At 58.6% G+C, this 51,898-nt stretch carries 72 protein-coding genes and 3 tRNA genes (1 of these 75 running past the window's edge); 12 read left to right on the forward strand and 63 right to left on the reverse strand.

All coding sequences use genetic code 11. The features are described from left to right. Positions 1–31: 31 nt before the first annotated feature. The gene (locus tag ACFVHU_RS10280; protein ID WP_388024217.1) at positions 32–2,047 is read right to left on the reverse strand and encodes an FAD/NAD(P)-binding protein; all 2,016 of its coding nucleotides are present in this window, start codon (positions 2,045–2,047) and stop codon (positions 32–34) included. Positions 2,048–2,103: 56 nt separating this feature from the next. On the opposite strand from ACFVHU_RS10280, the gene ACFVHU_RS10285 reads away from it, so the two are divergent. The 3 genes from ACFVHU_RS10285 to ACFVHU_RS10295 all read left to right on the forward strand — a co-directional run bounded on the left by ACFVHU_RS10285 (position 2,104) and on the right by ACFVHU_RS10295 (position 5,539). Beyond that, a complete protein-coding gene (locus ACFVHU_RS10285) occupies positions 2,104–4,191 on the forward strand; it encodes a prolyl oligopeptidase family protein (protein WP_388024218.1) in 2,088 nt (695 codons plus the stop codon). A 63-nt stretch (positions 4,192–4,254) separates the two neighbouring features. Continuing rightward, a tRNA-Ser gene (locus tag ACFVHU_RS10290) sits at positions 4,255–4,343 on the forward strand. Positions 4,344–4,432: 89 nt separating this feature from the next. Continuing rightward, positions 4,433–5,539 carry a tyrosine-type recombinase/integrase gene (locus ACFVHU_RS10295; protein ID WP_388024220.1) on the forward strand — a complete coding sequence of 369 codons (1,107 nt, stop codon included), beginning with the start codon at positions 4,433–4,435 and terminating at the stop codon, positions 5,537–5,539. A gap of 144 nt (positions 5,540–5,683) precedes the next feature. On the opposite strand, the gene ACFVHU_RS10300 is transcribed toward ACFVHU_RS10295, so the two are convergent. The 5 genes from ACFVHU_RS10300 to ACFVHU_RS10320 all read right to left on the reverse strand — a co-directional run bounded on the left by ACFVHU_RS10300 (position 5,684) and on the right by ACFVHU_RS10320 (position 8,322). Then, positions 5,684–6,028, reverse strand: a complete 345-nt coding sequence (locus tag ACFVHU_RS10300; RefSeq protein WP_388024221.1) for a hypothetical protein — start codon at positions 6,026–6,028, stop codon at positions 5,684–5,686. Between the two features lie 63 nt (positions 6,029–6,091). Continuing rightward, on the reverse strand, positions 6,092–6,406 hold the full coding sequence (locus ACFVHU_RS10305) for a hypothetical protein (RefSeq protein ID WP_388024223.1): 315 nt from the start codon (positions 6,404–6,406) through the stop codon (positions 6,092–6,094). Between the two features lie 9 nt (positions 6,407–6,415). Further along, the gene (locus ACFVHU_RS10310) at positions 6,416–7,498 is read right to left on the reverse strand and encodes an N-acetylmuramoyl-L-alanine amidase (RefSeq protein WP_388024224.1); all 1,083 of its coding nucleotides are present in this window, start codon (positions 7,496–7,498) and stop codon (positions 6,416–6,418) included. A gap of 76 nt (positions 7,499–7,574) precedes the next feature. Continuing rightward, entirely contained in the window at positions 7,575–7,901 is a 327-nt protein-coding gene (locus ACFVHU_RS10315; RefSeq protein WP_359196041.1) for a hypothetical protein, read from the reverse strand. Beyond that, positions 7,894–8,322 carry a hypothetical protein gene (locus tag ACFVHU_RS10320; protein ID WP_388024226.1) on the reverse strand — a complete coding sequence of 143 codons (429 nt, stop codon included), beginning with the start codon at positions 8,320–8,322 and terminating at the stop codon, positions 7,894–7,896. Before ACFVHU_RS10320 ends, ACFVHU_RS10315 begins: the two co-directional genes overlap by 8 nt. 253 nt (positions 8,323–8,575) lie before the next feature. On the opposite strand from ACFVHU_RS10320, the gene ACFVHU_RS10325 reads away from it, so the two are divergent. Then, entirely contained in the window at positions 8,576–9,451 is an 876-nt protein-coding gene (locus ACFVHU_RS10325) for a hypothetical protein (RefSeq protein WP_388024228.1), read from the forward strand. A 115-nt stretch (positions 9,452–9,566) separates the two neighbouring features. Here the strand turns inward: ACFVHU_RS10325 and ACFVHU_RS10330 are convergent, their stop codons facing one another. The 19 genes from ACFVHU_RS10330 to ACFVHU_RS10420 form a co-directional block, all read right to left on the reverse strand. Next, complete coding sequence (locus ACFVHU_RS10330; protein WP_388024229.1) at positions 9,567–10,268, reverse strand: hypothetical protein; 702 nt, start codon at positions 10,266–10,268, stop codon at positions 9,567–9,569. Further along, entirely contained in the window at positions 10,265–12,208 is a 1,944-nt protein-coding gene (locus ACFVHU_RS10335) for a sialate O-acetylesterase (protein WP_388024231.1), read from the reverse strand. Before ACFVHU_RS10335 ends, ACFVHU_RS10330 begins: the two co-directional genes overlap by 4 nt. Positions 12,209–12,220: 12 nt before the next feature. Next, positions 12,221–14,068, reverse strand: a complete 1,848-nt coding sequence (locus ACFVHU_RS10340; protein ID WP_388024233.1) for a polysaccharide deacetylase family protein — start codon at positions 14,066–14,068, stop codon at positions 12,221–12,223. Between the two features lie 3 nt (positions 14,069–14,071). Further along, entirely contained in the window at positions 14,072–14,596 is a 525-nt protein-coding gene (locus ACFVHU_RS10345) for a hypothetical protein (RefSeq protein WP_388024235.1), read from the reverse strand. A 29-nt stretch (positions 14,597–14,625) separates the two neighbouring features. Then, entirely contained in the window at positions 14,626–14,844 is a 219-nt protein-coding gene (locus ACFVHU_RS10350) for a hypothetical protein (protein ID WP_388024236.1), read from the reverse strand. A gap of 11 nt (positions 14,845–14,855) precedes the next feature. Beyond that, entirely contained in the window at positions 14,856–15,716 is an 861-nt protein-coding gene (locus ACFVHU_RS10355) for a hypothetical protein (RefSeq protein ID WP_388024238.1), read from the reverse strand. A 56-nt stretch (positions 15,717–15,772) separates the two neighbouring features. Beyond that, positions 15,773–16,786 carry a hypothetical protein gene (locus ACFVHU_RS10360; RefSeq protein WP_388024240.1) on the reverse strand — a complete coding sequence of 338 codons (1,014 nt, stop codon included), beginning with the start codon at positions 16,784–16,786 and terminating at the stop codon, positions 15,773–15,775. Positions 16,787–16,882: 96 nt separating this feature from the next. Continuing rightward, positions 16,883–17,632, reverse strand: coding sequence for a hypothetical protein (locus ACFVHU_RS10365; protein ID WP_388024241.1), 750 nt, complete (start codon positions 17,630–17,632; stop codon positions 16,883–16,885). Between the two features lie 9 nt (positions 17,633–17,641). After that, positions 17,642–19,528, reverse strand: a complete 1,887-nt coding sequence (locus tag ACFVHU_RS10370; protein ID WP_388024242.1) for a phage tail tape measure protein — start codon at positions 19,526–19,528, stop codon at positions 17,642–17,644. Positions 19,529–19,810: 282 nt separating this feature from the next. Beyond that, a complete protein-coding gene (locus ACFVHU_RS10375) occupies positions 19,811–20,269 on the reverse strand; it encodes a hypothetical protein (RefSeq protein WP_388024244.1) in 459 nt (152 codons plus the stop codon). Between the two features lie 73 nt (positions 20,270–20,342). Further along, positions 20,343–20,807 (reverse strand): phage tail tube protein, encoded by a 465-nt coding sequence (locus ACFVHU_RS10380; RefSeq protein WP_388024246.1) that lies wholly within the window; start codon positions 20,805–20,807, stop codon positions 20,343–20,345. A 3-nt stretch (positions 20,808–20,810) separates the two neighbouring features. Then, on the reverse strand, positions 20,811–21,242 hold the full coding sequence (locus tag ACFVHU_RS10385) for a minor capsid protein (protein WP_388024247.1): 432 nt from the start codon (positions 21,240–21,242) through the stop codon (positions 20,811–20,813). Further along, complete coding sequence (locus ACFVHU_RS10390; protein ID WP_388024249.1) at positions 21,242–21,607, reverse strand: hypothetical protein; 366 nt, start codon at positions 21,605–21,607, stop codon at positions 21,242–21,244. The genes ACFVHU_RS10385 and ACFVHU_RS10390 overlap by 1 nt, the downstream gene beginning before the upstream one ends. Next, positions 21,607–21,933 (reverse strand): hypothetical protein, encoded by a 327-nt coding sequence (locus tag ACFVHU_RS10395; RefSeq protein WP_388024251.1) that lies wholly within the window; start codon positions 21,931–21,933, stop codon positions 21,607–21,609. Before ACFVHU_RS10395 ends, ACFVHU_RS10390 begins: the two co-directional genes overlap by 1 nt. Continuing rightward, entirely contained in the window at positions 21,930–22,355 is a 426-nt protein-coding gene (locus ACFVHU_RS10400) for a hypothetical protein (protein ID WP_388024252.1), read from the reverse strand. Before ACFVHU_RS10400 ends, ACFVHU_RS10395 begins: the two co-directional genes overlap by 4 nt. 15 nt (positions 22,356–22,370) lie before the next feature. After that, entirely contained in the window at positions 22,371–22,718 is a 348-nt protein-coding gene (locus ACFVHU_RS10405; RefSeq protein WP_388024254.1) for a hypothetical protein, read from the reverse strand. Positions 22,719–22,721: 3 nt separating this feature from the next. After that, positions 22,722–23,018: a hypothetical protein gene (locus ACFVHU_RS10410; protein WP_388024256.1), complete on the reverse strand. Its 297-nt coding sequence runs from the start codon at positions 23,016–23,018 to the stop codon at positions 22,722–22,724. Positions 23,019–23,020: 2 nt separating this feature from the next. After that, positions 23,021–23,968 carry a major capsid protein gene (locus ACFVHU_RS10415; RefSeq protein WP_388024258.1) on the reverse strand — a complete coding sequence of 316 codons (948 nt, stop codon included), beginning with the start codon at positions 23,966–23,968 and terminating at the stop codon, positions 23,021–23,023. 13 nt (positions 23,969–23,981) lie between these two features. Beyond that, a complete protein-coding gene (locus tag ACFVHU_RS10420) occupies positions 23,982–24,713 on the reverse strand; it encodes a hypothetical protein (protein WP_388024259.1) in 732 nt (243 codons plus the stop codon). A 104-nt stretch (positions 24,714–24,817) separates the two neighbouring features. Here ACFVHU_RS10420 and ACFVHU_RS10425 point away from each other — a divergent pair, with 104 nt between their 5' ends. Continuing rightward, positions 24,818–25,087 carry a hypothetical protein gene (locus ACFVHU_RS10425; protein ID WP_388024261.1) on the forward strand — a complete coding sequence of 90 codons (270 nt, stop codon included), beginning with the start codon at positions 24,818–24,820 and terminating at the stop codon, positions 25,085–25,087. On the opposite strand, the gene ACFVHU_RS10430 is transcribed toward ACFVHU_RS10425, so the two are convergent. Genes ACFVHU_RS10430 through ACFVHU_RS10455 form a run of 6 tightly spaced genes read right to left on the reverse strand, consistent with a single transcriptional unit; the run spans position 25,084 to position 29,892 of the window. Continuing rightward, a complete protein-coding gene (locus ACFVHU_RS10430; protein ID WP_388024263.1) occupies positions 25,084–26,166 on the reverse strand; it encodes a phage minor capsid protein in 1,083 nt (360 codons plus the stop codon). The two genes, ACFVHU_RS10425 and ACFVHU_RS10430, sit on opposite strands and share 4 nt — an antisense overlap. After that, complete coding sequence (locus tag ACFVHU_RS10435; protein ID WP_388024265.1) at positions 26,147–27,709, reverse strand: hypothetical protein; 1,563 nt, start codon at positions 27,707–27,709, stop codon at positions 26,147–26,149. Before ACFVHU_RS10435 ends, ACFVHU_RS10430 begins: the two co-directional genes overlap by 20 nt. Before the next feature lie 14 nt (positions 27,710–27,723). Further along, the gene (locus ACFVHU_RS10440; RefSeq protein WP_388024266.1) at positions 27,724–27,975 is read right to left on the reverse strand and encodes a hypothetical protein; all 252 of its coding nucleotides are present in this window, start codon (positions 27,973–27,975) and stop codon (positions 27,724–27,726) included. After that, positions 27,972–28,118, reverse strand: a complete 147-nt coding sequence (locus ACFVHU_RS10445) for a hypothetical protein (RefSeq protein WP_388024267.1) — start codon at positions 28,116–28,118, stop codon at positions 27,972–27,974. The genes ACFVHU_RS10440 and ACFVHU_RS10445 overlap by 4 nt, the downstream gene beginning before the upstream one ends. Before the next feature lie 9 nt (positions 28,119–28,127). Then, positions 28,128–29,327 (reverse strand): PBSX family phage terminase large subunit, encoded by a 1,200-nt coding sequence (locus ACFVHU_RS10450; protein ID WP_388024269.1) that lies wholly within the window; start codon positions 29,325–29,327, stop codon positions 28,128–28,130. Positions 29,328–29,334: 7 nt separating this feature from the next. Continuing rightward, positions 29,335–29,892 carry a transposase gene (locus ACFVHU_RS10455; protein ID WP_388024270.1) on the reverse strand — a complete coding sequence of 186 codons (558 nt, stop codon included), beginning with the start codon at positions 29,890–29,892 and terminating at the stop codon, positions 29,335–29,337. Positions 29,893–29,996: 104 nt separating this feature from the next. On the opposite strand from ACFVHU_RS10455, the gene ACFVHU_RS10460 reads away from it, so the two are divergent. Continuing rightward, positions 29,997–30,293 carry a hypothetical protein gene (locus tag ACFVHU_RS10460; protein WP_388024272.1) on the forward strand — a complete coding sequence of 99 codons (297 nt, stop codon included), beginning with the start codon at positions 29,997–29,999 and terminating at the stop codon, positions 30,291–30,293. A 364-nt stretch (positions 30,294–30,657) separates the two neighbouring features. Here the strand turns inward: ACFVHU_RS10460 and ACFVHU_RS10465 are convergent. The 29 genes from ACFVHU_RS10465 to ACFVHU_RS10605 form a co-directional block, all read right to left on the reverse strand. Beyond that, positions 30,658–30,731 (reverse strand) — tRNA-Cys (locus tag ACFVHU_RS10465). A 104-nt stretch (positions 30,732–30,835) separates the two neighbouring features. After that, positions 30,836–30,908 (reverse strand) — tRNA-OTHER (locus ACFVHU_RS10470). A gap of 305 nt (positions 30,909–31,213) precedes the next feature. Further along, positions 31,214–31,798 carry a hypothetical protein gene (locus ACFVHU_RS10475; protein WP_388024273.1) on the reverse strand — a complete coding sequence of 195 codons (585 nt, stop codon included), beginning with the start codon at positions 31,796–31,798 and terminating at the stop codon, positions 31,214–31,216. Beyond that, entirely contained in the window at positions 31,798–32,037 is a 240-nt protein-coding gene (locus ACFVHU_RS10480; RefSeq protein WP_388024275.1) for a hypothetical protein, read from the reverse strand. Before ACFVHU_RS10480 ends, ACFVHU_RS10475 begins: the two co-directional genes overlap by 1 nt. Positions 32,038–32,315: 278 nt before the next feature. Further along, positions 32,316–32,486, reverse strand: coding sequence for a hypothetical protein (locus ACFVHU_RS10485; protein WP_388024277.1), 171 nt, complete (start codon positions 32,484–32,486; stop codon positions 32,316–32,318). Then, on the reverse strand, positions 32,483–32,794 hold the full coding sequence (locus ACFVHU_RS10490) for a hypothetical protein (RefSeq protein ID WP_388024279.1): 312 nt from the start codon (positions 32,792–32,794) through the stop codon (positions 32,483–32,485). Before ACFVHU_RS10490 ends, ACFVHU_RS10485 begins: the two co-directional genes overlap by 4 nt. Continuing rightward, a complete protein-coding gene (locus ACFVHU_RS10495; protein ID WP_388024280.1) occupies positions 32,784–33,299 on the reverse strand; it encodes a hypothetical protein in 516 nt (171 codons plus the stop codon). The genes ACFVHU_RS10490 and ACFVHU_RS10495 overlap by 11 nt, the downstream gene beginning before the upstream one ends. Beyond that, positions 33,296–33,583, reverse strand: coding sequence for a hypothetical protein (locus ACFVHU_RS10500; RefSeq protein ID WP_388024282.1), 288 nt, complete (start codon positions 33,581–33,583; stop codon positions 33,296–33,298). Before ACFVHU_RS10500 ends, ACFVHU_RS10495 begins: the two co-directional genes overlap by 4 nt. Positions 33,584–33,802: 219 nt before the next feature. Then, the gene (locus tag ACFVHU_RS10505; protein WP_388024283.1) at positions 33,803–34,084 is read right to left on the reverse strand and encodes a hypothetical protein; all 282 of its coding nucleotides are present in this window, start codon (positions 34,082–34,084) and stop codon (positions 33,803–33,805) included. Positions 34,085–34,405: 321 nt separating this feature from the next. Beyond that, a complete protein-coding gene (locus ACFVHU_RS10510) occupies positions 34,406–34,963 on the reverse strand; it encodes an ead/Ea22-like family protein (protein WP_388024285.1) in 558 nt (185 codons plus the stop codon). Then, a complete protein-coding gene (locus ACFVHU_RS10515; protein ID WP_388024287.1) occupies positions 34,960–35,223 on the reverse strand; it encodes a hypothetical protein in 264 nt (87 codons plus the stop codon). Before ACFVHU_RS10515 ends, ACFVHU_RS10510 begins: the two co-directional genes overlap by 4 nt. 121 nt (positions 35,224–35,344) lie before the next feature. Beyond that, positions 35,345–35,710, reverse strand: coding sequence for a hypothetical protein (locus ACFVHU_RS10520; RefSeq protein ID WP_388024289.1), 366 nt, complete (start codon positions 35,708–35,710; stop codon positions 35,345–35,347). 76 nt (positions 35,711–35,786) lie between these two features. Then, positions 35,787–36,188 (reverse strand): hypothetical protein, encoded by a 402-nt coding sequence (locus tag ACFVHU_RS10525; RefSeq protein ID WP_388024291.1) that lies wholly within the window; start codon positions 36,186–36,188, stop codon positions 35,787–35,789. Positions 36,189–36,377: 189 nt separating this feature from the next. Beyond that, complete coding sequence (locus ACFVHU_RS10530) at positions 36,378–36,710, reverse strand: hypothetical protein (protein WP_388024292.1); 333 nt, start codon at positions 36,708–36,710, stop codon at positions 36,378–36,380. Between the two features lie 171 nt (positions 36,711–36,881). Next, positions 36,882–37,532 carry a DUF6349 family protein gene (locus ACFVHU_RS10535; protein ID WP_388024294.1) on the reverse strand — a complete coding sequence of 217 codons (651 nt, stop codon included), beginning with the start codon at positions 37,530–37,532 and terminating at the stop codon, positions 36,882–36,884. Between the two features lie 157 nt (positions 37,533–37,689). Beyond that, on the reverse strand, positions 37,690–38,055 hold the full coding sequence (locus ACFVHU_RS10540; protein WP_388024295.1) for a hypothetical protein: 366 nt from the start codon (positions 38,053–38,055) through the stop codon (positions 37,690–37,692). Continuing rightward, complete coding sequence (gene nrdH / locus ACFVHU_RS10545; protein WP_388024297.1) at positions 38,052–38,273, reverse strand: glutaredoxin-like protein NrdH; 222 nt, start codon at positions 38,271–38,273, stop codon at positions 38,052–38,054. The genes ACFVHU_RS10540 and nrdH overlap by 4 nt, the downstream gene beginning before the upstream one ends. A gap of 78 nt (positions 38,274–38,351) precedes the next feature. Beyond that, entirely contained in the window at positions 38,352–38,684 is a 333-nt protein-coding gene (locus tag ACFVHU_RS10550) for a hypothetical protein (RefSeq protein WP_388024298.1), read from the reverse strand. Beyond that, on the reverse strand, positions 38,653–39,183 hold the full coding sequence (locus ACFVHU_RS10555) for a single-stranded DNA-binding protein (protein ID WP_388024300.1): 531 nt from the start codon (positions 39,181–39,183) through the stop codon (positions 38,653–38,655). The genes ACFVHU_RS10550 and ACFVHU_RS10555 overlap by 32 nt, the downstream gene beginning before the upstream one ends. Positions 39,184–39,185: 2 nt before the next feature. After that, positions 39,186–39,401 carry a hypothetical protein gene (locus ACFVHU_RS10560; protein WP_388024302.1) on the reverse strand — a complete coding sequence of 72 codons (216 nt, stop codon included), beginning with the start codon at positions 39,399–39,401 and terminating at the stop codon, positions 39,186–39,188. Between the two features lie 2 nt (positions 39,402–39,403). Then, positions 39,404–39,745 carry a hypothetical protein gene (locus ACFVHU_RS10565; RefSeq protein WP_388024304.1) on the reverse strand — a complete coding sequence of 114 codons (342 nt, stop codon included), beginning with the start codon at positions 39,743–39,745 and terminating at the stop codon, positions 39,404–39,406. Beyond that, complete coding sequence (locus ACFVHU_RS10570; RefSeq protein ID WP_388024305.1) at positions 39,742–40,104, reverse strand: hypothetical protein; 363 nt, start codon at positions 40,102–40,104, stop codon at positions 39,742–39,744. The genes ACFVHU_RS10565 and ACFVHU_RS10570 overlap by 4 nt, the downstream gene beginning before the upstream one ends. Continuing rightward, positions 40,101–40,397, reverse strand: a complete 297-nt coding sequence (locus ACFVHU_RS10575; protein WP_388024307.1) for a hypothetical protein — start codon at positions 40,395–40,397, stop codon at positions 40,101–40,103. The genes ACFVHU_RS10570 and ACFVHU_RS10575 overlap by 4 nt, the downstream gene beginning before the upstream one ends. Continuing rightward, positions 40,394–40,879, reverse strand: a complete 486-nt coding sequence (locus ACFVHU_RS10580) for a hypothetical protein (RefSeq protein WP_388024309.1) — start codon at positions 40,877–40,879, stop codon at positions 40,394–40,396. Before ACFVHU_RS10580 ends, ACFVHU_RS10575 begins: the two co-directional genes overlap by 4 nt. Positions 40,880–40,887: 8 nt before the next feature. Continuing rightward, entirely contained in the window at positions 40,888–41,574 is a 687-nt protein-coding gene (locus tag ACFVHU_RS10585; protein ID WP_388024310.1) for a hypothetical protein, read from the reverse strand. After that, positions 41,571–41,702: a hypothetical protein gene (locus ACFVHU_RS10590; RefSeq protein ID WP_388024311.1), complete on the reverse strand. Its 132-nt coding sequence runs from the start codon at positions 41,700–41,702 to the stop codon at positions 41,571–41,573. Before ACFVHU_RS10590 ends, ACFVHU_RS10585 begins: the two co-directional genes overlap by 4 nt. 49 nt (positions 41,703–41,751) lie before the next feature. Beyond that, on the reverse strand, positions 41,752–41,997 hold the full coding sequence (locus ACFVHU_RS10595; RefSeq protein WP_388024312.1) for a helix-turn-helix domain-containing protein: 246 nt from the start codon (positions 41,995–41,997) through the stop codon (positions 41,752–41,754). After that, positions 41,985–42,269, reverse strand: coding sequence for a hypothetical protein (locus ACFVHU_RS10600; RefSeq protein ID WP_388024313.1), 285 nt, complete (start codon positions 42,267–42,269; stop codon positions 41,985–41,987). The genes ACFVHU_RS10595 and ACFVHU_RS10600 overlap by 13 nt, the downstream gene beginning before the upstream one ends. Beyond that, positions 42,266–42,583: a helix-turn-helix domain-containing protein gene (locus ACFVHU_RS10605; protein WP_388024315.1), complete on the reverse strand. Its 318-nt coding sequence runs from the start codon at positions 42,581–42,583 to the stop codon at positions 42,266–42,268. The genes ACFVHU_RS10600 and ACFVHU_RS10605 overlap by 4 nt, the downstream gene beginning before the upstream one ends. 190 nt (positions 42,584–42,773) lie before the next feature. Here ACFVHU_RS10605 and ACFVHU_RS10610 point away from each other — a divergent pair, with 190 nt between their 5' ends. Both ACFVHU_RS10610 and ACFVHU_RS10615 read left to right on the forward strand, forming a co-directional pair. After that, positions 42,774–43,283 (forward strand): multiprotein-bridging factor 1 family protein, encoded by a 510-nt coding sequence (locus tag ACFVHU_RS10610; protein ID WP_388024317.1) that lies wholly within the window; start codon positions 42,774–42,776, stop codon positions 43,281–43,283. Positions 43,284–43,312: 29 nt separating this feature from the next. Continuing rightward, positions 43,313–43,726 carry an ImmA/IrrE family metallo-endopeptidase gene (locus ACFVHU_RS10615; protein ID WP_388024319.1) on the forward strand — a complete coding sequence of 138 codons (414 nt, stop codon included), beginning with the start codon at positions 43,313–43,315 and terminating at the stop codon, positions 43,724–43,726. 267 nt (positions 43,727–43,993) lie between these two features. Here ACFVHU_RS10615 and ACFVHU_RS10620 read toward each other — a convergent pair whose 3' ends face one another. Further along, a complete protein-coding gene (locus ACFVHU_RS10620) occupies positions 43,994–44,911 on the reverse strand; it encodes a hypothetical protein (RefSeq protein WP_388024321.1) in 918 nt (305 codons plus the stop codon). Between the two features lie 30 nt (positions 44,912–44,941). Further along, positions 44,942–47,062, reverse strand: coding sequence for a RecQ family ATP-dependent DNA helicase (locus ACFVHU_RS10625; RefSeq protein WP_332498832.1), 2,121 nt, complete (start codon positions 47,060–47,062; stop codon positions 44,942–44,944). Positions 47,063–47,229: 167 nt separating this feature from the next. Here ACFVHU_RS10625 and ACFVHU_RS10630 point away from each other — a divergent pair, with 167 nt between their 5' ends. From ACFVHU_RS10630 to ACFVHU_RS10645, 4 genes are all read left to right on the forward strand, one after another. Then, complete coding sequence (locus tag ACFVHU_RS10630) at positions 47,230–48,663, forward strand: phosphomannomutase/phosphoglucomutase (protein WP_388024647.1); 1,434 nt, start codon at positions 47,230–47,232, stop codon at positions 48,661–48,663. 12 nt (positions 48,664–48,675) lie between these two features. Continuing rightward, complete coding sequence (locus ACFVHU_RS10635; RefSeq protein ID WP_105658802.1) at positions 48,676–49,146, forward strand: hypothetical protein; 471 nt, start codon at positions 48,676–48,678, stop codon at positions 49,144–49,146. Positions 49,147–49,223: 77 nt separating this feature from the next. Further along, entirely contained in the window at positions 49,224–49,682 is a 459-nt protein-coding gene (locus ACFVHU_RS10640; protein WP_133835073.1) for an Rrf2 family transcriptional regulator, read from the forward strand. 146 nt (positions 49,683–49,828) lie between these two features. Further along, positions 49,829–51,004 carry a globin domain-containing protein gene (locus ACFVHU_RS10645; RefSeq protein ID WP_388024323.1) on the forward strand — a complete coding sequence of 392 codons (1,176 nt, stop codon included), beginning with the start codon at positions 49,829–49,831 and terminating at the stop codon, positions 51,002–51,004. A 67-nt stretch (positions 51,005–51,071) separates the two neighbouring features. On the opposite strand, the gene ACFVHU_RS10650 is transcribed toward ACFVHU_RS10645, so the two are convergent. Beyond that, positions 51,072–51,898, reverse strand: partial view of an alpha/beta hydrolase gene (locus ACFVHU_RS10650; protein WP_332488280.1) — the 3' portion only. The gene runs 256 nt beyond the window's last position; 827 of the gene's 1,083 nt are visible here — the last part of the coding sequence; its start codon lies beyond the right edge, outside the window — the gene reads right to left on this strand; its stop codon occupies positions 51,072–51,074.

Below are 51,898 nucleotides of genomic sequence, written 5' to 3' on the forward strand. Positions count from 1 at the left end.
GGCTGATCCTTGGATCAGCCCGCCAAACTGCTTAATACTGCTCCGCGCTTAATCTTTCGTTGGCGATCAGCCCCGCCAGGCGAGCCACTTCGTTCACTACGTTGGCTGCGTCTTGCAAGGTTCGGGCCGCGGGGTGGCGCAGGTCGCCCGCTTGCGCGGCAATAGCGGTCCCCCACTGCGCTGATGACAATTGCAATCCCAGCACGAATAGCCCGCGGTGCGCCAGCCCATCGCTGTTGACCAGGCGGTATGGTTCACCGACCACGTCGAAACCGGATCCAGGCAGGCTTTCGCCTTCCGTGTTCTTCCAAGTGTGCACGCGCGCTACGTGATCTCCCAAGAGCTGCTTTATCAGTGCCGCGTTATTTTGCAGCACGCGGTTACTCGGCATCATCGCTTCGCACATGGTCTTCGCAGTGTGCACCTCCGCATCTACCCAGGGCGAGGAGGCGGTGAACTGCTCGGAAGCCTCGTCGAAGCCGAACTCCGGGTCCGGGCCAAGGAAGGTTACGATCCCGGCGCGCGAGAGCGCCAGCAGCTGTTCAATGCGTTCGAGCGGCGGGCCTGAGGACAGCCCTTCGACCAGTGGCTCGAAGTGCGCTTGGATTTCTTCAATGCGCGACTGCTCGTCGATCACGCCGGAAGCAATCAGCTCCTTGACCAGCATGCGTCCGGCATTCATCGTCATGATGGCGCATGACAACGGGTCTTCTAGCCCGCCGGTGCTGTGCCGGGCGTTGCCCACGAGGTAGTCGCGTACTGCCTGCTGGTATTGCTCATCGGAGCTGAACCCGAGTTCTTCAAATGGCCTTGCCAGCTTTGGCACATCGAGCCACTGCAACTGCGGGAACTGCCCGACGAACTTGCGCAGTTCGCTAAGCCACACTTGGCTTCCTTCATGGTGCTCCGCAGAGAGGATCGCTTCGAGCTGATCAACGAATTCTCGCTCATCGAGGCCTTCCGGGGCACCATGCGCGCGAGCGCAGGTGCTGTAGTAGGCGAACAAGATGTCCCGGTGCAGTTTGGGCCAAATATGGCGTGAGAACACCAAGGAGGAGGCAGGGTTGGTGGCGCGTGCTTCGGCAAGGCGCCCGATGAGTTCCGGAGCGTCGAAGTAGCGTAGTTCAATTTCATCAGGAATGAACTGCTCCACTACTGGCTTGCCCCAGTAGGGGGTACCTCGGCGCGAAGCTACGATCAGTGCCGGCTCCCGGCCTGAGCCGATGTACTGCAGGCGATGCCCCGGCTCGGTGCCGGCTTCACGGAAAATCCCGCCGCGGCCTGCCGTCAGCTCGGCCATGCCGTCAAAGAAATTCAAGCCCAACCCGCGGATCAACGCAGGCTGGCCCTCCTTGAACTGGGAGTAGTCGAGGTCCGCTGGAACATTCGGTGGCAGGTAGGTGGCCCCGGCTTGGGAGGCAGCTTCCTTGAGCTGCTTCTGCCATGGGTTCAGTTCTGCCGGCTGGTGGCCCAAGGCCAGCACCACAGCGTCAGCGGCCAGCTGACGGGTTTCGGCACCCTCCAGGTTACTGCGGAAATCGATCTGATAGGCGTTGCCGACGGGGCGGACCGCAACGACTTCTGCGGCTACATGTTCGATGCTGAAATTCTCGTGGGTGGCAAGTATCGCTGCGCTGCGCTCATACACGTGCTCGAGGTACTCGCCATAGATTGCGCGTGACGGATAGGAGCCGGGTTCAATTTGCCCGATCAGCTTGGCATGCTCATCGGTGAGCTTGCGTCCATCGCCGCGCAGTGCGACGAACTGGCGAAAGCTCAGCCCCGGTTCATCGCCCAACCGTTCGGGGGCCACTGTCGGAAATGATGACGGGGTGTTCATCAGGAAATGCTCCGACTGTTCCGGGTTCCACACGTGGCCGGAGCCCGGAGGGAACGGATCAAAGACCGTAACTTTCAGAACGGTGCCTTGGGCCGGGAGTTTCAACGCCAAGTTAGCGAGTCTTTCAACCACGCTCGTGCCGCGTGGGCCTGCCCCGACAAGGGCCAGGCTGAACTCGTTCTTTGGTGTTGCTATCTCGCTGTTCACTCCTCTAGGTTATTACCTTTGGAACAGGGCATGGGCCAGACGCATAGACTATGGCCATGACTGAGCATGATTCTGAGGTTGCAAGCGCTGATCCGTATTCCTGGCTTGAAGGAATTCACGACGAAACGGCACTCGAATGGGTGCGGGATCAGACCCAGCGTACCGAGTCCGAGCTGTACGACGACTCGTTCCATGCCACTGCGGAGCGGATCAAAACGGTCCTGGATGCCCAAGACCGCATTCCCATGGTGACCAAGCGTGGCGATCACTACTACAACTTCTGGCGCGATTCCGCCCATCGTCTTGGACTTTGGCGTCGCACCACTTGGAATTCCTACCTCAGCGACGACCCGCAGTGGGAAATCCTATTGGATCTTGACCTGCATGCGCAGCTGGAAGGCCACGAATGGCATTTCGCTGGTTCAGCACTCCTGCGTCCAGCGGCCGGTGGCGCCTACCAGCGGGCGCTGCTTCGCTTGAGTCCTGACGGCGGCGACCAGGTGCGCATTCGCGAATTCGATCTGGCCTCCAAGAGCTTCGTTGCCGGCGGTTTCGACCTTCCCGTTGCGAAGACCCAAGCCTCGTGGATTGACCACGATACGTTGCTTGTCGGTTCCGCCAGCAGCGAGCAGTTCACAACCCGTTCGACCTACGCGAATACCTTGAGAAGGCTCAGCCGCGGCATGGAGATCGAAGAAGCGCCAATTCTCTTCCAAGTCGATAGAGAACATGTCGCAGCCTTCGGCTACTTCGATTCGACTCCGGGATTCGAACGCGTGGTCACCACTGATGCCATCGACTTCTACAATTCCACTGCCGGTGTCCTCATCGACGGGGAACACCATCTGATCGATGTTCCAACCGATGTGCAGGTCAGCCTGCACCGGCAGTGGGCCCTCTTTGCTCCCCAAACCAATTGGGAACACCAGGGCCAGAAGATCGCTGCGGGTTCATTGGCTATCGCCCGGCTGGATAGATTCCTCGAGTCCGGCAGCATCGAGAAGGTTCTCTTCGTCCCGGATGCGCACACTGCGCTGGAATCATTGAGCTTTACCGCCAATTATCTGCTGCTCACCGTATTGTGTGATGTGGCTTCGCAAGTGCGCATTATTGATCTCGCAGATCATTTCAGCCAGTCGGACATGCCGCTGAAGGATCCAATGCTCAGCGTCTCGGTGGGAGCCGTTGATGATGAGGACCCGGAGCATGGCGATGACTATTGGATGACCATCACCGGATTCATTACCCCTACTACCTTGTTGCGCGGCACAGTTGGTTCGGCAGCAAAGGTCGTGAAGAAATCGCCGGATCGCTTTGATGCCGGTGGTTTTGAAGTCACCCAGCATTTTGCGTCCTCTGCGGACGGCACCAGGGTTCCATATTTCCAGGTCGCGGCATCCGACTTGGTTCACGATGGGAAGAACCCGGTGCTGATGGACGGCTACGGCGGTTTCCAGCACAGCATGACTCCTGGCTATGCAGCCGCCATGGGCACCGGTTGGTTATCGCGGCGTACCGTTGAGGGCCGCAAACCGGTATACGTCATGGCCAACATTCGCGGTGGTGGCGAGTACGGGCCGGATTGGCATCGTGCTGCCCTGCGTGAAAAGCGCCATCGTGCCTACGAGGATTTCGCAGCCATCGCCCAGGACCTGGTGGCTCGCCGGGTGACGTCCCGCGCGCATTTGGCCGCGACAGGGCGTTCTAACGGCGGGTTGCTCATGGGCAATATGATCTCTGGCTACCCGCACTTGTTCGGAGCAATTTCCTGCGGCGTCCCGCTATTGGACATGCAGCGCTACACGCAGCTAGCTGCCGGCCATTCCTGGATTGCCGAGTACGGCGACCCGCAGGTTCCCGGGGACTGGGACTTCCTGCGGACTTTCTCCCCCGTGCATCGACTCACCGACCAGCCTCATCCAGCCAATGACTATCCGGCCTCGTTGATTTGGACCACGACTTCTGATGACCGTGTCGGCCCTTCGCAGGCACGCATCATGGCAGCCAAAATGATGGATCTGGGCATTGCCAATGTGCGGTACCACGAGCCACAGGGCGGTGGCCATGCCGGGTCAACGGATAACGAGTCAACCGCCAAAATGCTGGCGACCAGCTACGAATTCCTGTGGCGACAGGTGCGTTAGCTCTCTCGTTTTGGAACACGCGCCCATCTTCGGGTAGGCTAGATTCTGCTGGAAACAGCGGATGGACACGTGCCAGAGCGGCCGAATGGACTTCACTGCTAATGAAGGGTCGGGCTAAAACTCGACCGGGGGTTCAAATCCCCCCGTGTCCGCGATAAAACCCCTAGTCACCTAGGGGTTTTTTTGTTGGGTGGTCATGGAACCGTCACAAATGGTCATGGCTATGCCCCATACTGATCCCATGGCAAGCCTCGACAAATACAACACCCCCACCGGAACCACCAAACACCGCGTTCGATGGCTCACCAACGGAACCCGCGAATCACAGTCCTTCGACACCGAAAAAGACGCCCTGCGCTGGAAAGCCGTCATCGAAGCAGCCCAAGGCGACACGGACCGGGCCCTAGAATCCATCGAGAACCAACTCGAACAAGGACCAACCGTCACCGAACTCCTAATACGCCACATCGACCAGCTCACCGACGTAGGCGACTACCAGCTCAGCCGATACCGCAAAGCCGTGGAACAGCACTTCGCCGGAGAGCTCGGCGCCATGAAGATCCGCCGTGTCACCTCCGAACACATCGTGGACTGGCAACGCTACATGGCCGAAAAAGGGCTGCAGGCAAAAAGCATCGCCAACCAGCGCGGCCTGCTGTCCGCCGCGTTCTCCACGGGCATCCGGCTCCGCATCCTCGACCACAACCCCTGCGCCGGCGTACGCCTACCCAAAGACAACCGGCCCACCGAGCAGATGCAGATCATCCCGCTCGACCAATGGAACGACCTCATGGGAGTCATGCACGCCCACTACGTCCCGTTCTCCTGGATGCTCCTCTATTCCGGGGCGCGGTTCGGTGAACTGACTGCCGTGCAGAAACCCGACTTCGGGTTCATCGGTGCCACATCCGTCCTACGTATCACCAAAGCTTGGAAGGAAGATGACAAGTACAAGTATTACCTTGGCGCTCCCAAGACCAGGAAGGGCAAACGGTCCGTTTCGCTGTCCCGGCAGGCGGACAAGATGATGCGGCCTTTACTCGCAAATCGCACAGATGAAGAACTCGTCTTCAAGACCGTGTATGGTCGGCAGATCCGTTCGTCCGGCTATCACAAAGTCTGGGGGCAAGCTTGGACGGCACTAGGAGTTTCGAAGGAGCGGCGGCCACGTCCTCACGACATACGGCACACGCACGCATCGATGATGCTGGCCAACGGGATGGACATGTACGAACTGTCCCGGCGGTTAGGCCATGAATCAGTCAAGACTACGGTGGACCGATACAGCCACTTGGTGGAGGGTGCTCACGCTCGCGGCGCGTCCATCGCCGACTCCGCATTTGGGTGAAAAGTATGCCCCGCAAATTGAACTCTGCGGGGCTATGCTTATTCTTCGCCGTCTTGCTTCTCAACTTCTAGCTCGTCCCACCATTGCCTGATTCTAGGGTCTTGGTAGGGTCCGAGGTTTCCGTATTGATCCATAAGGCGAATTCTAGTCGGATGCCGGGAGGCTTGATGTCCACGGGTCTGGTCGGAAGCTGATCTTCTGGTCTTCGCGTTGGTGCCATGTGTGATTGTCTTCAGTGCTTCGCCAGAGGCTGTCGCTCTGCCGGATGCGAGTGGCCGAAGTGGTTGGTACCCACTTCACGTCCAAGGGCCCGTTGTACACCCAGCGCGCACCATTGGACGGGTACTCGATAAACAGTTCACCTGGTATCCAACCGCGCACGCGGGCATGGATCTTGCCGAGCTCCGGGTGTGTCACCTGCACGTAAGGGTATTCCCGGACCATGTACGTACGCATTTGCTCGAAGCGAGGGTCGGAGAACTCAGCCATGCTTCGATTGTCTCTTAACGCAGAAAACCGCCCCACCCTCGTTTGAGGATGGGGCGGTTTTGTCTATTCGTCCAGGGTCACTGTGCCTTCGACATTGCCTGCGGGTGGTTCGTCAGTCTTGGTACCGGCTGCCAACCAAGGCAGGAAACGTTGGAAGAACGACTCCATACCTGGCAGGGCCATGATGCGGGTGATCGCCGCAGCGATACCCAATGCCAGCGCAGCGGCGCCGGTGGCAGCTTCTGGGCTACCCATAGTGGCAGCCGTGTAGATCGACGGTGCCATGGCCGCGAGAGCGACGATGACCGCGAGGATCGTTCGGACGGTAGCTCGCCACGGGTGCTGGGACTGGGTGGTGACGGATGCATGCTTAGCCATGGTGTCTCCTTAGTTGTTGTCGTTGAGCCATCGCTGGATGGCCTTGCCGGTTTCCTTTTCGGGCTTGCCGTCAAGGCGCCACTTGCGGGTGTCGTAGTAGACCTTGCCGCGGTGGCCCAGGTCGTCGGCCATCATGCGCTGGAACTCGACCCAGAACCAGTAGCCGGCCTTGCCGTCCTTCTTGAGCGGCGTGCCCTTCTTGGCACCACGGGCGGCGAACGGGGTCTTGAGGTAGTAGCCGTTGCGCTGCATCAGCGTCATGGTGTCAGTGATGGTCAGCTTCTCGAACTTGCCATCCCACTGCTTGTTGAGACCGTTCACGACGTTCTCCAGCAGGATCTGCAGGGCACCGATCTCCCAGGACAGGAAGTTGCCGTTGATCGTCAGATCGGCGTAGTTGTCCGGGAAGTTCGTGGAGCCGTTCGGAACGTTGGTAGGCGACTGGTCGGCAACCTTAGCAGGCTTAGGCTTCGGCTTGACTGGCTTAGACGGCTTGCCAGCGGGCTTCACGTCACCCACTTCGCCGTTGGCTGCTGCCCAGATGCCGGGGATCTGCAGGATCTTCGCGTCACCGGGACAGATCTTTCCGCGTGCAGAGCTGAACTTGATACCCCCAGGCTTGTAAGAGCTGGAAAGGATACCCGGACGCCCAGCGAAGTTACCCTCAACGCCAAGGCGATGCCACGACAGCCCAGCACTGTTCTCGTTGCTCTGGGTGTTCTTGGCGACCTGATTCTTGATTTCGTGGGTGTCGCGTGCCCACTTCCACAGCTTGGTGAGCGCTTCAACCTGCTCGTCAGTCCACGGTTCGCCGTCCGGGTTCTTCACGCCGCCCTGGGTCTCTACCGAAATAGTAGAGTCGTTGCCGTTCATGTCCGACGCGGAACGATAAGCAGTATCAATGTACTGCTCCACGGTGCCATCCTTCGCCACGTAGAAGTGGCTGCAAGCACTGTTGGAACGCGAGAACATGCCATACAAGCTCGACGCTTCAGACACGGCAACATGCAGGTTCATGCGCCGCCACCGGGCAATCTTCACCTTGTTCCACTTCGGGATAAGACGCTTCTTAGCGCCGGGATAAATAGCCATGAGGGCCACCTTTCGGGCATGAGAAAGCCCCGCCACACACCATGACGGGGCAAAAGGAAAAGACCGCTAACGGCGGTCAGTCGTGAATACCAGCAGGCCAATCCGGCGCTGGTGGAGGTTGTCCAGTGTCAATGTGGTGTCGGAGCCGGTAGATGTAATCGAGACGAACACGACTAGTACGCATGACCGTGTTCAGTTTCGCTTCCATCTTGTCCAACCGTTCATCCTGCTTATCAGCACGCTTGTCAGCTTGGATGAGCTGTTCTTGAAGTTGGTCGATGAGCGCGTTTTCTCGGCTGCCTTTTTGGGTTCGGTGCGCTGCACGTGTAGCCCATGCTGCGAGTGCGGCGACGACGATTGGGACGACGACTTGTGCAACAACCCCCCAGTTGATGTTAGTCATCGGTTCGGATACCTCCGCGCTTGAGTGCACCGATTTTGGTTAGCAGGCCGGAAACAATCAAGGCGAACGAACCATACAAACCGAGGTAGAACCATTCGCGTGAACCCCAACCAACGTTGAGGATGGTCACGATATAGGAGAACAGGTAGGTTGCTGCGGTTGCCGTGCATAGGGCGACGGTCAGGCTGATAGCTTTCCTACCTCGTTGCGCGATCATCTCCCACACTGCGATAACCGCTGTGACCGCCCACGCGATAACCCACACCCATGCGGGAATGAACGTGACAATGCGCGTCCAATTCACCGGCAGGTTATTTGGTGCCGAGTTGGGCAGGTACCCGCAAATGTGGGTGACCGCTAACAAGACCACCGCGCCGAGCATGAGCCGGCGACCCTGCTGATACTTACCCTTCAAGATCATGCGACGCACCCCCTCGGCGGGTTACGGGACGGCTGAAACACATGAGTAGGCATAGTGCCTCCGATCCAATACGATCTAAGAATGGACAGTGAAAAAGTAGAAATCTACAGCGACGGCCAATGGTATGAAGTGGAGTCCGAGGATAAAGCACACGAGATTGCGGCTTCCACCGGCACTTCCTATCGGGTAATGCGCAACGGGACGTGGGACGAATACTCGCCAGTCTGGTAATCGAGACGGTAAATTGTCACCCATGACTGAATACCCGCGTCGAAACATCGAGCGATACAAGAAGCCAGTACAAACGTTCACATCGCTCAACGAATTCCTTCACGCAGAACACATCAAACCCGGAATTATTTCTATTAGCGGTGCTCTGCCTATCGATCTCCTCTATTCGCCCGCGAATAGCTCAACGACGGTTGTGTCTTTCCACGCGGCTCTTACCAAGGCAGAGACCCCATTGCCGATGTTTGCAGGGGCTAAGGTCAGCCAAGACGGTCCAGTGAATCGGATCTTCATCGCAGATTCAGGCTTGTATGCAGGATCCGAACACAAGATCGCTTGGTTCGCTGGTACTCGTGAGCTCGACTTCCAAAAGCAGCTCCCGAAGATTATCGACAAACTACTGGTCCAAGCAGGCGGAACGCGCACCCTCTTCTGGGGTCCATCCGCCGGCGGTTTCGCAGCACTCTACTATTCGAAGCTGTTCCCAGACTCACTTGCGGTAGCAATCAACCCGCAGACGATCATTGCCAACTTCGGGCTGGCTAATCAGCGGGCCTACACCGAGGCAGCTTTCGGAACGGAAACGCAGGAACAGCATGAAGAAGCCCTAGCCACCTCGTTCAATTCCAATCTGCTGGATTGGTATGACGGACAGGTTCCTAACTACATTCTTTACGTGCAGAACGAATCCGATAACCACGTGCAGAACCATATGGAGCCGTTCCTGTCATCACTCGACGATCAATCGCGAGTCCGTATACACATGGGTAACTGGGGTCAGGGACACGTAGCACCTTCACCCGAGGAAATTCGGCAGATCATCGCCAGCTTCACTCTTCAAGAGGGCGGATGGGGCGAAGTCCTCGCGAACTTCACCCCACCTGTCACTGTTTCACGATAATTTGGCCATGTATGATTACCCGCATGGACATCACTGAAGCAGCCGAAATGATTCTCATGGAATCTGACTACCTAAGCGATTGGTACTCAGAAGAAGCCGCCAACGGAAACCTAGCCTAAGCAACAAGCCCAGGATAGGCGGACTGCAAAGCAGTACGCACTGTCTGGCATTCCGCCTGGCTCAGCGCCCGCTTCCATACCGCCACTTCCAGCACTTCGACACGGCCATAGTTCGTTGATGCGCGCCCGATAGATACGTTCGTGTTTTCACGATCTGTTGCCTGAGCACCGTAGTTCCCGTCGACCACTGTTGCACCGACACCGCCAGCGAAGTCGTTGATCACCGTCACCACATGGAACATCGGCTGATCCAAGCTCTCCGGCTGAGATAAAGCCGTGGCGCCAATGCGTGTCGAGGCACTTCCACCCTGCGATCCGCGCATCAGGTAGCCGCCATCCCACGCGACTGCTCCTTCAGTGGTTCCTGCCGGGTCCAGAACCCTAAGCAAGAACGTCACCGTCTTTGCATTAGTCAGCAGCGACCCCGCGGTGATCACGTCGTCTACGCCATCAGTGCGCAGCACCTTCGTACCGTTAGGCCCAGTGCCGGCAATGGGCTGCGCAGTCACGGTGGACTGAGCCAGGGCGACATCCCCTGTGTATGCCGGCCAGCTGGAAACCGGCTGCCCGATCGTTCCGAGCATGGACGATGACCACCGGTGAGCTACCCCAGCCACTCCCAGCCCGGGCAGGAGAGTTGGCAGTGAGGCGCTGTTGCCGCCGGTTGCCGTGTACTTTCGTCGTTCGATGACGGTCATGCTGATACCTCCATGGTCGGATAGCTGGTTCCTGATTCGTTCGATGTGCTGATGCGGGCCCGAACCGGGGTGCTGCTGGTAATGGTGTGAGTGGTTGCCAGAGGCCCAGCCAGAGTTTGGCTAGCCCACGTGATCCCGTCGGTGCTGGTTTCGAGGGTGAAGGACATGGCCCGGCCCAGTGGGTAGTCCCAGCTGATGATTACCTGATCACCTGAACGAAGTGCCTGCGGGTTTCTCGGTGAGTAAGGCAACCCACCAGCAAGGTTCAGCCTGGCCCGGCGTAGACCGTCGGTTGCCATCCGCTCGCCGCGCTCCCGGTTGCCCTCCGGAGAGAAGTGAATCTGCTCGTTGTACTGGAGGTGGTTTGCCGGTCCGAACACATAGGCGGTGTTGAAAAGCCGGGACTGGGTGTTCTCATGGGCACGCACAATCCCGTCAGTACCTTCACGGCCGCCCTGTTGCGGACTGGCGATTTCCTCGGGAGTCAGTGATCCGAGGATCACCGGCAGGTCCGGCTGTCCAGTCTGGTTGCGGATCTGCGCCACTAGGTCATCGAACGCCGCGGCGTAGGTCGCTTCCGTTTTCCGTGTCCGGTCGTTCTCTCCCTGGGACCAGAGCATCGCCAGCACTTCGGCGTTGCCCGTGTACGCTAGAGCTCCGGCCAGCGAGTCGAACAACCGCTGTGCGAGGTTGTTCGGATCGGCTGTCAGCGTGCGGTCCCATGTGCCACCAGAGCTATAAACGTAGCCTTCTGGTGGAGGGTTGATGGAGGACGAGCTGAATCCGGTAGAGCCGACCGTCACTGGCACGATCAGCAATTCAGCATCCGGATTATCCTCCAGGTACTTGCGGGCGAACGCCGAGGCGATCGACGGGGTTACGTTCGGGGAGACGTCCACTACGGTTCCGTTAATCCGGTTCCACCATTTCAACCGGGAATCAGGCTCAGCCAGTTCGGGTCCGTCAGTGTTGAATCGCCAGATAGCATTGGACTGGCCCGCAACGATAAGGATCTTCGCGGCCCCAGTCCTAGCGGCACCACCGTTCAACGAATCCACATCCAAGTGGGGGATGTGGATTGTGCCATCCTCGCGTTCGCCAATCAGCAGCTTGCCGGCAGCGTCGGTAGTGACATGCGCGTAGCCTTCGAAGGAATCCACGCGGACGGACCCTCCCGGAGTATCCAGCGTCCCGGCTTCGAGGTGGGTGACGTACTTCGTTCCATCCCATCTCTCGCCTTCGATCAGCTTCCCCGCTTCGTCCAGGGTTATATGGGCGAAGTCGTTATCGTCCGGTACGGCTGATGGCGCGAACTCAGCTACAGCATCGATGCGATCATCTTGCTCCACGTTCTTATCCAAGAGCGTGGCGATCGTGGGGTTAGCGTTTACTGCGGCCGCGGCGGCATCCACGATCGTCGTGTCCGAGGCAATGTAATCCGCGGTGATCTGCTGGACCACCGGCGTTACCTGTTCGCTGACGCGTGCATCGATCGCCGCACCGGTCAGTGGATCGTTGACCTTCGACGCGACATTCGAGTCCGTGACCAGTGCATCCGACGGGATCTGACTCGCTGGTACTTTGCCACCGACAAGATCAGCCTTGCTCTCCATGGCGAATTCGACTTCAATCTGGGAGGGCTTCGCGTCCAGTGCCTGCTGCATCGCACTGCTGATCGGCTTGTTCAGATCCGAAGTGTTATCCACATTCGGAAGCCCCACCTTCGCCTTGGTCGGAGTTGCCCATTGGGTTGTGCCAGAGCTGGTCTTCTCAATGTACTGGCCAGTGGAACCTCCCTCTGGAACGCCCGGACCGGCGGGGCCCGGGCGTCCCGGGAATTGGCCATCTAGCGGGATCGGGATCAGGGGAAGCCCTTCGCCTGGATCCACCATGGCATTGCCCGTGTTCAGCGCATCTGCGACCGTGTTAGTTCGCTTCACCGTGTTGCCTCCTTAGGCTGCGTAAGCGTTGATTTGCTGGACCTCCACGGTCCCGCCGGAGACCCGTGAAAGATTGAAAGTCAGGGATGATCCCCCGACCTTGGGAACCGCGAAGAACTTGCGGATCTCCACCCAGGTACCAGCGGGGATCGTGTAGTCCTTGGTGGTGTTCGTTGCTCCGCCAGAGACAGCCAGGCGAACGACGCTGGTTGCCGTCGCCTTGACTACCGCATGGAATTCGCGGATGCTCCCGCGAGCCCACGCCACAGGCAAGAGGGTTAGCGGGTATGACAGCGCAGCAGTGCCAGAAGTTGCCGGATTTCCGGAAGCGTTCAGCGCCCATCCATCCCAACCGTTGAGAGAACCGTTGAATCCGCCGGGAAGCAAGTTGTTGCGGTAGTCCTCCGACGGATCCACAGTGAACAGTGCCCGTCGGGTCAGAATCATGATTCGTCCTGCGTCGCGCTGCTCGGCGAGCCATTGAATGTCAGCACGCAGCTGCGCGGTTGTCCGATACCCGCTGGTATCCAGCCAACCGGGATGATGCAGGCCAGTCAGCGCGTACTTGCCCGCGATTGCCTTCTCGACGTTGTCCCGGAACTCCTGCGAGCTTGTGGATTCACCGATGCCACCGTGAGCCTGTCCGATCAGGTCATATCCGCCACCAGGCTGCATATAGCCGCCCTTGCGGGCACCGACGAAGGCGTAGCGGGACAGGAGCATCTTGCCAGCGGTGGTCTCTGTGAAGTCCTCGATCGATTGGCCATCGTATCCACCGTATGGGCCACTCGATACGCCTGTTCCGGGCATGGACCAACCATCGATCACCACGGAAGGCATCTGCTTTTCCATATGATCTGCAGAGTCGATGATTTCCTTCTTCAGCGCACTCGCACTTGAAGCTGCACCGTGAGTCCATGAATGGCCCTGGGGTTCCATGCCGTCATTGAGAACCCACGATTGCACGGTTCCCCACGGCACTTCCTCGGCCAAAGCGTGGTTCACTTTCCCTTCGACCCAGTTCACGGCCAGCGCCATGGTTGCCGGGATGTCGAACTCGCGCAGGATCGGGAGGACCTTGTCCCGGAACGCCGCGTTGTAGTCGTCAAATTGGAGAGCGATAGCGGCTTTGCCTCCGGTGCCGAGCTTGTACCCTAGACGCTTGCGCGCTTCGTCCACGCGGAAAGCATGCTTGAGCGCGTACTGCTCAGTGTCAGCATCCCCGCCGCCACCGCCACCGCTCGCCATGAGGTTGACCCATTCAGTCCACTGGGACGTAGCCAAACCCAGACGCTGACGAGTCCACACGCCAGGCGGGTAACCGGTAATGCCGTATGAGAAGTACATCTGCGTGTTGACACCACCGGTGTCATTCCACAGCTTGCCGGGTGCAGGAACTGGCAGGCCAATAACCTCACGGGCCGTCGTCGTTGAAGCCAGGCTCCAGAACCCGGCCTTCTCGGGCAAAAACCAGTAATCGAGGTTATCCCCGGCAGAAATGATGCCGCTGTTCTTGATGGTGTTGGTGGAGTTCAGGTTCATCCACGCGCCGAAACCGCCGGATAATCCTGTACGTCCACGGAACCAGAACGCCTCTGGAGAACCAGTGGAGCGGAACGAGGTGAGGAACTGTCCGCCCAAGCCAGGCAGGACGAACAACTGGCCAGCCACAACGCCCGACGGAAGACCGGTCAGGGTCGCGGCGCCGGAACCCGAGAACGTCCATGAACCTTCGTAAGCCGGGGTGTGCCAGGTGTTGATGTTCGACCCGTTAGGGATCGATCCCTTATGAATGGACCCGGCAGGACCGCGAGGACCGTTCACGTTAGCAACGTGAACAACTGATGTTGCAAGAGCCATTGTTTACACTCCTCGGTAAATGTCGCCGGTGTTTTGACCGTTCAAGTTTTGTGGGTCATCAGGGTCGGTGTCCCACCAGTTCTGACCGCGTTGCAGTCCAGGTGGCGGGGTTAGCTTCGCTCTGTTTGGAGACAGTGCCATCATCACGAGAGACAGGTTCGGGAGTGACCCCCCCCAGCCACCTTGTGGTGGTCCGATGACGATGAACTGGTCAAGGGATCCGCCGGCGCCCACGGGGACGCGGATCTGCCAACCAGGGAAGTCCATGCTCGGGCCTGACCCGTCCACCCACTCGATGCGCAGGGTGTAGAAGCAATCCGTGGCCATCACCGTGGTGGCAGTCAGATTTGCTGTTCCTTCACCGTTCGAGTTAGGCGTGACCCGTACTTCAGCCGTGGGATGGATTGTGCCGGGCGTGGTGGTTGCCGCTTGCAACATCGCCTCGTTGGGCCGGAATACGACAACGCATTGCCGGCTGGCCATGCTGGCACCGACCAGATCTCGAACTCGGAAATCAACTGCAGGCATCCCGCCTCCTTAACTAGAAAACCCACCGGCTAAGCGGTGGGTTGATTTGAGATATTGAGTAATGCCTGCGTTTTCCACAGCTCGAACTGCGACGTTCCAAGAGCTTCCTGGTACTTCGGAATCACTGATTCAGCGACCAGCACCTGCTGTCGAAGCGACGTGTTTTCTGACTGCATTGCAGCGACCTTTTGCTGGAGCTCTTCGATCCATCCAAGAAGTTCTGATTCCGTATCGTCATGCTGAGGCATGCTGTGGCTCCTTACGGGGTCCATGTCGAGCGGTACACCTGACCGCCCGAAGTGATGTGAAGATTGGGTGGGTTCGAAGTTGACGGGAGATTAGGAGCGTAGAACCCCACGCCTTGGAAGCGGGCAAACCCGGCAACTTCAATCTGACCAGTTAGCCATGTCTTGGCAGCGTCCAAATCGATCGCTCCGGCGCGGGCTTTGACCAGAGTCGTCCCGAAGCTGAGCTGAGCTTTCGACCCGTCCAAGGTGGTTTTTGCTGCGCCCTTGTAGTCCAGTTCAGCCCGGGTCGAGTCCAGAGAAACCGACGACGAGGAAGAAGACGATAATGAAATCTGATCAGCCGCACCCGAAACCATGTTTCCGCCCGGAGCCTGAATCATGTAAATACTGTTCGGGTCAATGACCACGTCCCCGAACGTTGCTTTCCCGTTCGGTTCGATCTCCGTCACGCCGGCTTTGAATATTCCGCCGGCGGTGATCTCTAAGTCAGCCTCAACGGTAGTCGCACCACGTAAACGGGTTTCTGCCGTCACATCCAGAGTCTCGGTAATATCTACCGACCCGTTGAAGTGGGTAGGCCCGTTGAACGTTGATTCGCCATTTTGCTCAAACGTGCCAGACATCGTTGTCGGACCAGTGAAATCATTCTGTCCGGAGAAGTTGTTATCTCCGGACAGATTATTGGTGCCGTCCATGTTGTTCGTGCCGGAACCGTTGAACGTCCCCGTTACGTCCAGCAGGCCAGTAACCCGCTGCGTACCTGCGACACCGAGGAACCCGTCAATGTTGACGTTCGAACCCTCGGCCCAGTGCGTGGAACCACGCTCAACAACCGTTGAAGCCAGGTCAGTTTTGGTGCCGTAAGTTCGCACTTGGCGCTTATTCTGGTTTACCGTACTGTCCGTTAGGGACCGAACTTTAGCCACGCTCAACCGCCCTTCGGCTGGAATTCAAGGGTCACGAAGTCACTCGAAATATCACCCGAATACTTGATGACACGCCAATCCCGCCAACCAGTAGTGAAGTACGGATCATCACGGATATACCAGTGAACGTTCGTTCCTGGTCGCAACTCCCACATGCTCCCCAGCACAGGAGAATCAAGTTTGATCTGGCAGCCGGCCTGCCGGATAGCCCCGTTGTTAGCTACCAGCTCGGATGCAGCATGATCGTAAAGTTCGGGGCCCTTCTTGATGTTCTTGAATTGTTCTTGCCGTTCCATCGACGGATAATCCGCGATGTTTGCGGACTGTGATTCCCGCACCAGGAGCCCCGGGCTTTTCGCGGTCTTCTTTCCCTGCCCCTCGCCTACCGCAAACATCTGCGTCGCCAGAGACTGGGCGTTCGTTTTGATCCACAAGCCCTTCGCCGGCGCCTGATCGGCACTGAAATTGACTTCAATTTCGTTCAGCGTCAGCTCACCGGTGCGCACTGTGAACCGCAGTCCGCCAGTACCATCCCATTCAGGCCGGAAATCAACGTCAGGGCCATCGGAAAGATCCATGATTTCCTGCATGGCATCCATGAGGGTATCGAGGTTGTACCCGTAGTACGTGCGCGATCGGCCGCCGGAGTAGTCATCCTCATAGACCATGGGAATATTTCGGCCATTGCCAGACACCGCCAGCTGCACCAGACGTTTGATGATGGTGTCGTATTCGAGCCCTGAGAACGTGGTTTCCCAGTTCACGATGTTCTCGTCCCGGACTGCGCTAATCAGGCGTAGGTCGAACAGTGACCAAATGTCGTTGTGCGTGATGTTGAGCTTCTGCGAGTCTCGGTCGTAGTTAGCGTCCCAAACGATGCCCGCGTACACTACGACGTTGTCGTAATCCACGACGATGGCACGTTGCCCTGGGTAGAGCTCGGTCAGGTTCGCGTATGCGGCCACGTCCGGGTCGGATAGGTTGAAGCTCGCGTTTCCGCCTGACCCGCCGTTCATTGTTCGAGACCAGCTGCATGAGGTTGGGAGCAGTTCCACACGATCGGCCCAAGTTTTGGTTGAAACACTCCACACTCGGTAACCCAAAGTGGCCTCCTAAATGAATGTGTCGTTATAGCGGACCGTTATTGATCCGTATGATCCTGCGCCTGTGCTGATGAACATGTTCTGAGCCATGCCGGGATTGATCGGGGAGAAGTTCGCTGTGCTCAGTCCGCCGCGCACAACCGAACCGCCAACGCGAAGAATGCCCGTCCTGAAATCAATCTCATGCGGAGCACTAGATACAATGGCACGCGTTACCACAACCTGCCTGCCGTTCAGAGTGAGCGTATACCCGTTGGATGATGACGCGGATACCGTGATCACTGGCCAAGCAGGAGCTGTCCCTCGGTGATACAAGGAAGCTGCGTCAACCGTGTTTCCTGGTACCGCGTACGACTCTCCATATTTGTACGAGTTGATGAACCGTAGTTCCATTTGGAAGGGCAGGTGTCGGCCTTTGATTTGCCCTGGCTTAATGCGTCCGCGGCGTGCGTTGGCCCACCGTGGCAACCCGAACTGGTCCACCTGGAAACGGCCCGGGTTGCGCAGTAGCGAGGTGAGTTGTTCACGGGCTGTGAAAGCGTCACCTGGGTTACTGGCCGACAACCGTCCATTGAGGGTGACAAGTCGTGGCCCGTAAAACACGGGCGCATCGTAATCACCGTCAGCGAAGGGGCGGGACTCCGAGTTCGATTTATCCGCCGGAGTCTCGTCCCAGCCTTCCATGCGGTTGATCCTCCACAACCCGAACCGATCCAAGCCGTGGATGGTCTGCCCGTCGAGGGTTACTGATTTACTCATGCGCCCTCCTTAGAGCAGAACATCGGAGCCTTGTGCGCGTAGAGATTCGTTGGCGCGGGATTTGAAGATCTGCCATGTAGCTTCGGGATCTTCTTGCCCCTCGATGGTCACGTAGAAGGTTTGTCCACCAGCTTCGACTGGTGTGGTAACACCATTCGAGGTAGGCACCCCGACTTCAGGGTCAATGCCGTTGGCGACCATCCAGGACACGTCACCCAGCGTTGCGCCGAGCGACGGCATGGACGCTTCGATACCGTCTTCAAGGCCGTCCATGATCCACCCGCCGGCCGGAACCAGCAGGTTCAGGTCGTACTGCTTCGGTCCCTTGTGATCTGCGATCCAAGTGCCGATGCCGCCTACGAAGTCCTTCACAGCGTTGAAGCCGTTGGTGAGGCCTTCTAAGAAGCCGTCGAGGATCTGCTTGCCTGCGTCGATCAGAAGATTACCCAGATTTCCCAGCGCGTCGAGGATTTTCCCGGGCAGGCTTTGGAACCATTCGACAGCTCCGTCTACGAAGTTTCCTATGCCGTCGCCGGCTTTTTGCAGGCTATCGGACAGGAAGTTCATGAATCCGCCCCAGACCTCAGAGACCCAGGCGACCACTGCATCCCAGTTCGCAGCTAGCAGGAGGACCGCACCGATCAGGAGCATGATGCCCAGGACGATCCACGTTACCGGGCTCGCAAGCAAAGCTGCGTTCAGTAGCCATTGCACGCCGGTCCAGACCGCGATTGCTGCAGCGATAAGACCGATCACGCCAATGAGTGGGATGAGCAGCGGTGCGAACTGGATCAGCAGGTCCAAGATTGGCTGGATCAACGGCATGGCCTGTTCCATGGCCCCGCCAAGCTCAGAGATCATCGTGTTCTTGAACTCTGTGAGTGCAGCACCGGGCCCGTTGTGGATTTCGTCGGTCATCCGCTGAGCTGTTCCGACTACGTCGCCAAGCCCCCCGTCCATGTTGGCCAGCTGGTCAATGAACCCGGGTATCTCACCCGTGGAAAGGTCTTCCAACGGGGTGCCGAACAGAGCGAGGGCAGCCTGTGATTGGGCGGCGGGGTCTTTCATGTCCTGCAGCCCAAGAATGATCTTCGCGAAGGCCTGCTCGGCGGTGTCGCCGCCGGCCAGCAGGTCCTTGGTCATCTGCTCTTGATCCATGCCAAGAGCTGCGTAGGCTTCGCCGGAGGCTTTCGACATGTCCGTGGAGCGGATCGTGAATTCTTTGAGCGCGTCGCCGGTCTTGTCGATTCCGTACATGCCCTTGGCAGATGCTTCGGCCAGCATCGTCATAGCGGTTTCGCCGCCGATGCCGAGCTGTTGGAAGAACGGCCCGTATTCGTCAGTCGCATCAATGATCTCTTCGCGGACGTTCTTCGGTACCTTCTGCAAGGTGGCCGCCAGCAGGTCAGCTGCTTCGGCTCCGTCTTTCGCCAGCCCTGTGGTGATCATTTGACCGATGACTTGTGAAACACGGTCTGATTCGAGTTCGAACACGCTGGCCATGTCCATGACGGTGCCGGTCATCTTCGCGACTTCTTCTTCGGTGGCTTGGCGCATCCCCTTGATGGAGGTGATCACACCGGCTGCGGCTGCGCCGGTGTCTGCCGAGCTTTCACCGTAGCCTTTGGCGAACAGGGCGCCGGCGACGTTACCTGCTGTCTCGGCTTCTTTGGATGCTGGGTCGAGGCTTGCGCGTACGGCACGAGTCGCTGTGTCCCCGGTAATCGCGCTAGCCAGGCCAGCTGCCATTGCTGCGCCCACGAGTGCACCACCGGCCATTGCCGCCTTCTGCAGCTTCGGTGACTTCAAGCCCTTCTGGAAACCGTCCAGAGACTTCTCAGCCGGGGAGGTGTCCAGCCCTACGTAGCCGACCAGTTCGCCAATCGAAAGGGCCAAGGGATCCTCCTAGGGTTTAGCGGCGGCGTTGAGGCCTGCCAGGTTGCTTGTTCTTCTCCGGTGGGTAGATCTTCAACCGGAGCCGTGAATGTTCCACCGCGAACAGGCCTGCCACACGCGTGATCAGCCACCTGTATGTCCGAGTACCCAGAACGCCGGACTCCACGTCGATGCTGTAGAACTGGTGCAAGTCAGCTTCAATCAGGTTCCAGTGGGTGAACAGGTCTACCCACTGCAGCCCCGAGTTGGGTGGTTTCCCGTCGGGGTATGCGTATCGTTCGCTTAGGCCCGATTCCGGGTTGTACGCGCCGCGGCCGTACGGGTCCGGGTCGCCGTTCGGCGCGCCGACCTGTTCGGCGCTTGTGCTTTTCCCCCCGAGGCCCAGAACATGTCTGCGATATTTTCGCCCTGGGTGGCGTGCAGGAGGGCGTACATGGAGGCGATGCGCATGTGCTCGAACGTGAGCCCGTCCTCAACCATTTCTTCCCACAGGCCACCGGTGAGAACGTCACGAACCATGTCGTGTTCCTGCTGGTCGTTGAGGATCTGCATGTCGTCATCGTCGGGGATGAAGTCTTGGTCTTTTTGCTTCGCCTGCTGGGCGCGGAAAGCGACTGAGACGAAACTGTTGAACGCCAGACCTACTTCGGCGGTCACTGCCGGCACATGGTACGTCTTGCCGTTGATCGGAAGGTCATGGCCGGGCTTGATGATTTGGGAGAGGTCTTTGAGCTTACCCATGGTGTGCTCCTTGTCGAGGTTGAACCGGTAGGCGTGCACCTCGACGCGACACGCCTACCGGAGGTTGTTGGGGTTACGGGGTGACTGGGACCGTGAACTCGGTCAGTGCACCGCGACCGGTCAAGGTCAGGGCTGCAGTGGTGAGGTCGGTCTTTGGGCCGCCGTTGTCCACGAACGAAACATCGGCAATGCCCTGGTCGCCGGTCGTTGCGCCGACCTGCCAGAAGCGAGTGTGCACAAGGCCGCCTTCGAGAACTTCGCGAGAAGCGGCCTTCAGGATTGCTTGGCCCGGGTCGGCAGCCATACCGGCGCGAGGGGTCTTCACGGTGCCTTCACCGGTCCAGCCGATGCCGGTCGCGATCTGCGAAGTCCAGTGAGTGCCGTCGAACTCGGAATCGTCCTCAAGGTTCTTCTCGGTCTGTGGAGGGGTGAACTCGGTAATACCGAAAACACGGGTCCAAGTGGTCGGTGCGGTTCCGTCGGTGTACGGGGCAACTTCCATTGCCCAGTCACCAAGCACGCCGGGGGTGATTCCCATGATCTAGTCCTTTCGATGTGTGCCAGACCGGGTGATCTGGGCGTAATAGTTTTGGGTGGCTTCTTGCCGGTTGTTGGCATCAGCGGGGAGGCTGGCCCCGCTGTTCCTGTACACGCGCACGACCGGAGTTGTCCCCCAGGTGGTGTGTTTCAGGTCGTGGAGCGCGTCAAAGATCCGGTCTGTGGTGTCTTTGACGAATCGGCGGTCGTTGCGTGGGCCGCGGATCCGGAATTGGATTCCTTGAATGCTGTCCGTGGTTCCTTCATCAGCTACCGGGTAGAGCGCGATGGCGATCGCCCGGTCAGGGTCAGGTGGCAGCTGGTCGAAGCTGATCGCTGTTTCGGTACTGGTATAGGTTCCGCTGGTGCGGAACGTGCCAATACCCAGATCATGGAGGAGGGTTGCCAGGGCCGTCATGAAGTCGGTTTGGAACATCACAACTCCCCTCGTGTCGCCTTGGCGATAATCTCACCTACGGTGTCTTTCTCCGCGTTGAGGGCGTTCTCCAAGTACTTCGCTTCGCGCCCGTTGTCGTGGCGCAGGCTCATGTCCTCGTGCTGGACCGCTGCATAAGGTGTGTTGTAGCTGATTGCCGCACGGAGCTTGCCACTCTCATAGGAGACACTGCCTGCGTCTTCCAGAATTCCTTCTTCGTGAGGGACACGCTTGTTGGACTCTCCGAGGACGTGTTCAGCTCCAAGGACAAGCCCCTTCTCCAACGCACCGTTGAGGGTCTGCATCAAGGTGCGGTTCGGGTTGAACGACCACGAGCCTATGCTCTTGCCTTTAGGCCGGGCCATTAGGTCAACGCCACTTCAACGTGCGCGGGAAGATCCAGCAAGCCCGGATCCGCGACACCGGCTTTGATGACGTTCGCTGTCCTGGTTGGCAGGATGACTTCCGATCCGGGGGTGTACAGTGCGGCTGTGTATGGTGGGCCGGTGAGCGTTGTTTCCGAGATGACTTCGGCGCCGGCCCCGTCACGCACGAGTGTGCGGGTTTCATCGATGAAGCACCGCACGTTCGCGGTTTCTTCCCATTGGTCTCCCCACGCGTCGGAGCCGAGTAGGGTTCGGACGGTGACGGTCTTGTCGTAGAAGTCTTCCAGCTCGTCTGCAGCTGTCATCGGTTCACCACCGTGCTGACCAGGCCAGCGTTTCGGAGGATCTGGAACGCTGCAGCGCACAACGTGAACAGCGCGTCCACACGGGCTTGTTTGGCCCGGGCCGCGTCCGCCGCATCGTAGGACACTGAAGCGCCCTTGATGCTCTTGGACGATGCCACACGCTTGCCAGTCTCTACGAGCTCACCCGTTGCGGGGTCCAGATCGTTGGCGGCCCAGAACGCTACCTGCGCGCATGTCGCGTCGCGGAAGGCTGCGGCAGTCTTGGTGTGCCGTGGCATCCCCTCGGAATCGACCGAATAAACGGCCAGCATCGTCGCTTCCTCCACCAAAGCAGAAGCCGAGCGGAGAAGGGGCACCACGTTATCCGGCGGTGCCTGACCCGTCCATTCCTGAACGTCCGCAGCTGTTGCATAGATACGCATGATGCCCCGCCCTAGTTACTCTGCTGGTGGCTGTTCTTCAGTCTTGGCAGGTGCGCCCTCCCAAGACTCGATCAAGCTGGAACGGTTCTTTCCAGCCTTCTCAGCCTCAACGATGCGGGAGAACTCCGCGTCTCGTGCTTCAGGGTCAGAATCATCCAACCCATCCACGTAAGCGCGGACTTCGGCAACGTTGTGCTTCGACGGATCGAACGGGCCCGAAGGCTCAGATCCGATGGTGTAACCAGCGTTCTTGCAGTAGTTGATCACTGCCTGGTTGTCAGTCTCGGCCTTGCCATTGGCGAACTGAACGCCGCCAACAATGCCGTTGAAGTCCTTTACAGGTGCTTCGATAGTGGTAGCCATGGGCTATACCTCCGGTTCTGGGGTTGCCGCGGTAGGCTGTGCCTCAACGAGGCTGGCCAGTTCATCCGCGTTCTGAGGTTCAGGTGCAGCACCAACAGGCCCAGTTGCGATGGTGCGTACGCTCTCGTCGCCGTGCAGGCCGGGAGAGATAACGTTGGGGCCGTGCGGGTTGCCAAGCTCACCCGCTGCACCAGCGTTCGACGGTGCGAGGAAGTCAACCGGTGAAGGGGTCACCGCTGCATCACGCAACGGTGACCCGATCCGGGTTGGTTCCACGTAGTTACGCGGATCAGCACCCATGGTTACGCTCCTAGGGTGATGCCGCGGAACACGCCGGCGGCCTTGGTCTTCTTCAGTGCAACACCGACTGGGCCCATCTCCACTTCGCCGGTCTTCACAGCACCCGGGGTGGTGAAGTCTGGGGCGTAGTAGTTGATGATCTGACCGCCGAGGGTGGACAGGCCGTGGAAGCCGTCCAGGCCGAAGCGGATGGCGTACAGGTCGGTCACGCCCGCGGTGATCGGGATGACTGGTGCTGCTGAACCGGACTTCAGGCCAGCGTCTACCAGTCGTGCGTCGTAGTAGCTGATGATCGTGGTGTCACGAGGGCCCACGGTCTGGGTCGCCTGGTTGGCGTACCGTGCTGCAGCCTTGATCAGCTGGATGGTGCGCTGGTTACCAACGAGCGCGCCAGCAGCACCGTCGAGGCTGGCCAGCAGGTCATCCACGTCGGTGAGGATCTTGAACGCGAGTGCCTGAGTCATCGGGCCGGACCAGTCGCGGACGGTGGAATCCTCAGTGGAGGATCCGGTCAGCGCTTTGGACAGGCCATCGAACGAGTCAGCGTCAACGGCGGAGTCGCCGAGGATGACAGCTTCGCCGAACTTGGCCTGCACAGCCTTGATCTTCTGCGAGGACTGCAATGCGACCTCGTTAGAAGCTGCAGGGCCAATATTCGCGAGTACGCGGTCGATCTGGAAGGAACCACCAAGTACCTTCAGTTCAGTGGTGAACTGCTCAGTGGTGGCTTCCTTTGGAACGTACTCGGAGTTGATCGCACGGAATGCGGCTTCGCCCGGGGTGACCAGTCGGCGGTAGCCGTAGGTCAAGGTGGCGCCGCCACCGGCAGGGTTCACAACGTCGTCAAAGGTGACGAGCTCCATGAGGTCGTTGGTGCGGAACTCGTCAATGATGGCGGTGTCGAGGTCGGTCTGGGCGTTCTGAGACGCCTGAGCAAGTGTTACGGGCATGGGGGTTCAGTCCTTACTTGGTGCCGTAATGGGATGCAGTCGCCTCGGCGAGGCTCATGCTTTTCTTGGTTCGCTGTTCGCCGGACCCGCCGGCACCATCAGCAGAGCTCGATCCCGCCACCCGGACGGCTTTGAGCTTGGGATTGCTTTCGACTGCTTCCTTGATCGCCTTCTCTACGTCGGCGGTCTTGGTGTGGTCGATTTCCGCGATCTTCGCCAGGAAGGCGCGGGAGTCTAGGAGCGCGTCAGCGTCGGCACCGTGCTTGCCGGCTAGCTTGTAGACAGCTAGTTCGGTCTGTGCTTGCTTGGTGGCGGTGTCGCGTTCGGCCAGCTGCTTGGTGAGCTGTTCGGCGGTGGGCTTTTCGTCGCCCTTCGCGTCAGGGTTGAGCGCCTTCTGGATTGCGGCGAGGGTCTTGGCTGCTACTCGTTCGTCGCCTTCACCTTTGCGCAGGTCTGCGATCATCTTCTGAGCAGCAGGTGGCAGGGACTCAACCTTGCCGTCCCACTCGTCGGCCTTCGGAGCTTCTGCGGCTTTCGGTGCCGGTGGGGTGGCCGGTGGAGTGCCGCCAGCTGGTGTCTCGTTGCCTGCAGGGGTGCCGGCAGGTTCGCCCGCTGGTTCTCCGCCGGGTGCGCCGTCGGCGTTCATCTGCATATCGCCCCATAGTGCGCGGTTGAACTCGATTAGAGCTTCAACACCGCCTGGTGCGTATGGGTCGATACCGTGAATAGTCTTGGGTCGAGGCATGGCAATAAACCCCTTTCAAGGGCATGGATTAATCTGCGATTAGGTAAAGTTCAAATTGGTTAGGCGCAACCAGCGCCCAACATACAAAGAGGGAGTTGATCACCATGTCAGTAGTCGTCAGACTCAACGATGGTACCGATTACAAATTGGGCGATGAAGAAGGAAAGCAGGTTGGCTATAACGTTCTTCCAGGTGGTGGAATCGCTATCGTCGTAAAGCCTAATGGGGACACTCTTTGGGTACAGAGAGAATTCTCCCCATCGGGCTACCAATGGGTCGAAGGTACACGCTGGGGTGGCGAGCTTTCGAAGCAGGCTGGCGCAGACGGGAAGATTGAGTTCACGGGCCGCCCGCGGGCATCTATTGTTGTCTAGCGGTTCTTGAGGTTCGTCCGGTAGGACAGATCCTTACGCCCATTAGCTTCGCGCCAGGCTTTGAATTCCTCTTGCTTGGCGCGAAGCTTCGCACCGGCCAGCGTTGACGCTGCAGGGTCCAAGTCCTTCATGAGGATCTTCTCCCGCTTCAATCCACGGATACGGCGTTCGTAGGCGCGTTGCTGTTGGCGTAGTCGGTCGCCTTCGGGGTTGGCGGTGACTCGGCCGGGGCCGCGGGTGATGCCTGGCAGGTAGACCGAGTATGAGTGTGTGCAGCCTGGGTGGAAGAGTCCTTTGCCGGTCGCTTCCTTCAGTGAGGCAACAACGGTCTTGCCGTCCTTCAGCTTCCCAGTGGTGTTCCCTGTCAATGAAAGTACCTTGCCCTCATAGGGTCGGCAGAGCTTGCACTCTTCAGGGCTGTCGGAAACGATGACCGTGTCCACACCGTAGTGCAACAGCCGGTCGCCGTGCCCTTCACGCAACGCTTGGGAGGTTGCGGTACGGGTCGCCATTTCGGCGTATGCGCCCATCTCCCACTGTCGGCCAGATTTGTCGGTGAATCCCTTCACGCCTTGGCCGGCCAATGTCCTTAGCAGTCGTGCTGATGCTTCGCGACGTGTCACGTTACCGGTGATAACTTCGGACGCGGCCTGCAATGTCACTCGGTTGAACACATCGGACACCCATCGGCGCACGTTCAACCGCATACCGCCCAATGGTTCGATGGCCGCCCGGGCGATCACAGTTTCAGCACCGGTGTTCGCCACACGCCCGAACAAGTCACCCTCAATGCCGGCTTTCTCCGCATCATTCACCGCATAAGCAATGCCACGGTTATAGGCCAGTGCAACAACCTGTTCAACAGCGCCAGGGACCCGCCGGTCAAGGTCAGCAAGGATCCTGTCCAACTGCCTGAGAAGGGCACGCTGTTCCATTAGTCGAGTAGTCAACCAGTCCGGACTATCACCAGTATTAGCAACAGCCCGGGCCAGCTTCTCCAAAATCAGCGACTCAGCAGCAACATAAATGTCACGCACACGCTCAGCGAGGTCACGCGCTTCATTCGGTCGCATCGCCATTCTCTACCCCAAACTGTTCAGACAAGCCTTCACCGTCGATGCCTAGAGTATCGGGGTCAGCTAGTGAATCGACTTGGTTTTCGGATTTAATCCGCTCAACCTCTTCGGCGATCCATTTGTCGTCCTTGTCGGGGTTGACCATGCGAACGCGGGTATCGATGGACGCGGCCAGCGCGGTGCCCAGGAGTTGTGCGGTGCGTGCCAACGCTTCGGGGTCGTCCTTCACGCCGTCGGCGAGCTCAACCTCAACCGGTTGGGTGAGGTCGTTGTCGAAGTTGAACACAAGGTTATCCACAGCTAAGAGTTTCTTCACGATGGCTTCCAGCACGGGGCGAACAGCACGGCCCTTACGGCCCTGTGTCAGCCCGGAGCGGCGTTCCTTCGCGAACACCTCCGTAGCGGTCACGGCAACGTCGCCACCGTCCCCGAACGTCTGTGCGCTGTAGCCGGCGGACTTGATGATCTGGTCCCAAATGAGTTTGATCGTCTGCTCATGCTCTTGCACACGAATATCGAACTGGATCTGCTCGATACTGAGTTTGGAGTCAGCTGCCGATCCTGGGGGCGCGTTTACACCCGCGTATATTTCGTCCTGGCCAAAGCTTGCGCCGGCGCCGGGGCCGTTGTTGTTCAACAGCGAGTTGGGGACAACCAGCATGGCTTTGCCCAGGCGAACGTCACGCAACAACGACGTGTACGCTTCGTCCAACGCGTCGAAGAGCGGTTCAAGCCCATCCAGATCCGAACGGCCAAGGTACTGTCCGAGTGGGTCTTTGCGCCATGACCGGTTCGGTCCCATGTTCGGCCAGTGGAACACTGCGAGACCTTCGGACTCGGTACTGATCTTGCCTTCTTCGTCCACTTCCAGGCCAGCAGTTGATGCGTGGTCGGCTAGTGGGACGATCTGGCCGAGGTTCGTTGGGGTGCCTTGGTACAGGCCGTGGAAGATCACACCGATACCCTCGATGGTTTCGTGCCGTTCCAAATGCCGGTAGACGATTTGCCCGTCAGTGTGCACTACCCGCCAGAACGTGACAGCGACGAGGCGTCCGAACCGGAATTCAGGCAGAGCCGCGTCGTAGTCCACGTGGGTGAGGAACGGGTGATCTTCTAGTTCTACGTCCCAGGTGATGCGGAGGAACGAACCGCCGAGCGCTGCAGTGGTTTCGGCAGCGTTTGCTAGGGCATCGTGGAAGTCTGGACCGGTAAGGTCTTCAATCCGGCCCTGTGTTTTCTCGTGGTCGACGGTCACGGTTGGTGGCTCGTTGAACAGCAAGTCGGATGATGCCTTGCACAAGTCCGCTGCAGCAGGCACGTGGAGCTTACGCTCAGCCGGTTTCGTCAGGTCTGTGCGAGTGTCGCCCCAGAAGAATCGCTTCACCGCGCCCAGGACACCGCGTCGTACGTTTGCGGGTTGCTTCGTGTACACGGTGGTGAGGCTGTCAGTGTTGGATTCGTACCATGCGGCCCATTCGTTGAGCTTTGGTGTGATGGCTTCTAGTTGTTTGGGTGGCCACACGGTGTTGTTGGCTGGCAACGGCAAGGCGGCCTCCTAGGTTATCGAGCTGGCCAGTTCCAGAAACCCTCAGTGGGTTCAGGTGCTTGGCGTGCGCAGGTTTTCGGTGTGGTTGTTCCGTCCGAGTTGAACAGTGCTAGGTTCACGCATCCATCGTCAAAGACTGCGGTAACGATTGCGGCCAGTTGGTCGGCTTGGTGGAACGGCTGGTAGTGGACGATGCGCCCTACGGTTGGTTGGACCGCCCACGGAACGATCTTTGATTCACCGGCCACGTCGATGTTCTCGCTCATTGCTTCACCTCCGGTACCGTGCCATCAATAATGAACTTGGCGACCGTGTCCGCGGCGTTGATCATGGCAACCCATGTTGAACCGCCAGGTGAGTTGTTCAAGATCATCTCGAATGCTTTGGCTCGTGCTTCCATCTTGTTCATGGTGTTCTCCTATGCGGCTAGGGCGACATAAGGTCGCCAGTTAGTTTCAGTCGTGGTCAACGCGTACCGGGCGGCATCCAAGGAGTGGTCAGCGACCTTCAATGGTTTGTCGTCGCCCTTATCCGTGGACTTCGGATCCCATGAATACGAGGGTGCTTCTTCGATCAGGCCTGCGCAACGGTCAGCGATCAACAGCTTGTTCGCTGACAGTGCCGAAGCCATCGTACGGATCCCATACAGCACGTTGTTGTCCGCGTCGATCAAGTTGCCTACACCGTCGTTCGCTAACTGAACTTTGAACGATGCGGCAGCAGGGTCAACCACCACCCACTCAGGCTGTGGTGCACCGAGTGGGTGGTGGTCTGCGGTCATCCAGGCGCGCATGCGACCCGATATTTCGGAGTCGGTGAGTCGGCGTTGGGATTGTTTAGCGTCGTACCGCCACTCGTCCATGAAGTAGAGGCGGTTGTCCACACCGAGGCCGAGCATGACCGCGCTGGTGGCGTTCGTGGTGCCGTAGTCGATACCGACGGCCAGCGTGCGGGTCATTGGCGGGAGTGCATCCCATTGGATGACGTGTTTCGCCGGGTCCCACATGTCGTACACGGCGCCTTCAGCAGCGACCCAATGGCCGAGGATGAACCGGCGATACCAGAGACCAGTGAATTCGGATTTGATCGACTCAACATACTCAGGTTCAAGGGAAGGATTGTCGTCAATGGTGAACGACCAACGCCCCCACCCTTTCAGCCCGTTACTAATACGGTCCAGGAACTTGCGCTTCAACCAGTGCGCCGGCGAATCCGGGTTAGTCGTGCCAAACAGCTGTGCGCCCTTCACGGACATACGGCCAAGCAGCTGGGTGAAGAACTCCTCCGGCAACGTCGTGACCTCGTCAACGATCACCCCAGCAACCGTCATACCACGCAAGACCTTCTCCGCCTTAGCATCAGAAGCACCCATGATATGAACTGTGCGGCCGAGGATCTTGACCGTTGGCGCACCATAGTTCCCTACAACCTGGTCAGCCAGCCGGCCAAACAAGTCCGGGTTCTGCATCGGTGCGACCATGTTGCGCCACACGCTATCGCGGGTACGCCCAATCATGAGCAGTTCCCCACCACGAGGAGCATTCGCCAGGAACAAGAACCAGCGCAACAACGCGATAATGGTTTTCCCCGAGCGAATCGCACCCTCAAGGATGTTCACACGGTGACTACTCGTCTGCAAGAAGTGCAGCTGCCTCCGGCTCACCGCCTCCGCTGGACTGTCCAGAGTCAGGATCGACAACAGGCATCGCTCCCAACTGCTCAGCAAGCTTCTCCAACATCGACTTACCAGCAGTCATACCGTTGTCATTATCGCGAGCATCAATCTCATGAGTGGTCTTCAAAGCGATCTGAACCGTCTGCACCAAGGTCCGGCGTTCAGCTGAAGGGATGAAATCCAGGGTGGCCGAATGCTCCGCGCCACCCTCACCACGCTTCAACGTCTGAAATGATGGCGCTTCAAGAACATCCAACGTCATTTCAGCCTGGTCATACAAACGAGCAGCAATGTTCTGACGGCGAAGCTTATTATCAACCATGACAGCTTCAGTCGCGTGCGCGGTGCGTTCATTGCGAACCGTTTGCGTACCCGTTTGCTTCGCCCATTGAGCTACGGTCCCTTTGGGGATGCCGAGTTTTTGGGCTACTGCTGTTGGGCCTTCTTGTTCGTATAGGTGGAGGGCTTCTTGACGTTGCTTGTCGGTGTACTTGCGGGGTGCTCCCACATTCTCAGCCCTCCTACCCTTGCTGGCCTAGTTTTATTTCGATGCACCGGAGATAATCGTCTTGTGCCCTCATTCGAGGGTTACTAGTCACTCTTGGAGGATCGTTGAGAAGTACCACGAGCGCATCTGTATTTATTGAATATGTGAAATCTAGTGAAGTGGCCAAATTGGCTACTTTAGCGGCTGAACTTCAGGCAGACCTTGACATGTCCAGGGACTCCGAGTCAAAATCACATACCGTGGATATCAAGTGGAGGAACGTCCAATCGAACCAGGCTTTGGCTGCCCTGGTTCTTTGTCTGTCCGCCCAGGAGAATAAGTCTCCAAGTGCCATTCTTGAATCTACCGGTAAGTTGATTCAGGAATTCGGTTTTGAAGTTGATTCACCAATTGGTGACTAGTGCTTGAGTGACGGCGGCTGGTCCGCTGTAGTTTCGCATCAGACGTGCCCCGTTGCGCCCACTCGGTGTGGCGGGGCACTGGTCTGTGCATCGTGTTGTGTTGTCGGCTTGTTGGCCGCCGTCAATTTTGGGTGGGGCAGGTTGGCCTTGGGCTTTTGAAGACTAGGTTTCCCTACTCGCAGCCGTCATGGGCGCCTTCACACATTGGTGTGTTTACCCCGAGTTCTCCACCGAGGGTTCGAACCTCGATCTACAGGACCAAAACCTGTCGTGCTGCCAACTACACCAGCGGAGAAGGTTGCACTGCCACGGGGTCGAACCGTGCCTTCCGGGTATGCCCGGTGCTTTACGCAGCTGCAGTGCTTGGAGGTTATTCCGGGAGTCGAACCCGATTGGCTGGATTTGCAGTCCAGTACCTGGCCGTTCGGTCAAATAACCATGCGGTGCGCGTTCAGGTAGCGCACCATTGAACCCTGCAAAAGGTTCACCCCGATAGTTTGAGTCGCACTGGGCTGCGAGTAGCTATCGGCCTTGACTCACCGTGGCAGCAGCAGGAATCGAACCTGCCGTGGACCGGTTTACAGCCAGCCCTGTCACCTTGACTCTTCTACTGCCGTGGTGGTCCGCTTCAATTCGGCGGGGACCATGCCGACCCGTCCATGGGGGTGACGGGATTCTACTGGTCATGAGCAAACCAGTGTCGTGCGCTACTCAGTCGTGAACTGGCGGGGACATACCCGGTAGCGCTCCCCACCTCGTGTGTGGGGCTATACAGTTATGCCCCGCGGAGTGTCCTCAACGCGGGGCTTCCGGGTGGGGAGATGTGCTAACAAGTCCACCCTTGACTGGGCATGGTTATCCGCAGTCAAGACAATTTTAACAAACTTTCCCGCATATTCCAACACTAAACAGACGCAGAACTACGCAGAAGCCTTAGAGGTATGCAAAGCGGCAACATGGAAGTTCAATTGCTCACCCTTCCACTCAGCACCACACGCACCACACGCCACGTCCCACAGCCCAGGCGGCATGATCTTCTCGTGCTCGTCCCAGATATTCGCCGTCAACGCGACAGTTCGTTCCGCACCGAAATACTTCTCATTGCACGCTGGGCACGGTGCATGGATTTTCCGGCGGGGCTTCGGCGGCCGGAGGAGGTTCTCTATCGAGTCCACCCAGCCTTGCAGGAGCTTGGTGAAGTATTCGATGTTCTCTGCCGGGTCCTCGCCTTCTCCTGCGTATGCGAACGTTTGGATGACTTCTTCGAGGGTGCCTGCGCAGAGGACGTGTTTCCATTTCCACAGGTTGTCGTACGCTTCTTTGCAGATCCGTTGGTACAGGTCGATGGTTCCGGCTGCTACGGGGAGTTTCAGTTCATCCTTGGGGCTTCCACCGCTGGTGTTCCTTCCTGGGGTGGTTTCACCTTGGAGCTCTGCGAGGAGTGAGACACGGTATTTGCCTTCTCGAACGTGGTCGCGGGTGAGCTGGTGGATAAGGTCACGCATTATTCCTCTTCGGGGTAGTTGATTCGCTTGATGGTCATCGGTTCGATGTATCGGTAGGTTGTGAACCCACGTTCGCCGGTGTGCACGACAAGCCATTCACCGTTGATTCGGTGGCGGCCGGTCATCTTGTAGTAGCGAATTCCCGGTGGCGGGAAGCTTGGCTTGAACGCCTCATTATTTGGCGGTAATTGCCAGTAGCCCCCTTGCGGGTCGTTGAGGTCAACGATTGGTGTACTCACTGCCCCTCCTGGTCGGTGATTGATTTGTGTAGGTTCAGCCCGGGCGGGGTTGGTAGCCCGGACAGGGTGACGTGTGTGGTTGGTGGTACGTGGTCCCATTCGATACGGCCATCAGCTCTTCGGATGACGATCGTTGTCCAGCCATCGCCCAAGTGCTTCGCCTGCATCAGTGTTCCCTCATAGACCAGGTACCGTGGGCTGTTACCGGTGAACTTCACGCGTTTCCCTCGGTCAACTCCCGACAGACGTTGAGCCTCTATCATGGTTGGCATCAGCATTTATCCTTGTTTTTCACAGGACAAGGGTTCCGCCTTGTCGCAACGGTGCGCGGCCTGTTCTTCGCGCACAGGTGCTTTGAACGACCATTCCTTGCCCTTCCACCCACAAGTGCAGGATGCTTGGAAAACTGGTAGTGGGTCGCGTTCGAAACTTCGGGTCTTGCCGGTCATTGTTCCTCCTTGTACTGGTTGGCGCGTTCACGGAGCCATTCGGGAAGTGGAACGTAGTGCCCTGGCGGTTCGATCCATAGGGCGCTGTTCCATGAGGGGTCGATCTGGTTGATTTCGTCCGCCGCTTCCCTGAGCGCTTCTGCTTTCGCTTCGGCGCGGACGGTTTCAAGCCAACGGTCAAAGATGCCGGCGTTGTACGTTTCCATTCCTGCATCTCGGTGGTGCGAGAAGCTTGCCCGCACTGCCTTCGTGCTCGGCGTGTATTCCCCGCCGTGGTAGGTGGCAGCGTGCTTCTCATTAGCGCCCATTGTGTGGATCCTCGTCTGCGTAGGGGTTTTCGATCAGGTCAAAGTCCTCGATGAAGCCTTGCTCCTTCTCGTAGCTGTTGCGTCCGTTCTCCCATCCAGCGTCTTCGCCTGCCTGCCATGCTTCATAGGCGACGTAGCGCAGGTGTTCAAAGCCGTTCTCGTGGTGCTCTTTCGACTTTTGGCGCAACCATTCGGCGGGTTCTTCGATGATGGATTCCCAGTTGTCAATAACCGCTTGCCGCCCCGTCTCACCCTCCACGTGTGCGGCGCATTCGGCTACGTCATGGCTGTTTTGGTATTCGTCCAGCAGTTCAGCGAGTCCAGCAATAACCGCCGCTTCTCGTTCCTGCATGTGCTTGTCCAGCACCTCGGCAACATGAGCGCGGTGCAAGTCTTCGGAACGCTTGCCGAGTGCAACCGTGTGCCACCCGCAGATGCACAATACGCCGGTTCCGCGCTGGCCCATGACGCGCAGGTGCGCTTCGAGGATTTCTTGGATGGTCATGGCTTCACCTCCGGGCGGTTCAGGAAGTTGGCGAGCTCGTTGCAAGCTGACTGGCATTCGTCGCACGAATCGTAATTGCCCGGTTCGCAACCACATGTCCATCCCTTGCGGTTCAAGCCACGGGGATCAAAGCTGTTCACTACCGGCTGGACGGCGGCGAGGTAAGCCTCGACAGCACATTCGATAACATCTTCCGTCGATCCGCCGTTGATGCGGCAGTCCACACCAGTGGCTTTAGCCTGTGCGATCGCGTCCGGGTTTAGCGGAGTCTGGTTAGTATTCATTGAGTTCTCGCTCCTTGCATTTGCCCGTCCAGCGGTGCCATTTGAATTTGAGTTTCGTTATGCGGGAGAGAGTCGGCTTCCCTTCACTGGGCAGGACACCGAACCATCGACCGCACCTGGTGCATTGGTAGGCCAAATTCCGCTCAGTCAGCCAAGACACGGTAACCAACAGAATCCAGCCAGCCGGGAGGGTTGCGAGTCCTGCGAGGTAAGCCCAGATCACTTCTCTGGCCTCATTCCCAGTCCTTCAGATAGCTGTCGTGCGGCTTCGGCGTAGTCCACGCCCGGAATCGCGCTGTCATCGGGGAGGTTGAACAGCGTTGCCAAGGTGACCAAGCGCTGCTCGTATGCGAGGGCAAGGGTGGCTGTGGCATGGTTCTCGATCGCAGACCAGATCAAGGTCGCATCGGTCTGCCCTTCTTCTGACACAACCGTGTCACCGATTTTGTGGTACATCTCGTCGTGATCTTCGGCGAACTGATTGCCGGGTAGGTTGCTCATTTGGTGTCTCCGTTCGGGTGTGCCGTGCAATCTGGGTTGTACTTTGTAGGTAGTGCGTCGAGGTCGAATTTGTTCTCGTATTCGCACTTGCAGATCTGGTATCGGCTTCCTGGTTGATTTGGTTCGTTTGAGCCCGTGCACTCGTTGCCGTGGAATGTTGCTTTCGGGCAACGCTTGTTCCCGCATGTGGCGCAGACGATCATCCCGCCGAAGCCTTGCGTCCAGTCGCCGGTTTCCTCAACCAACTTCGCTAGGCGTTCGCTATCGCACCGTGAGCATCCAGCAGCGCCCGGGAATGCAAAGCTTCCCGGTTTGCAATATTCAGCCACGGGTATCACCGTCCAGTGCGCGGATTACGCGTTCCATGATTGACGCTGGCAAAAACTGATTGAGTTCTCGCACTCTTGCTACGGCCTGCTCAGTCTTGTGCAGGTCAGAGCGCTCACGCGAGCTACGGTGCGCCCAACGCTTGTTAGCCTCAAGCGCTGCGTCCAGATGCTGTTCGGCCTGTTCGAGGCGGGACAGGAGCGCGAGGACGGTAGGAGGGTCAAACGTGGCGATGAACTCGGCGGTTGATTCGCCCTCACTTTCACCCTGTGTCAGATCCTTGGCGACGTAACTGCGTCCAAAGTCGTCGCCGTCGTTGATGTAGATGCAGAACCCGTCGAAGTCATCTTCTTCGAAGGCCCAGCCTCCCCACTTTTGGGTTTCCTCGGCTTCTGCGATCTTGCGCAGGGTGTCCAGGTTGGTGGCGTGCGACCCTGTGCTGGTTGTTGGCACCCCCATGCTGCCTACACCCGGCACAGAGCCAGAATGCATTCGGCGCTGTTCGCCTGAAGGATTGGCCGTTGGTTGAACTTCTTTGGATGGCTGGCTCATTTCGCGCCGCCAGCATGAGTTTCGTACACGTCGGCCACGCATTCCGCGAGTGGCGCCGATGCTGGATGGTCTGGCGCGTGGTCGGCGGGGATCGGGTGCACTTTCAAGCAGTTGCGCAGATCGCGTTCGAACTCGGGGCTGGTGCCGAACATTTCGGCTTTCACCTCGTCGGGGACCGGTACAGTGTCCCCTACTCGGCCAGCCGGCGCACAACCAGCCAAGGCCAAAACAGCCACACCGACCAAAAGAATCTTGCTCATGATTTCCTCTCCTTGCCAGGCAGCCCCGGCAATCTTGTTAGCACTACCAACCATACCAACCCTTGCACTGTTCCGCACTACTTGAATGCGAAACAGTGCAAGAAGTTTTCTGGCACAAAAACTACTCAGGACGAGCACCAGCCAATAACGCAGCAAAATCCTTCAGCGACATCGTCACGTACTGCGAGCCAGGATCCCCAGTGCCACGCTTCTTGTGGACCACTACGCCAGCCAGAGCATCCTTGTTTCCACGTTCCAACTCCGCTTCACGCAACCACGCCGGGAGCGCCATCGTCGTAACATCCTTGCACTCAATCGCCACAGGTTGGCCCCAAATCTTCACCCCGCGCACATCCCCTAAATCCAGCGCCCCGGTTTTGACTTGACGGTCAATCCCGTCATCATCCAACGCCTTAGCGAGATAATCCGCCGTAACGCGCTCAAACCTCGTGCCAGCGTTCTTCGCCGATCGCAAACTACGTCCCATCAAAAACTCCTAAATAGTTGAACCGCTCAGAATCGTTTCTAAGCGCCTAAAACACTCTCAGGCGACCTGCCACCCATCATGCATCATCCTGCACTACAGGCGGCTCCGCCTTGCCCCTCCGGAAGTCACCCCACCACTCAGGCGGACCCACCCGCTGATGAAACTTCTTACACCGAGACTCCGGAACATCATGCTCCACACAATGCAACTCCCGCACCGGCCCCTGACGCTCCACATGAGCACCAACCCAATGAGCACCAGACTGACCAATCACCGCCGGCGTACGATTCCCCGGAACCATCGCCGCACGAACAGCAGCCACCGCCAAAGCATCCACACCACCACGGCCCCTGGCATATCCCAAAGCCTTATGCACCCCAGCAACCTCCCAATCCGGGCGGATCGAATGAATGAACGCCGCCAGCTGGCGAGACTGCAGTTCGGTGATCTGATTTTTTGGATTGATTTCATTCATCATTCCGTCTCCTCCCCCACGCGTTACGGACGTAACGACATGATGATTTCTAACCACGGATTTTAAGTACTAAGCCCATGAGACTGAGGTGAGTATAAGTACTTGGTCTTGGTCTTGGTCTTGGGCTGTTGAACACGACCCGAACGAACAAAGCATGTTCGGTGTGTGTGCGGGCGAACGAACGGCGAACGTTCACTTATCCGTGTTCTTCTCACGGGCTTTACGCATCCGCTCCGCCGCCTTCCGCTTTTCCTCGATGACCTGCTCTTTCGTTCGCTGGTACTCAGTCCATGAAAGGAACTGCCACCCGTCGGATGTGGTTTCCCAAAGGCCAGCGGTAACCAATTTCCCGGCCAAAGCCTTGCCCTTGGGCCATGACATGACGAACCATTCCGGTACTGCGCCATCGGTCAAATAGTCGGTGCAATACGTGCCGGAAACGAGCCATAAACCGATCGATTCCAAACCTGCAGCTCTCACCTTCGGGTGAGAGTGCATCCGGTCATCGGCGTTGAACCAGGCCACTTTGTTTCCTCCATAGTTGTTGTCGTGTCCAGTGCCAGGCACCGTACTGGCACATGTAGTACTGAACTTTTGCGCTGGCGCCTTTGTAGTCGGCCACGAATGCGCGCATGGCCTGCGCTTGCTGTTTGGTTGGCGCCCATACCTTCCCACACGGGCACCTCGGCAAGCGGGTCATAGCACCACTGCACTCTTGTCGTTGTGTTTTTCGCAATCCCGAGTGATTGCCACCCGGTAACCGCCAAACTGGTTTGCGCCTGGAACGTCACGCGTTGCTGATCGGCTGTTGCCCCGGCAATCAAGCATCGGCGCGCCGGTGACCATGAACTCTGTCGGGTAGTCATCCGGTAAGTCGAATTTGGTTTCGTACCCAACTCGCTTGCCTTCCATCACAGGCAGGCCTCTCCATCCTGGCCAGCAGTGATCTAGGAACTCGTGCACCGCGTCATTCGTGCTCACATGAATGCTTGACCACCATTTGCAACCGTCGCAGTACATACGCGTGATGTACCACTTCACGCATGAGCACCAGTCCTCCACGTAATGGTGACAATGAAGCCCAGAGTGGTACATGGCCGAGTGGTGTGCCGAACCGCTGCCGGATGATTCGTGGTATGTGCTCCACCCGACGTAGGTTTTCCACCTGAAACCGCGACTTACATGATCAGCACGGAACGTTTCCAGCGCTTCTTCGAGCGATTCAGGCGTACCAGGATTGAAGAAAGTCCCTGCATCGCTAGGCGGATTCATCAGGTGAGTAACGTCCACGCGTGGCTGCGATTCCAGAAGATCAAAGATGCTCAGTTGCCCGTCGATGGTCATCATCTCCTTCGCCCCTTCAGCATCAGGACCGCATTGGCCCGAGAGATTTCTTCAAATGTGAGCCGCTCATAGATCGGCTGCTCACTCGTATGGCAACCGCATTCTTTCTTAGTCGCGCACACCTGGAACGGAGTCCAGCAGCAAGACTTCTTGCAGAAGCTCATGATGCTTTCTCCAGCCAGCCATCAGCCTGCACGAACCGCTTGCAGTCCTTGCAGAAATACTCGTGAACACCGTGAGTGACAGCCTTCTCCAAACCGCACCGGCCACAAGGCCGCGAATACTTCGGATCTACGAGCCTGGCCGGCGGAACCTCAGCAACCGGCGATTCAACAACCACGACCAACGTCGCGTCGCCGACACCTGGAACGTCCTTACCCAAACGCACAAAAACGGTCGGCTCCCCAATCGTGATCACGTTGTGCCTGCGCGCCACCCTCGGCAAATCTTCAATCGCTTCAGCCTTCAAATCCTCATACGGGATGCCCGTATCCAAGACCGGCCACACAGCCTGAAAAACACTCACGCTGCCAGCCCCTCGATCTTGTCCGGGCGGAAACCCGACCAGTGATCATCGTCAGTCACAACGACTGGCGCTTGCTGGTGCCCGAGGCTCTGCACGAACAGCAGTGATTCCAAGTCCTGTGAAATGTCGATCTTCTCGAACGGGATACCCCGCTCGTTCAATGCCTTGTAAGTCGCGTTGCACTGCACGCACGATGGCCTTGTGTAAACCTTGACCATGACGGCCCCTCCTGTTTTTGGGTACAGAAAAGGCAGCCCTACGCCCCCAAGCAATAGGGCTGCCCTCTCGTGATTTGGTTAGTCGCGGTAGATGATGACCTGATTACCGGCCACCACCCCGCCGAACGGCGAAGGCTGCTGATCAGCCAACACCAACTTCTCCAAGTCCGTCAGACCTCGAACCTTGTCCGGATCCAACAGCACCCGGGTCTGCGTCTCGCCTTGCTTCCGGGAAACAATCGCACCTGTGATGCCGACGATCCGCTGATACGCGACGTCGTGTGCGTGGTAGGTGCGCTTGTTGCCGAATCCTGGCACTTGGCGACCTACGACGTTTTCTGCTGTGACCGGAGCCGGCTCCCACGGGTCAGGGAGCTCTTTAAAACGGTGGTTCGTCGTTGCCTGGGCCATTCCAACCACCTCCCTGTGGTGAAGACTGCCCCTGCTGCTGCCACGGGTCACCGGCCGGAGCGTTCTGGCCTCCACGCGGGGCCGACTGCTGGTTGTACCCGCCCTGCTGTGGCTGGAAGTTCCCGCCACCGGAACGCTGGGTGCGAGTGACCGTGGCCGAAGCGAACTTCAGCGAAGGGCCAATCTCCTCCACTTCAAGCTCCATCACGGTGCGACGCTCACCCTCCTTGGTGTCATAGGAGCGGGACTTCAAGCGTCCCTGGGCGATGACGCGCATGCCCTTCGTCAGCGTTTCGGCCACGTTCTCCGCTGCTTCCTTCCACACGCTCGCCCGGAGGAACAATGCTTCGCCGTCCTTCCAGTCGTTCGACTGCCGGTCAAATGTGCGCGGAGTCGAAGCGATCGTGAAGTTCGCAACCGCTGCACCCGAGGGGGTGAAGCGCAGTTCCGCGTCGGCCACCAAATTGCCGATCACGGTAATAACAGTCTCGCCTGCCATAGCTAGGCTCCTTCCGGGAGGTCAAACTCAATGAAATTGATGCGCTCAGCGGCCACAATGGCCATGCGCCCGTTCTCCATAGGGAACTTGATCTTGCCGCCATCAGCAGCGATGTACTCGTAGAAGGACCGCACATCCAACAACGGCGCAGGCTTCGCATCCAACGCCCCTCCCGTAACCAGATGAACCGTAAAAGGCACAATCACTTCTTCATCCACGGCTAGGCCGCCTTTCGTTCTTGAATAATCCGACCGAAGTCGTTGTCGAGGATCGACCACTCACACGTGGCCCTGTCATAAATTGCGGTCTCTTCCGGGATCTGCCACCGCTGCAGCTTCCACCCATACGCCCGAGCCTGCTGGGCCAGATCAGCGTTGGACTCGATCAGCCCGTTCACCTCGGAACAGAGAACGATGATGTTCGCCGGACGATCCAACGCTTTCGAACCACCGATGCCCCGGTTCGCCCGATGCTGCGGAATGTAGGTGTCCTCCCGGCCCAAGCACCCGCACGGGCAGTGCTGATCCCGGGCCAGGTACTTCGCGAACTGCTTCCGGTTCACAGCCCCTCACCCCGCCCAGCGACTCCATACATCGCTCGGACGCTGGCACCAATCGACTGATACGCCCGAAGCTCTGACTCCAAAGCCTTCGCCAGCCGGTCCGCGTACCGGTAAGCCGCATCAGCAACGTCCCGGGATTCGCGTTCCGTTTCGGTGTCCAGCTCGGCAGCGTACTTCTTCTCGTGCGCTGGGCCTGCGTGGCCCATGTAGGACCGGGCGAACGCCTGATCGTAGTTTCGATCAGCTTCAAGGAATGCCTCGTACCGCTTGTTGCAGACACTCGCGGAGTTCGCGATCCGGGCGCTAATGTCCCGGATCCGCGATTCCACATTCACGGGGTTGAGAGTATCCAGGCTCATGCCGCGGCCTTTTCCAGATGCCGACGAACCTTACTGACTGTGTAATCGATTCCTTCGGAGGTGTCGATCAATGAACCGTACGAAACGTAGTCGCCCTGCTGACCGAGCGAAGTGTTCTCCCGAACAACTACGCTTACGGACCAGTCCTTGTCGTGCTTAGAGAAGAAGGCAAAGCCTAGATTCAGGTCAATCGTCAACGAACCGTCATGCAGCTGGTCAACCAACGGGCGCAACTGCTCCTCCGCATACTGGGCCAGCTCAAACGTCGATGCGGAATCAACTGCCCGGATCATGCTGCTTCACCCTCAATCATCAACAGCTCAGCAGTCTGGATAACCCCACCAGCAACCAACCGGGCCAACTTCTCGTCAGCATCCTTCTCAGGCTTAGCCGACGCATACGACGTACCCTCACGAGACTCAATGCCAGGAACCATTTCGCCGCCATCGGTCACCGCAACACCGTTCGCCGCTGCCTGATCCAGCAAGGACTTCACGAACCATTCCTTCGGCGCCGGGATCATCTCGATCTTGTCCGGGTGGTTCTCCTGAATCCACTTCGTCAACGCGCCCTCGTCGACGACCTTCCACGCCGTGCGAGGCTTCGTACGAGTGATCGCACCGAGGGTGATCTTCTCCCCGTCCAGTTCGAAAGAAACCGTCTTACGGTCGCCCGGTTCCAGCACGGTTTCAGCGTCAGCCTTCAACGACTTCTGCAAAGCGCTGACCTTCTTCGACAGCATGTCCGCTGCCATGAACTTCTGAATGTTGTCCACAATGACTCCTAAGCTGCTTCAAGTTCCGCCAACGCGGAATTGATCTGGTTGATGATGTTCTCTGGTGCGCCCGAGTTGTGCGCCCACTTCTTCAAGGCTTCAAGCGCCTTCTGATTGCCACGAGCCTGGGCGAACTGCTTCTGGAACATCTCGATAGGAGATTCCCCCGGGCCCGGCACCGGCTGCGCAGGTGGCTGGCTGGCTGGCGCGGTGTCCGGTGAAGCGAACTCGCCCCGGGCCTCCTTCGCCTCCCACAAGTCGCCCTTGTGCCAAAGATCCAACGCCGCACCGAACCGCATTCCCGCATTGCGCAGAGCATCACCGATGGCTTCCTTGATCGCGTTGGCGCCGCTCTTGCCCTGCGCATCTCCGTACCCGAGCCGAGTCACCCCGCACACGGTCAACCGGATCCACAATCCGCCGTACCCGTCGAACTGCGGGAGGCCAACCGGATCGAATGAGATCGGTTCCCACGACCATTCGGGGTCCACCTGCAACAGGCGGTCCGTCAGAGCAGCGTGGCCAACGAAGTCCAAGTGCATTGCCGGCAACCCGTGGTAGCCACCACACTCCTGGCAGTTGCCCTTGCGGGAATCCCGAGAGTAGGGCTTAGGCAACTTGCCAATAGCGCCAGGCTCAAACGGTTCACGCAAACGCTTCAACGCCTCAATGCGCTCCTGCTGCAGATCACTCATGCCACACGCGCCAGGTAATCAGTGCCCACCAACGAGCCGAAAAACACGACCCCAACAATCAGGACAAAGCCCCACTCGCCCCGGGACGTCAAAACCAGTCCCTCAAATTGCTTCATGAACTTCTTCATGTAAACTCCTAAATAACGAATGCTTTGGAACCGCCAAGTAGCAAAGCTTCTAGTTCAGCTGCGAAACCATCTCTTTGATGGATCGCGGCTTTTCTTTTTCCTCAATGACCGGCACCTCTGCCATAGTCCCGATCTGTTCCACATGCTCCGGAGTGAACCGGATGATCCGTGGACCAAACTTCTTATGCGGCCACTTCTTGTTCCGCACGTTGTTCTGCACAGTGCTAATCGAGCACTTCAACTTGTCGGCCAGTTCGACAACGGTCAGGTACTCGTCGTCCATCAGGCCGCCCATTCCAGTACCGAATGGTTCACGCCTTGCCAGATCCCGGTGACGCTGCCCTTGCGGGACTTCATGTGCGACTTCCGGAAACCGACCTGCACGATCACTCCGCGGTTTGCCAGGGTCGTGTAGATCCCGCCCCACTGGTTCGGGTGGTGAGGTTCCCGGAACCCCTCCCGCACTTCGTCCGAGGTGAATGGCTCACCGGTCCGGGCTAACGCTTCGACCCGATCCAGCGCGTCTTCACGCCAGGTCAGATCCTCTAGTGCAATTGGCTGGCTCATGCTGCTACTCCTTCCACAACTGTTAGGACTACCCCGCCGCACTCAGCCGGCAAGGCAATGGACTCCGGACGGATATCGATCTGGCTCCGGCAATCAATCGCCCAAGCCGCACGCTGCAACCGCTCCCACGGGATAGGCCGGCGACCGGCCTCGTAGTGGTAATACAGCGGTGCACTGATCTTCAAAGCTGCTGCCATTTCCTCACCTGTCATGCCGTGGCAGACGCGGAGGGTTCGCAGTGTCAACCCGATCCGTTCATTGGTGTTCGTCACTGGGTTCGACTTCAGTGGCCGACCCGTTTGTTTCACTGTCATGCACTTAGCTTATGTATAAAAGTGCAGGAGTACAAGCGGTGCGTATGTATAAAAGTGCAGAAAGATGCAAAGCGCCTAGTCAGTAGTGCAAAAAAACTTGAAAGAATTGCATAGTCTTACACAGAAACAGCACTTACAGTGGAGATAGAGCGCATTTACTTACACAAAAAAGCACAGATAGAAATAACCCATGAGCTATCACGAACAACAACTGCAGAAGCGCATCGGCAAGCTAGTCACCGAAGCGCGATCAGCCCTAGGCATGTCCCGCCCGAAGCTGGCCAAGGAAAGCGGCGTCTCACTCCGGACCCTGCATTCCTTCGAGCACGGCGAAACGTGGCCACAGTCCACCACCCTCAAAGCGATCAGCGACGCACTGAACTGGGACATGCACAGAATCACCAGACTCCTGGCCTCCACCAAGACCCCGGAGGAAGTGACCCTGGAAGACGTGGAAGTAGACCCATGGGGAAAAGAGCGTCCACGCTACGTGTCAGACCTGACCGACGAAGAGCTCCTTGCCGAACTGAACTTCAGGTTTCACCAACGCAATGCAGAACTGCGCAAGCTCCGCGAACCACGAAGCAACGTCACCCCGTTGCGCCCAGAGTTCAACGAAGCCCTGCCCCACGCCGCCCACCCACCGCTACGCATGGAGTCCACCCAGTATGACGACCTGGGCGAAGACCCCCAGGGCTAAGTGTCCTAACCTGCCGATAGGCTATGGGCATGTTTGACCCTTGGAATATCATTGGGGCCAATCCGTGGATCGAAATACATCACGTACGGATGCCGGACGGTAAGCCAGGCGCAACGGACGGTGTCAAAACAATCTGGCTGGACGATCGACTGACGGCACGTGAACGCCGGTGCGTGCTCACGCATGAGCTGATCCACCTGCAGTACGAGCACGACGAATGCCAAGCGCCTAAGATTGAACGGCGGGTCCGCACGGAGACCGCGCACCTGCTGGTGCCGTGGCCATCGTTGGCGGTGTTTGAGCATGCCGATTTGGCGACGCTTGCGGAGGAATTGCATGTGACTGATCTGGTGCTGGAAGATCGACTGGAGAGCCTTAGCGATTTGGAAGTGGAATTGTTACGGGAGCGTGGTGTGACAATATCCGGCGATGTGTCATGGTGACACTAAGCATTCGGAATACTGCACTCTCTTGCACTATATTCGCACTATTACGCATCGCGAAATGAGCAGAACCGCATAGAATCAGTGCAAAGATATGGGGTTCAAATCCCCCCGTGTCCGCCAAGAACCCCCTACTCAGGTAGGGGGTTTTTCGTTCATATGGCACTTTTTCGACGAGAACGTTCCGAATACGGTAAATCCCCCGGATTCACCGATTTTTCGGTGAATCCGGGGGATTTTCAAAACTCCAGGACAGCAGTTTCTCCGCTACTGGTCGTCGCGCTTAACGAAGGTCCGCAGCATGTTCTGCACGATATCCTCTGGCAACGAGGTGTGGCGAACAATGATTTCCGACATCCGGTCCAGATCGGTATCGGCGATTGCGTCGAAGAGCGCTTCGCGGTCAGCTTCTGGAAGTTCGGCAGCATCGAAATGCACTGGACCATCCGGGCCCTGGCCTTCAAAGCGGAAGTCTGCAATATTGCCGTTGGCGCTCGCGCCAGACATGGGAGACGTCGCGATCATGCGTTCCAGGTCTTCGACCGGCAGATCCGTATAGCCGTGCAGGATCTTTGCCGCTTCTTCAAAATTGGAATCCCGCAGCATGGAGAATAGCTGGTCGTATTCATTTGCCGGCAGTTGTTCGCTGGAAAATTCGCGGTTCTCGCCATCAAGTTCGAACGCCATCTTGAAGTGCGTAGCACTTGGTTCCTGAAGGGAACTGAACTGCTCGCTCCATTCCTGGGGTACAACCCAAGTGTCATCGGCAGGTGCTGGTGTGGCATCCTCTGCGGCAGTGGCGGCCGCTTCACGATCTTCGCGCTCAACTTGAGCTTCGAGTTTGTCGCTCAAAGCCTTGATCTCGGCATCATCATTCGGCAATTCCTTGGCAGGGGCTGTCTGCGGGTACTTGTCGAGGCTGCGTACTGCAATCACGCAATCCTTGACCGAGTCGCCAGTAGCAGCGCGGAAATCCTTGACCGCGCCCATGATGTCGCCCTTGGCCAGATTGCGGTACACCGAATTGCGTGAAGCATCATCCAGCCTCGCGTTTGCCGCCTGCGCTGCTTCACGGGAAATCGCCTGCGCGATTTGCGCAGTGTTCTTCTTGCGCAGCGCTTGCAGACCGAAGTAGCCCAGGGCAATCACTGCGATGAGGACAACGAGCCAGATGAGAAATTCCATACTTCCAGACTACTTTGTTTAACTGTGCGATTATCCGGCTACGCCCAAAGTGAAAGGCATGACACCCGGTGCGCCGGCGATGCGCAGGGCCCGCCCAGCCATCGCCATGGACCACCGGGAATCAACCAGATCATCAACTAGCAGCACCGGCCCTGGAGCGTCGGCAATGAGCTGTTCGAGCTGCGTTGGAAGTTCAAAAGCATCGGCAACCGCAGCCACACGGAAAGCGGAATTCCCGCCCGGGCCATTCTGTGGTCCAGCACCGCGATATTCGAGCTGCCCCAGGTAGCGCAACCGTCCCACCTCAGCTAGGCCCTGAGCAAGGGAAGTGATCAGCTGGGGACGCTTATTCGATGGCATGGCTACAACGCCCACTGGACGTTCCTCCCAATTCCATTCGGCAAGCACCTTGATGCACGCATCGAACATCGCCTTGTCGATAGGGGAATCGGTGGGGTCGGCAAAGAGCTGGCGCAATCGGTTGCCCCACCCCAGGTCGGTCAGGCGAGCCAGCGCCCGGCCCGTGGCCACCTGCTCGTCAATAGCGATTTTGCCCTTGAGCGTGTACCCCAGCCGGTCCAGTCCCGAAGGGTACAGCTTGCGCGGTTCAATAGGAACTCCCACCCGTCCAAGTGCCGCCTGCGCGCTGTCCTTCGAATCGTCAGGAATATGGTCGTCAAACCAAACGCCAGCGCAGTTGTCGCACCGGCCGCAGGGAGCAGACTGGGGATCATCCAAGGCGTCGGTCAGAAACTGCATGCGGCATCCGCGAGTGTTCTCGTAACTGACCATGAGGTTTTGTTCATGGATTCGGCTCTGCGCCACTCGCTTGTACCGATCGGCATCATAGGTCCATGGCATGTCGGTGCGCATCCAGCCGCCGGCAACACGCTCCACCGCACCATCCACGGCCAGCACCTTCAGCAACAGCTCAAGTGGCGAGCGGCGAAGGTTCACGGCGCTTTCCAGCGCCGGGACGCTCATCGCACCGTCGGTCTTGGCCAAGGCCTCGAGCACCTGGGTGGCGCGTACCTGGTCCGGCATGGAGCTGGTGGCGAAGTATTCCCAAATTTCCGAGTCGTCAGGCCCGGGCAGCAACAGGACATCTGCGTTGATGCTCCCACGCCCGGCACGGCCCACCTGCTGGTAGTAGGCCACGGGCGAGCTGGGGGCACCGATGTGCAAGACGAAACCGAGGTCTGGCTTGTCAAAGCCCATGCCCAAGGCGCTCGTGGCGATCAGCGCTTTCACTTCGTTATTCTTCAACGCTTGTTCAAGGCGTTCGCGTTCTTCCAAATCGGTGCGCCCGGTGTAGGCAGCAACTTCGTGCCCGGCATCCTTGAGCAGGCGAGCAATATCCTCGGCCGCAGAAACCGTCAGGGTGTAGATAATGCCCGAGCCCTTGAAGTCCTCGATGTGGCTGAGCAACCAGGCTAACTGCATGCGCGGCGAAGCCAGACGCAGGACACCTAGGCGCAGCGAGTCGCGAGCCAGGGTGCCGCGCAGCGTGAAGACCTCCTCGGTGCCGCCGGCCAGCTGTTCGGCAACGTCCTGGACTACTCGGCTGTTCGCTGTTGCAGTGGTCGCCAAAACCGGGAGGCCCTGAGGCAATCGGGCGATCAGGTCCCGGATGCGGCGGTAATCCGGGCGGAAATCGTGGCCCCAGTCCGAAATGCAGTGCGCCTCGTCGATGACCAGCAGGCCCAAGCGCTGCATCAGCATCGGCAGCTGCTGCTCGCGGAAGGATGGATTGTTCAAACGCTCCGGGGACACCAGCAGCACATCGAGCTCATTGCGTTGCAGCTTTTCGAGGATTTCACGCCATTCGAGCACATTGGCCGAATTGATGGCCGCAGCGCGGACTCCAGCACGCTCCGCGGCCGCAACCTGGTCGCGCATCAATGCCAGCAGCGGGGAAACGATCAGTGTTGGCCCGTAGCCCTGTTCTCGCAGCAGCAGGGAAGCGATGAAGTACACGGCGGACTTGCCCCAGCCGGTACGCTGGACGACCAGTGCGCGGCGCCGCTCGGCCACCAGTGCGCTGATCGCTTCATACTGGCCATCATGGAACTGCGCGTCCGGGTTTTGCACCAGTGCGCGCAGTTTCTGCAGTGCCAGCGTTTTCAGATCCACTTGCGTTGAGCCATCCATGCCTCCAGTATTTCAGTTCCTGCCCACGATTTAGCCCGTGGCGTCCGCTAATTGTGGATGAGCTCTCGCAAGCTGCGGTGCCGGCAGGGGAAAATAGCTGAAATGTTAGGCATTTCCCATCCGCAATCGCCTAGTTCTCAATGATTTGAATCAGTCAAACCGGTAGGCTGAAAGGCGTGAGTGAAGAAATTGATCTTAATCAGAGCTTTAAGGCCTACGACGTACGCGGCGTAGTCGGCGAGAACCTGGATGCCGAAGCAATTGAAGCCATCGGCGCGGCCTTTGTCGACGTCCTGTCCCTGTCCGGCAAGGAAGTACTGGTTGGCGGTGACATGCGCCCGTCTTCCGCAGAATTCGCCAAAGCCTTCGCTCGTGGCGCCACCTACCGCGGCGCCAACGTGATCATGCTCGGATTGATCTCCACCGATGAGCTGTACTTCGCATCGGGCAAGCTCAATGCCGCCGGTGTTGTCTTCACCGCCAGCCACAATCCCGCCCAGTACAACGGCATTAAGATGTCCAAGTCTGGCGCGCGCCCGATTTCTTCGGCTACCGGTCTGTTCGACATTCGCGACCTGGCCCAGCAGTACCTTGACGAGGGACTGCCGGTCTCCGGTGACGCCCCGCAGGGCAGCATCAGCGAGCGCGACGTGCTGGCCGACTATGCAGCTTACCTGCGAGAATTGGTGGACTTGTCGGGCATTCGTCCGCTGAAGATCGTGGTGGATGCCGGAAACGGCATGGGCGGCATGACTACCCCCGCAGTTCTTGGGGGTACGGTGCTCGCTGAGCTGCCGCTCGAAATTGTCCCGCTGTATTTCGAGCTGGATGGCACTTTCCCCAACCACCCGGCCAATCCGCTGGAACCGGAAAACCTCAAGGACCTGCAATCCGCAGTACTGGAGCACGGGGCCGATCTCGGCCTGGCTTTCGACGGCGATGCCGACCGCTGCTTCGTGATCGACGAGCGCGGGCTGCCGCTGTCCCCTTCGGCTATCACCGCACTGGTCGCGGTGCGCGAAATCGCCCGTGTGCAGGCAGCTGGCGAAGAGTCCCCGGTGATCATCCACAACTTGATCACTTCCAAGGCAGTGCCTGAATTCGTCGCCAAGTCCGGTGGCGTTCCGGTGATGACCCGCGTAGGCCACTCCTTCATCAAGGCTGAAATGGCTTCCCAGGGCGCGGTCTTCGGAGGCGAGCATTCCGCCCACTACTACTTCCGCGACTTCTACAATGCCGATACCGGCATGCTCGCTGCCATGCATGTGCTGGCCGCCTTGGGCGAGCAGGAACTGCCGCTCTCCGAGCTGGGTGCCGAATACGAACCCTACGCTGCCACGGGTGAAATCAATTCAGAGGTCGAGGACAAGGCAGGTGCTACTGCCCGGGTCGTGTCGCATTTCCAAGACCAGCCAGTAGAAGTGATCACCATGGACGGCACGACCATTTCAGCGGCCGATGGCAGCTGGTGGATCAATCTGCGCCCATCGAATACCGAACCATTCCTGCGTTTCAACGGCGAAGGCCGGACCGCAGAAATCATTGAGCCCATCCGCGATGCCGTTCTGGCTATCGTGCGTGAAAAGAACGTCACCAACTAGCAAAGGGAAGACATGAACCTCGAAGAACTGGATGAGGGCGTCAAGGACGCGCTGAACAAGGTCTTGGGCACCGCCCTGGGCGTGGCCCGCGAACAGCTCGAAGAGCAGGGCGTGTTCCTGCCTTTTGCGATCGCGCTGGAGCCGAAGGAAGAGGAAGACGAGCCGGAGCTGCGCTTGATCGCTGTTCCGCCAACGGATGATCCTGAGGATCCGGAAGCCGACATCGACACCGAAGCCATGGTTGCGGACCTGATGCAGGTGCTGAACCAGCAGGGCACCCACTTCCAGGCGATCGCCGTCGCCTCGGATGTGCTGCTCCAGGAAAACGACCAGGACGCCATCCACATTGTGGCCGAGCACCGTGTCGGTGCGGCGTTGGCCATCGTGCAGCCGTACACCATGCCTGCAGAGCCAGGCGGCGAATGGATCTTCGACGAGCCAGCGGCAGAATCGGCGGAAGCCATCTGGGCCAACGCGCTCTAGACCGCGGTTGGTGATTCCGGGGTCGGCATAGTCACTATGCTGACCCCGGAATGCTTTTCCCACGTAAAGTAGGAATCATGAAACTCAGTGCCTTCACCGACGTATGCTTGCGAACCGTCATGGTCCTTGCAACGCCCGGCACCGGGCAACTGACCAGCCGCCAGATCGCCGAGTCCGTGGGGGTTCCCTACAACCACGTGGCCAAAGCCGTTCTGGAACTGCGTACGCTGGGAATCCTGCAGGTCACCCGCGGCCGCAATGGCGGCGCGCAGCTGAGCGATGGAGCACTGGATTTTTCCCTCGGCTCACTGCTGCGCAAGTTGGACAAGCGCACCGATATTGTGGATTGCTCCGATCATGACGCGCAATCCAACTGCCCGCTTTCGGGCAACTGCCGCTTGCGGGCAGTCTTCCGGCAGGCCCGCGAAGCTTTCTACGCTTCACTGGACCCGCTGACGATCCAGGACATCTGCCCGGCATCATCCGCGATGCCCTTCACGGGGCTCCCCTTCCCGACGGTGCGCGCCCTTTCCTGATTCCCCTGCGGCCCCCGGGGGTCGCATCGCCGATTTCTGTTACGAATACCGGCCGGTGGATTTGCAATCCTTTTCTACTAGGCGTAGAAATGAATCATAAATCTTGTATCTGGAATACAAGTTATCGCCTACTCCAAGGAGACTCGATGCTGTCCACGAAGTCCTTCCCGGTCGTTGAAGCCACGTTGCCAATCATCGCAGAGCGCATTTCCAGCATTACCCCGAACTTCTACAACCGCCTGTTCACCGCGCACCCGGAACTGCTCGACGGAATCTTCTCCCGTTCGAACCAGAAGAACGGCACCCAGCAGCAGGCCTTGGCGGGATCCATCGCAGTCTTCGCAACCTACTTGGTCAAGTACCCGGGCACCACTCCGGAAACCATGCTCGCGCGCGTAGCCCACAAGCACGCTTCCCTCGGTGTCGCCGAGGAGCAGTACCCCATCGTCTACAAGCACCTCTTCGACGCCATCGCCGAAGACCTGGGCGAGGCGCTGACTCCGCAGATCGCCGAGGCCTGGACCGAGGTCTACTGGCTGATGGCCCACGCGCTGGTCAAGATCGAGAAAGGCTTGTACGCGCAGCAGGCCAACGCCGAGATCTACACCCCGTGGAAGCTTGTCGAGCGCATCGAAACCGGCGTTGATTCGGTCTGCTTCAGCTTCGAGCCAGCTGACCGGACCCCTGCCACCGTCGCCAAGCCGGGCCAATTCGTTTCGGTCCGCATGCCGATGGCCGACGGCCTGCGCCAGGTTCGCCAGTACACCTTGAGCGGCGACATCGAGCGAACCGACCGCCGCACCGTCACGGTCAAACTGGATGTGAACGGCGAATTCTCCCCCGTGATCCACCATGGCCTGAAACTCGGCGACGTGGTGGAACTATCGAATCCGTATGGCGACCTGGTCATCGATGACGATGGCTCGCCGCTGGTGATCGCCACCGCCGGAATCGGCTGCACCCCGAGTGCGGCCGCGTTGCAGACCCTGGCCGCACGCGGCTCCACCCGCAAGGTCACCGTGCTGCACGCAGACCAAACGGCCACCGCCTGGCCATTGCGCGAGCAGATGCTCGAATCCATCGGCAAGCTGCCAGAAGCCACCATCAGCACCTGGTTCGAACGCGGGGAATTGCCGGAGGGGCTGAACGCCACGTCCGGCTACATGGATCTCGCCGGCGCACTGACCGGGAATGCCCAGGTCTACTTGTGCGGCCCGCTGCCATTCATGCATGTAATGCGCAACCAGGCGCTGGAAGCCGGCATCCCGGCCGAGCGTATCCACTACGAAGTCTTCGGCCCGGATGTATGGCTCGCTGCCTAGCTTCCTGGTGACAGAGCCGTGCTGCAGGTGGATCCATGGGGAATCCGCCTGCAGCACTTTTTTGCCTTTATTTTCCGGTATCCGCAGGAGAATCCGGCTTGCCACCCTGTTTCGGTGCCTTCTTCTTCAAATCGAACTTTTTCGGGTCCAGCTTTCGAGGATCGATTTTCCCGGCGAACCTGCCAGGCTTCTTCTGTCCGGCTTCTTGAGCTGGCGGCGCGGGCTCCCCGGCTTCCAGGTCCTGATTCGCCGGCGCTTCAGCGGCTTGTTCCACCGGTGTTGCTTTCGCGCCGGGTGCCGGCTTCGCAGCCTGCGGATCAACCAGGATCTGGTGCAGGCCCGCATCGGAAATCCACTTGCGCAGCACCGAGTTGAACAGGATCGGGTTCTCGATATTCCATTGGTGGTGCATGCCCGGAACCACGCGCGTGATCACCTGCGGGAGCCTTGCGCGCAGCGCGTCAAAGGATTTCTGCACAACTTTGGGCTCTTTGGCTCCAGCGAGGGCCAGTACCGGGCCCCGGTAGGAGCCGAGCTTCTGCGGCAATCCCCCTGGGTCCATCTCGTCCATGATGGCCCGCATGTTCTCGGCTTTGAGCTTCACGCCGTGCTCGGTGAACAGCTCGCGCTCATCATCCACCATTCCGTAGGCACCAGCCTGGAAACGCCAGAACCACTCGCTGCCAATGAGCTTGAGCTGCATCCGCTGGAAAGCCCGGGCCGCCTGGCCCACACCGGTCACCGGAGTGCCGGTAATCAGCACGGAGTCAACGAGCTCCGGATGCCGTGCGGCCACGTGCAAAGCAATCACTCCACCCAGGGAAATGCCAACCAGATGCACGCCGCCTTCGGAAACCTCGTCGGCGATCAAGGCTGCGACATCATCGGCGGCGG

The sequence above is a fragment of the Glutamicibacter sp. NPDC127525 genome (genome assembly GCF_042672105.1).
Taxonomy (GTDB): Bacteria; Actinomycetota; Actinomycetes; order Actinomycetales; family Micrococcaceae; genus Glutamicibacter.

Excerpts from the sequence above, each read along its gene's own strand:
- ACFVHU_RS10510 (WP_388024285.1), bottom strand. The coding sequence starts at position 34,963 with ATGAGCCAGCCATCCAAAGAAGTTCAACCAACGGCCAATCCTTCAGGC.
- ACFVHU_RS10475 (WP_388024273.1), bottom strand. The coding sequence starts at position 31,798 with ATGCGTGACCTTATCCACCAGCTCACCCGCGACCACGTTCGAGAAGGC.
- ACFVHU_RS10520 (WP_388024289.1), bottom strand. The coding sequence starts at position 35,710 with ATGGGACGTAGTTTGCGATCGGCGAAGAACGCTGGCACGAGGTTTGAG.
- ACFVHU_RS10315 (WP_359196041.1), bottom strand. The coding sequence starts at position 7,901 with ATGACTAACATCAACTGGGGGGTTGTTGCACAAGTCGTCGTCCCAATC.
- ACFVHU_RS10485 (WP_388024277.1), bottom strand. The coding sequence starts at position 32,486 with ATGACCGGCAAGACCCGAAGTTTCGAACGCGACCCACTACCAGTTTTC.
- ACFVHU_RS10445 (WP_388024267.1), bottom strand. The coding sequence starts at position 28,118 with ATGAACAAGATGGAAGCACGAGCCAAAGCATTCGAGATGATCTTGAAC.
- ACFVHU_RS10420 (WP_388024259.1), bottom strand. The coding sequence starts at position 24,713 with ATGCCTCGACCCAAGACTATTCACGGTATCGACCCATACGCACCAGGC.
- ACFVHU_RS10350 (WP_388024236.1), bottom strand. The coding sequence starts at position 14,844 with ATGCCTCAGCATGACGATACGGAATCAGAACTTCTTGGATGGATCGAA.
- ACFVHU_RS10600 (WP_388024313.1), bottom strand. The coding sequence starts at position 42,269 with ATGAGCCAGCCAATTGCACTAGAGGATCTGACCTGGCGTGAAGACGCG.
- ACFVHU_RS10640 (WP_133835073.1), top strand. The coding sequence starts at position 49,224 with ATGAAACTCAGTGCCTTCACCGACGTATGCTTGCGAACCGTCATGGTC.
- ACFVHU_RS10295 (WP_388024220.1), top strand. The coding sequence starts at position 4,433 with ATGGCAAGCCTCGACAAATACAACACCCCCACCGGAACCACCAAACAC.
- ACFVHU_RS10425 (WP_388024261.1), top strand. The coding sequence starts at position 24,818 with ATGTCAGTAGTCGTCAGACTCAACGATGGTACCGATTACAAATTGGGC.
- ACFVHU_RS10390 (WP_388024249.1), bottom strand. The coding sequence starts at position 21,607 with ATGGCCCGGCCTAAAGGCAAGAGCATAGGCTCGTGGTCGTTCAACCCG.
- ACFVHU_RS10360 (WP_388024240.1), bottom strand. The coding sequence starts at position 16,786 with ATGAACGGCGGGTCAGGCGGAAACGCGAGCTTCAACCTATCCGACCCG.
- ACFVHU_RS10635 (WP_105658802.1), top strand. The coding sequence starts at position 48,676 with ATGAACCTCGAAGAACTGGATGAGGGCGTCAAGGACGCGCTGAACAAG.
- ACFVHU_RS10575 (WP_388024307.1), bottom strand. The coding sequence starts at position 40,397 with ATGATCCGGGCAGTTGATTCCGCATCGACGTTTGAGCTGGCCCAGTAT.
- ACFVHU_RS10525 (WP_388024291.1), bottom strand. The coding sequence starts at position 36,188 with ATGATGAATGAAATCAATCCAAAAAATCAGATCACCGAACTGCAGTCT.
- ACFVHU_RS10410 (WP_388024256.1), bottom strand. The coding sequence starts at position 23,018 with ATGGGTGCTGATCCGCGTAACTACGTGGAACCAACCCGGATCGGGTCA.
- ACFVHU_RS10305 (WP_388024223.1), bottom strand. The coding sequence starts at position 6,406 with ATGGCTAAGCATGCATCCGTCACCACCCAGTCCCAGCACCCGTGGCGA.
- ACFVHU_RS10395 (WP_388024251.1), bottom strand. The coding sequence starts at position 21,933 with ATGACAGCTGCAGACGAGCTGGAAGACTTCTACGACAAGACCGTCACC.
- ACFVHU_RS10625 (WP_332498832.1), bottom strand. The coding sequence starts at position 47,062 with ATGGATGGCTCAACGCAAGTGGATCTGAAAACGCTGGCACTGCAGAAA.
- ACFVHU_RS10375 (WP_388024244.1), bottom strand. The coding sequence starts at position 20,269 with ATGGGTAAGCTCAAAGACCTCTCCCAAATCATCAAGCCCGGCCATGAC.
- ACFVHU_RS10570 (WP_388024305.1), bottom strand. The coding sequence starts at position 40,104 with ATGAGCCTGGATACTCTCAACCCCGTGAATGTGGAATCGCGGATCCGG.
- ACFVHU_RS10300 (WP_388024221.1), bottom strand. The coding sequence starts at position 6,028 with ATGGCTGAGTTCTCCGACCCTCGCTTCGAGCAAATGCGTACGTACATG.
- ACFVHU_RS10365 (WP_388024241.1), bottom strand. The coding sequence starts at position 17,632 with ATGAGTAAATCAGTAACCCTCGACGGGCAGACCATCCACGGCTTGGAT.
- ACFVHU_RS10620 (WP_388024321.1), bottom strand. The coding sequence starts at position 44,911 with ATGGAATTTCTCATCTGGCTCGTTGTCCTCATCGCAGTGATTGCCCTG.
- ACFVHU_RS10535 (WP_388024294.1), bottom strand. The coding sequence starts at position 37,532 with ATGATGACCATCGACGGGCAACTGAGCATCTTTGATCTTCTGGAATCG.
- ACFVHU_RS10555 (WP_388024300.1), bottom strand. The coding sequence starts at position 39,183 with ATGGCAGGCGAGACTGTTATTACCGTGATCGGCAATTTGGTGGCCGAC.
- ACFVHU_RS10380 (WP_388024246.1), bottom strand. The coding sequence starts at position 20,807 with ATGGGAATCACCCCCGGCGTGCTTGGTGACTGGGCAATGGAAGTTGCC.
- ACFVHU_RS10515 (WP_388024287.1), bottom strand. The coding sequence starts at position 35,223 with ATGAGCAAGATTCTTTTGGTCGGTGTGGCTGTTTTGGCCTTGGCTGGT.
- nrdH (WP_388024297.1), bottom strand. The coding sequence starts at position 38,273 with ATGGTCAAGGTTTACACAAGGCCATCGTGCGTGCAGTGCAACGCGACT.
- ACFVHU_RS10340 (WP_388024233.1), bottom strand. The coding sequence starts at position 14,068 with ATGGCTCTTGCAACATCAGTTGTTCACGTTGCTAACGTGAACGGTCCT.
- ACFVHU_RS10595 (WP_388024312.1), bottom strand. The coding sequence starts at position 41,997 with ATGGGCGGCCTGATGGACGACGAGTACCTGACCGTTGTCGAACTGGCC.
- ACFVHU_RS10330 (WP_388024229.1), bottom strand. The coding sequence starts at position 10,268 with ATGACCGTCATCGAACGACGAAAGTACACGGCAACCGGCGGCAACAGC.
- ACFVHU_RS10495 (WP_388024280.1), bottom strand. The coding sequence starts at position 33,299 with ATGACCATCCAAGAAATCCTCGAAGCGCACCTGCGCGTCATGGGCCAG.
- ACFVHU_RS10500 (WP_388024282.1), bottom strand. The coding sequence starts at position 33,583 with ATGAATACTAACCAGACTCCGCTAAACCCGGACGCGATCGCACAGGCT.
- ACFVHU_RS10590 (WP_388024311.1), bottom strand. The coding sequence starts at position 41,702 with ATGAAGAAGTTCATGAAGCAATTTGAGGGACTGGTTTTGACGTCCCGG.
- ACFVHU_RS10440 (WP_388024266.1), bottom strand. The coding sequence starts at position 27,975 with ATGAGCGAGAACATCGACGTGGCCGGTGAATCAAAGATCGTTCCGTGG.
- ACFVHU_RS10505 (WP_388024283.1), bottom strand. The coding sequence starts at position 34,084 with ATGAGCAACCTACCCGGCAATCAGTTCGCCGAAGATCACGACGAGATG.
- ACFVHU_RS10320 (WP_388024226.1), bottom strand. The coding sequence starts at position 8,322 with ATGATCTTGAAGGGTAAGTATCAGCAGGGTCGCCGGCTCATGCTCGGC.
- ACFVHU_RS10605 (WP_388024315.1), bottom strand. The coding sequence starts at position 42,583 with ATGACAGTGAAACAAACGGGTCGGCCACTGAAGTCGAACCCAGTGACG.
- ACFVHU_RS10430 (WP_388024263.1), bottom strand. The coding sequence starts at position 26,166 with ATGGCGATGCGACCGAATGAAGCGCGTGACCTCGCTGAGCGTGTGCGT.
- ACFVHU_RS10610 (WP_388024317.1), top strand. The coding sequence starts at position 42,774 with ATGAGCTATCACGAACAACAACTGCAGAAGCGCATCGGCAAGCTAGTC.
- ACFVHU_RS10310 (WP_388024224.1), bottom strand. The coding sequence starts at position 7,498 with ATGGCTATTTATCCCGGCGCTAAGAAGCGTCTTATCCCGAAGTGGAAC.
- ACFVHU_RS10400 (WP_388024252.1), bottom strand. The coding sequence starts at position 22,355 with ATGCGTATCTATGCAACAGCTGCGGACGTTCAGGAATGGACGGGTCAG.
- ACFVHU_RS10285 (WP_388024218.1), top strand. The coding sequence starts at position 2,104 with ATGACTGAGCATGATTCTGAGGTTGCAAGCGCTGATCCGTATTCCTGG.
- ACFVHU_RS10415 (WP_388024258.1), bottom strand. The coding sequence starts at position 23,968 with ATGCCCGTAACACTTGCTCAGGCGTCTCAGAACGCCCAGACCGACCTC.
- ACFVHU_RS10385 (WP_388024247.1), bottom strand. The coding sequence starts at position 21,242 with ATGTTCCAAACCGACTTCATGACGGCCCTGGCAACCCTCCTCCATGAT.
- ACFVHU_RS10550 (WP_388024298.1), bottom strand. The coding sequence starts at position 38,684 with ATGGCCCAGGCAACGACGAACCACCGTTTTAAAGAGCTCCCTGACCCG.
- ACFVHU_RS10325 (WP_388024228.1), top strand. The coding sequence starts at position 8,576 with ATGACTGAATACCCGCGTCGAAACATCGAGCGATACAAGAAGCCAGTA.
- ACFVHU_RS10490 (WP_388024279.1), bottom strand. The coding sequence starts at position 32,794 with ATGGGCGCTAATGAGAAGCACGCTGCCACCTACCACGGCGGGGAATAC.
- ACFVHU_RS10345 (WP_388024235.1), bottom strand. The coding sequence starts at position 14,596 with ATGCCTGCAGTTGATTTCCGAGTTCGAGATCTGGTCGGTGCCAGCATG.
- ACFVHU_RS10405 (WP_388024254.1), bottom strand. The coding sequence starts at position 22,718 with ATGGCTACCACTATCGAAGCACCTGTAAAGGACTTCAACGGCATTGTT.
- ACFVHU_RS10615 (WP_388024319.1), top strand. The coding sequence starts at position 43,313 with ATGTTTGACCCTTGGAATATCATTGGGGCCAATCCGTGGATCGAAATA.
- ACFVHU_RS10585 (WP_388024310.1), bottom strand. The coding sequence starts at position 41,574 with ATGAGTGATCTGCAGCAGGAGCGCATTGAGGCGTTGAAGCGTTTGCGT.
- ACFVHU_RS10645 (WP_388024323.1), top strand. The coding sequence starts at position 49,829 with ATGCTGTCCACGAAGTCCTTCCCGGTCGTTGAAGCCACGTTGCCAATC.